The sequence below is a fragment of the Mycolicibacter sp. MU0102 genome, assembly GCF_963378105.1.
In the GTDB taxonomy this organism is placed as follows: domain Bacteria; phylum Actinomycetota; class Actinomycetes; order Mycobacteriales; family Mycobacteriaceae; genus Mycobacterium; species Mycobacterium holstebronense.
The window spans coordinates 3,430,011-3,487,681 of record NZ_OY726398.1; the positions used below are offsets into that span (position 1 = coordinate 3,430,011).

51 protein-coding genes and 1 pseudogene (2 of these 52 cut by a window edge) are annotated in these 57,671 nt (G+C 68.2%); 29 read left to right on the forward strand and 23 right to left on the reverse strand.

What is annotated here, in order from left to right:
- Both RCP37_RS16235 and nei2 read left to right on the forward strand, forming a co-directional pair.
- Window positions 1–4,357 carry the 3' portion of an ATP-dependent helicase gene (locus RCP37_RS16235; RefSeq protein ID WP_308484046.1) on the forward strand. 104 nt of this gene lie to the left of the window's left edge, so 4,357 of the gene's 4,461 nt are visible here — the last part of the coding sequence; the start codon falls outside the window, past its left edge; its stop codon occupies window positions 4,355–4,357.
- On the forward strand, window positions 4,357–5,121 hold the full coding sequence (nei2, locus tag RCP37_RS16240) for an endonuclease VIII Nei2 (protein ID WP_308484047.1): 765 nt from the start codon (window positions 4,357–4,359) through the stop codon (window positions 5,119–5,121). The genes RCP37_RS16235 and nei2 overlap by 1 nt, the downstream gene beginning before the upstream one ends.
- Window positions 5,122–5,210: 89 nt before the next feature.
- Here the strand turns inward: nei2 and RCP37_RS16245 are convergent, their stop codons facing one another.
- From RCP37_RS16245 to RCP37_RS16270, 6 genes are all read right to left on the reverse strand, one after another.
- Window positions 5,211–5,636: a hypothetical protein gene (locus tag RCP37_RS16245; RefSeq protein WP_065039052.1), complete on the reverse strand. Its 426-nt coding sequence runs from the start codon at window positions 5,634–5,636 to the stop codon at window positions 5,211–5,213.
- 78 nt (window positions 5,637–5,714) lie between these two features.
- Entirely contained in the window at window positions 5,715–6,587 is an 873-nt protein-coding gene (locus RCP37_RS16250) for a pseudouridine synthase (protein ID WP_308484048.1), read from the reverse strand.
- Entirely contained in the window at window positions 6,584–7,852 is a 1,269-nt protein-coding gene (gene nhaA, locus RCP37_RS16255; RefSeq protein ID WP_308484049.1) for a Na+/H+ antiporter NhaA, read from the reverse strand. The genes RCP37_RS16250 and nhaA overlap by 4 nt, the downstream gene beginning before the upstream one ends.
- 69 nt (window positions 7,853–7,921) lie before the next feature.
- Window positions 7,922–8,071 carry a hypothetical protein gene (locus RCP37_RS16260; RefSeq protein WP_308484050.1) on the reverse strand — a complete coding sequence of 50 codons (150 nt, stop codon included), beginning with the start codon at window positions 8,069–8,071 and terminating at the stop codon, window positions 7,922–7,924.
- A gap of 56 nt (window positions 8,072–8,127) precedes the next feature.
- Complete coding sequence (locus RCP37_RS16265; RefSeq protein WP_308484051.1) at window positions 8,128–9,840, reverse strand: glycerol-3-phosphate dehydrogenase/oxidase; 1,713 nt, start codon at window positions 9,838–9,840, stop codon at window positions 8,128–8,130.
- Between the two features lie 63 nt (window positions 9,841–9,903).
- Entirely contained in the window at window positions 9,904–11,328 is a 1,425-nt protein-coding gene (locus tag RCP37_RS16270) for an NAD(P)H-quinone dehydrogenase (protein ID WP_308484052.1), read from the reverse strand.
- A gap of 42 nt (window positions 11,329–11,370) precedes the next feature.
- Between RCP37_RS16270 and RCP37_RS16275 the strand changes: the two genes are divergently transcribed.
- On the forward strand, window positions 11,371–11,862 hold the full coding sequence (locus tag RCP37_RS16275; RefSeq protein WP_308484053.1) for a gamma-glutamylcyclotransferase family protein: 492 nt from the start codon (window positions 11,371–11,373) through the stop codon (window positions 11,860–11,862).
- On the opposite strand, the gene RCP37_RS16280 is transcribed toward RCP37_RS16275, so the two are convergent.
- Window positions 11,859–13,037, reverse strand: coding sequence for a M20 family metallopeptidase (locus tag RCP37_RS16280; RefSeq protein ID WP_308484054.1), 1,179 nt, complete (start codon window positions 13,035–13,037; stop codon window positions 11,859–11,861). The genes RCP37_RS16275 and RCP37_RS16280 overlap by 4 nt on opposite strands.
- A 43-nt stretch (window positions 13,038–13,080) precedes the next feature.
- On the opposite strand from RCP37_RS16280, the gene RCP37_RS16285 reads away from it, so the two are divergent.
- The gene (locus tag RCP37_RS16285; RefSeq protein WP_308484055.1) at window positions 13,081–13,887 is read left to right on the forward strand and encodes a purine-nucleoside phosphorylase; all 807 of its coding nucleotides are present in this window, start codon (window positions 13,081–13,083) and stop codon (window positions 13,885–13,887) included.
- On the opposite strand, the gene RCP37_RS16290 is transcribed toward RCP37_RS16285, so the two are convergent.
- Together RCP37_RS16290 and RCP37_RS16295 are read right to left on the reverse strand one after the other, a co-directional pair.
- Window positions 13,881–15,335 carry a glycosyltransferase family 39 protein gene (locus RCP37_RS16290; RefSeq protein WP_308484056.1) on the reverse strand — a complete coding sequence of 485 codons (1,455 nt, stop codon included), beginning with the start codon at window positions 15,333–15,335 and terminating at the stop codon, window positions 13,881–13,883. The two genes, RCP37_RS16285 and RCP37_RS16290, sit on opposite strands and share 7 nt — an antisense overlap.
- A gap of 151 nt (window positions 15,336–15,486) precedes the next feature.
- Window positions 15,487–16,989 (reverse strand): glycosyltransferase family 39 protein, encoded by a 1,503-nt coding sequence (locus RCP37_RS16295; protein WP_308484057.1) that lies wholly within the window; start codon window positions 16,987–16,989, stop codon window positions 15,487–15,489.
- Between the two features lie 87 nt (window positions 16,990–17,076).
- Between RCP37_RS16295 and RCP37_RS16300 the strand changes: the two genes are divergently transcribed.
- A complete protein-coding gene (locus RCP37_RS16300; protein WP_308484058.1) occupies window positions 17,077–18,687 on the forward strand; it encodes a phospho-sugar mutase in 1,611 nt (536 codons plus the stop codon).
- A gap of 196 nt (window positions 18,688–18,883) precedes the next feature.
- Here RCP37_RS16300 and upp read toward each other — a convergent pair whose 3' ends face one another.
- From upp to RCP37_RS16320, 4 genes are all read right to left on the reverse strand, one after another.
- On the reverse strand, window positions 18,884–19,507 hold the full coding sequence (gene upp, locus RCP37_RS16305; RefSeq protein WP_308484059.1) for a uracil phosphoribosyltransferase: 624 nt from the start codon (window positions 19,505–19,507) through the stop codon (window positions 18,884–18,886).
- A gap of 17 nt (window positions 19,508–19,524) precedes the next feature.
- The gene (locus RCP37_RS16310; protein WP_308484060.1) at window positions 19,525–20,919 is read right to left on the reverse strand and encodes a PE-PPE domain-containing protein; all 1,395 of its coding nucleotides are present in this window, start codon (window positions 20,917–20,919) and stop codon (window positions 19,525–19,527) included.
- 4 nt (window positions 20,920–20,923) lie between these two features.
- Complete coding sequence (locus RCP37_RS16315; RefSeq protein WP_308484061.1) at window positions 20,924–22,348, reverse strand: PE-PPE domain-containing protein; 1,425 nt, start codon at window positions 22,346–22,348, stop codon at window positions 20,924–20,926.
- A gap of 166 nt (window positions 22,349–22,514) precedes the next feature.
- Window positions 22,515–23,993 carry a PE-PPE domain-containing protein gene (locus RCP37_RS16320; protein ID WP_308484062.1) on the reverse strand — a complete coding sequence of 493 codons (1,479 nt, stop codon included), beginning with the start codon at window positions 23,991–23,993 and terminating at the stop codon, window positions 22,515–22,517.
- A gap of 191 nt (window positions 23,994–24,184) precedes the next feature.
- Between RCP37_RS16320 and satS the strand changes: the two genes are divergently transcribed.
- Together satS and RCP37_RS16330 are read left to right on the forward strand one after the other, a co-directional pair.
- A complete protein-coding gene (gene satS, locus RCP37_RS16325) occupies window positions 24,185–25,462 on the forward strand; it encodes a protein export chaperone SatS (protein WP_308484063.1) in 1,278 nt (425 codons plus the stop codon).
- A gap of 204 nt (window positions 25,463–25,666) precedes the next feature.
- A complete protein-coding gene (locus tag RCP37_RS16330; protein ID WP_308484064.1) occupies window positions 25,667–26,230 on the forward strand; it encodes an LGFP repeat-containing protein in 564 nt (187 codons plus the stop codon).
- 66 nt (window positions 26,231–26,296) lie between these two features.
- On the opposite strand, the gene RCP37_RS16335 is transcribed toward RCP37_RS16330, so the two are convergent.
- From RCP37_RS16335 to RCP37_RS16345, 3 genes are read right to left on the reverse strand one after another with little or no spacing between them, the layout of a single operon-like run.
- A complete protein-coding gene (locus RCP37_RS16335) occupies window positions 26,297–27,394 on the reverse strand; it encodes an adenosine deaminase (RefSeq protein WP_308484065.1) in 1,098 nt (365 codons plus the stop codon).
- Between the two features lie 7 nt (window positions 27,395–27,401).
- Window positions 27,402–28,703, reverse strand: coding sequence for a thymidine phosphorylase (locus tag RCP37_RS16340; protein ID WP_373693039.1), 1,302 nt, complete (start codon window positions 28,701–28,703; stop codon window positions 27,402–27,404).
- Window positions 28,700–29,107, reverse strand: a complete 408-nt coding sequence (locus tag RCP37_RS16345) for a cytidine deaminase (protein WP_308484066.1) — start codon at window positions 29,105–29,107, stop codon at window positions 28,700–28,702. The genes RCP37_RS16340 and RCP37_RS16345 overlap by 4 nt, the downstream gene beginning before the upstream one ends.
- Window positions 29,108–29,346: 239 nt before the next feature.
- On the opposite strand from RCP37_RS16345, the gene sdhC reads away from it, so the two are divergent.
- The 6 genes and pseudogenes from sdhC to RCP37_RS16375 form a co-directional block, all read left to right on the forward strand.
- The gene (gene sdhC / locus RCP37_RS16350; protein ID WP_373693196.1) at window positions 29,347–29,781 is read left to right on the forward strand and encodes a succinate dehydrogenase, cytochrome b556 subunit; all 435 of its coding nucleotides are present in this window, start codon (window positions 29,347–29,349) and stop codon (window positions 29,779–29,781) included.
- Window positions 29,778–30,245: a succinate dehydrogenase hydrophobic membrane anchor subunit gene (locus RCP37_RS16355; RefSeq protein ID WP_308484068.1), complete on the forward strand. Its 468-nt coding sequence runs from the start codon at window positions 29,778–29,780 to the stop codon at window positions 30,243–30,245. The genes sdhC and RCP37_RS16355 overlap by 4 nt, the downstream gene beginning before the upstream one ends.
- Window positions 30,246–30,278: 33 nt before the next feature.
- Window positions 30,279–32,033, forward strand: coding sequence for a succinate dehydrogenase flavoprotein subunit (gene sdhA / locus RCP37_RS16360; RefSeq protein WP_308484069.1), 1,755 nt, complete (start codon window positions 30,279–30,281; stop codon window positions 32,031–32,033).
- Window positions 32,033–32,902, forward strand: coding sequence for a succinate dehydrogenase iron-sulfur subunit (locus RCP37_RS16365; RefSeq protein ID WP_308484070.1), 870 nt, complete (start codon window positions 32,033–32,035; stop codon window positions 32,900–32,902). Before sdhA ends, RCP37_RS16365 begins: the two co-directional genes overlap by 1 nt.
- A 110-nt stretch (window positions 32,903–33,012) precedes the next feature.
- Complete coding sequence (locus tag RCP37_RS16370; protein ID WP_308484071.1) at window positions 33,013–33,804, forward strand: phosphatidylethanolamine N-methyltransferase family domain-containing protein; 792 nt, start codon at window positions 33,013–33,015, stop codon at window positions 33,802–33,804.
- Between the two features lie 126 nt (window positions 33,805–33,930).
- A pseudogene (locus RCP37_RS16375) lies at window positions 33,931–34,554 on the forward strand (carboxymuconolactone decarboxylase family protein); the annotation flags it as partial.
- A 256-nt stretch (window positions 34,555–34,810) separates the two neighbouring features.
- Here the strand turns inward: RCP37_RS16375 and RCP37_RS16380 are convergent.
- On the reverse strand, window positions 34,811–35,734 hold the full coding sequence (locus RCP37_RS16380; protein WP_308484072.1) for a sigma-70 family RNA polymerase sigma factor: 924 nt from the start codon (window positions 35,732–35,734) through the stop codon (window positions 34,811–34,813).
- A 10-nt stretch (window positions 35,735–35,744) separates the two neighbouring features.
- Window positions 35,745–36,335: a TetR/AcrR family transcriptional regulator gene (locus tag RCP37_RS16385; RefSeq protein WP_308484073.1), complete on the reverse strand. Its 591-nt coding sequence runs from the start codon at window positions 36,333–36,335 to the stop codon at window positions 35,745–35,747.
- A gap of 69 nt (window positions 36,336–36,404) precedes the next feature.
- Between RCP37_RS16385 and RCP37_RS16390 the strand changes: the two genes are divergently transcribed.
- The 8 genes from RCP37_RS16390 to RCP37_RS16425 all read left to right on the forward strand — a co-directional run bounded on the left by RCP37_RS16390 (window position 36,405) and on the right by RCP37_RS16425 (window position 44,555).
- Window positions 36,405–37,820, forward strand: coding sequence for an ABC1 kinase family protein (locus RCP37_RS16390; protein ID WP_308484074.1), 1,416 nt, complete (start codon window positions 36,405–36,407; stop codon window positions 37,818–37,820).
- Complete coding sequence (locus tag RCP37_RS16395) at window positions 37,807–38,967, forward strand: cytochrome P450 (RefSeq protein ID WP_308484075.1); 1,161 nt, start codon at window positions 37,807–37,809, stop codon at window positions 38,965–38,967. The genes RCP37_RS16390 and RCP37_RS16395 overlap by 14 nt, the downstream gene beginning before the upstream one ends.
- A 43-nt stretch (window positions 38,968–39,010) precedes the next feature.
- On the forward strand, window positions 39,011–40,003 hold the full coding sequence (locus RCP37_RS16400; RefSeq protein ID WP_308484076.1) for an SMP-30/gluconolactonase/LRE family protein: 993 nt from the start codon (window positions 39,011–39,013) through the stop codon (window positions 40,001–40,003).
- A gap of 81 nt (window positions 40,004–40,084) precedes the next feature.
- Window positions 40,085–41,314 (forward strand): D-alanyl-D-alanine carboxypeptidase family protein, encoded by a 1,230-nt coding sequence (locus RCP37_RS16405; RefSeq protein WP_308484077.1) that lies wholly within the window; start codon window positions 40,085–40,087, stop codon window positions 41,312–41,314.
- Complete coding sequence (locus RCP37_RS16410; protein WP_308484078.1) at window positions 41,308–41,703, forward strand: DUF4345 domain-containing protein; 396 nt, start codon at window positions 41,308–41,310, stop codon at window positions 41,701–41,703. The genes RCP37_RS16405 and RCP37_RS16410 overlap by 7 nt, the downstream gene beginning before the upstream one ends.
- Before the next feature lie 45 nt (window positions 41,704–41,748).
- Window positions 41,749–43,158: a sugar porter family MFS transporter gene (locus RCP37_RS16415; RefSeq protein WP_465270689.1), complete on the forward strand. Its 1,410-nt coding sequence runs from the start codon at window positions 41,749–41,751 to the stop codon at window positions 43,156–43,158.
- A complete protein-coding gene (gene nagA, locus RCP37_RS16420) occupies window positions 43,155–44,273 on the forward strand; it encodes an N-acetylglucosamine-6-phosphate deacetylase (protein WP_308484080.1) in 1,119 nt (372 codons plus the stop codon). The genes RCP37_RS16415 and nagA overlap by 4 nt, the downstream gene beginning before the upstream one ends.
- Before the next feature lie 9 nt (window positions 44,274–44,282).
- Window positions 44,283–44,555 carry a GNAT family N-acetyltransferase gene (locus RCP37_RS16425; protein ID WP_308484081.1) on the forward strand — a complete coding sequence of 91 codons (273 nt, stop codon included), beginning with the start codon at window positions 44,283–44,285 and terminating at the stop codon, window positions 44,553–44,555.
- A 27-nt stretch (window positions 44,556–44,582) separates the two neighbouring features.
- On the opposite strand, the gene yhjD is transcribed toward RCP37_RS16425, so the two are convergent.
- Both yhjD and trpS read right to left on the reverse strand, forming a co-directional pair.
- Window positions 44,583–45,464, reverse strand: a complete 882-nt coding sequence (gene yhjD / locus RCP37_RS16430; RefSeq protein ID WP_373693041.1) for an inner membrane protein YhjD — start codon at window positions 45,462–45,464, stop codon at window positions 44,583–44,585.
- A gap of 8 nt (window positions 45,465–45,472) precedes the next feature.
- Entirely contained in the window at window positions 45,473–46,492 is a 1,020-nt protein-coding gene (gene trpS / locus RCP37_RS16435) for a tryptophan--tRNA ligase (RefSeq protein ID WP_308484083.1), read from the reverse strand.
- A gap of 78 nt (window positions 46,493–46,570) precedes the next feature.
- On the opposite strand from trpS, the gene RCP37_RS16440 reads away from it, so the two are divergent.
- From RCP37_RS16440 to cobM, 6 genes are all read left to right on the forward strand, one after another.
- The gene (locus tag RCP37_RS16440; RefSeq protein ID WP_308484084.1) at window positions 46,571–47,164 is read left to right on the forward strand and encodes a TetR/AcrR family transcriptional regulator; all 594 of its coding nucleotides are present in this window, start codon (window positions 46,571–46,573) and stop codon (window positions 47,162–47,164) included.
- 15 nt (window positions 47,165–47,179) lie between these two features.
- Window positions 47,180–47,827, forward strand: a complete 648-nt coding sequence (locus tag RCP37_RS16445) for an enoyl-CoA hydratase-related protein (RefSeq protein WP_308484085.1) — start codon at window positions 47,180–47,182, stop codon at window positions 47,825–47,827.
- 228 nt (window positions 47,828–48,055) lie between these two features.
- A complete protein-coding gene (locus tag RCP37_RS16450; protein ID WP_308484086.1) occupies window positions 48,056–48,898 on the forward strand; it encodes a ferredoxin-like domain-containing protein in 843 nt (280 codons plus the stop codon).
- Window positions 48,895–49,560 (forward strand): precorrin-8X methylmutase, encoded by a 666-nt coding sequence (locus RCP37_RS16455; protein ID WP_308484087.1) that lies wholly within the window; start codon window positions 48,895–48,897, stop codon window positions 49,558–49,560. Before RCP37_RS16450 ends, RCP37_RS16455 begins: the two co-directional genes overlap by 4 nt.
- Before the next feature lie 10 nt (window positions 49,561–49,570).
- Window positions 49,571–51,094 carry a precorrin-3B C(17)-methyltransferase gene (cobJ, locus tag RCP37_RS16460; RefSeq protein ID WP_308484088.1) on the forward strand — a complete coding sequence of 508 codons (1,524 nt, stop codon included), beginning with the start codon at window positions 49,571–49,573 and terminating at the stop codon, window positions 51,092–51,094.
- A complete protein-coding gene (gene cobM / locus RCP37_RS16465; protein WP_308484089.1) occupies window positions 51,082–51,852 on the forward strand; it encodes a precorrin-4 C(11)-methyltransferase in 771 nt (256 codons plus the stop codon). The genes cobJ and cobM overlap by 13 nt, the downstream gene beginning before the upstream one ends.
- Here cobM and cbiE read toward each other — a convergent pair.
- A complete protein-coding gene (cbiE, locus tag RCP37_RS16470) occupies window positions 51,838–53,055 on the reverse strand; it encodes a precorrin-6y C5,15-methyltransferase (decarboxylating) subunit CbiE (protein ID WP_308487121.1) in 1,218 nt (405 codons plus the stop codon). The genes cobM and cbiE overlap by 15 nt on opposite strands.
- 103 nt (window positions 53,056–53,158) lie before the next feature.
- Between cbiE and RCP37_RS16475 the strand changes: the two genes are divergently transcribed.
- Window positions 53,159–54,346, forward strand: a complete 1,188-nt coding sequence (locus tag RCP37_RS16475; RefSeq protein WP_308484090.1) for a hypothetical protein — start codon at window positions 53,159–53,161, stop codon at window positions 54,344–54,346.
- A gap of 56 nt (window positions 54,347–54,402) precedes the next feature.
- The gene (locus RCP37_RS16480; RefSeq protein ID WP_308484091.1) at window positions 54,403–55,053 is read left to right on the forward strand and encodes a JAB domain-containing protein; all 651 of its coding nucleotides are present in this window, start codon (window positions 54,403–54,405) and stop codon (window positions 55,051–55,053) included.
- Here the strand turns inward: RCP37_RS16480 and RCP37_RS16485 are convergent.
- Entirely contained in the window at window positions 55,050–56,237 is a 1,188-nt protein-coding gene (locus RCP37_RS16485) for a restriction endonuclease subunit S (RefSeq protein WP_308484092.1), read from the reverse strand. The genes RCP37_RS16480 and RCP37_RS16485 overlap by 4 nt on opposite strands.
- Window positions 56,234–57,671, reverse strand: the 3' portion of a protein-coding gene (locus RCP37_RS16490; protein WP_308484093.1) for a class I SAM-dependent DNA methyltransferase. 44 nt of this gene lie beyond the right edge of the window; 1,438 of the gene's 1,482 nt are visible here — the last part of the coding sequence; its start codon lies beyond the right edge, outside the window; the stop codon is at window positions 56,234–56,236. The genes RCP37_RS16485 and RCP37_RS16490 overlap by 4 nt, the downstream gene beginning before the upstream one ends.

Consider the following 57,671-nt stretch of genomic DNA (forward strand, 5'->3'; position numbering starts at 1 on the left):
GCAGGCCTGGTCGGCGATCGCCGACGGCCACAACACCCTCGTGGTCGCCCCGACCGGCTCCGGTAAGACACTGGCGGCGTTCCTGTGGGCGCTGGACCAACTGACCGCACAGCCCGGTCAGGGCACCCGGGTGCTCTACATCTCGCCGCTCAAGGCACTGGCCGTCGACGTCGAGCGCAACCTGCGCACTCCGTTGGCGGGCATCGCCCGGATGGCCGCACGGCGCGAGTTGCCCGCTCCCGGCATCACCGTGGGCGTGCGCTCCGGCGACACCTCGCCAGCGCGGCGCCGCGAGCTGGTCTCCAAGCCGCCCGACATCTTGATCACCACCCCGGAGTCGCTGTTTCTGATGCTGACGTCGGCGGCGCGGGACACGTTGGCCGGGGTGCGCACGGTGATCGTCGACGAGGTACACGCGGTGGCCGGGACCAAACGGGGCACCCACCTGGCGCTGTCCCTGGAGCGCCTTGACGCGATGCTGGCGCGTCCCGCTCAGCGAATCGGGTTGAGCGCCACGGTGCGTCCGGCCGAAGAGGTCGCCCGGTTCCTGTCCGGCCAGTCCCCGACCACGATCGTGACTCCCCCGGCCGCCAAAACGTTCGAGCTGACCGTCCAGGTTCCCGTGCCCGACATGGCCAATCCGGCCGAGGGCACCGTCTGGCCCGAGGTCGAAGAACGCATCGTCGACCTGATCGAAGCCCACCGGTCCTCGATCGTGTTCGCCAACTCGCGACGTCTCGCCGAGCGACTGACTGGTCGGCTCAACGAAATTCACGCAGAGCGTTGCGTCGACACCGCGGAGGCCGCGGCCCCCCTGGCACGCGCCCACCACGGTTCGGTATCGCTGCAGACTCGAGCCGACGTCGAGGAGGATCTCAAGAGCGGGCGGCTGCGCGCGGTGGTGGCGACCTCGAGCCTGGAACTGGGGATCGACATGGGCGCGGTCGACCTGGTCATCCAGATCGAAGCACCGCCGTCGGTGGCCAGCGGACTGCAGCGCGTCGGTCGAGCCGGACACCAGGTCGGCGAGATCTCCTCGGGCGTACTGATTCCCAAACACCGCACCGATCTGATCGGCTGCGCGATCGCGGTACAGCGGATGCTCGCCGGCCAGATCGAAACCCTGACCGTGCCGGCCAATCCACTGGACATCCTGGCCCAGCACACGGTGGCCGCGGCCGCGCTGGAGCCACTGGATGCTGAAGCCTGGTTCGACACCGTGCGCCGCAGCGCTCCGTTCGCCACCCTGTCGCGCGGTGTTTTCGAGGCGACGCTGGATCTGCTCTCCGGCAAATACCCGTCGACTGAATTCGCGGAACTGCGACCGCGTTTGGTCTACGACCGCGACGCCGGGACCCTGACCGGTCGGCCCGGCGCGCAACGACTGGCCGTCACCTCCGGTGGCGCCATCCCCGACCGCGGACTGTTCGCGGTGTACTTGGCCGGCACTGACGAAACGCGGAAACCCTCCCGGGTCGGCGAACTCGACGAGGAGATGGTCTACGAGTCGCGTCCCGGCGACATCATCTCGCTGGGCGCCACCACCTGGCGGATCACCGAGATCACCCACGACAGGGTGCTGGTCACCCCGGCACCCGGTCAGCCGGGCCGGCTGCCGTTCTGGCACGGCGACGGTGTCGGGCGGCCCGCCGAGCTGGGTGCGGCGCTCGGCGCATTCACCGGCGAGCTGGCCGGCCTTGACCCTGAGTCGTTCGACAAACGCTGCGCGGGACTGGGTTTCGACGACTATGCGGTCGACAATCTGAGACGACTACTCGACGATCAGCGCGCCGCCACCGGGGCGGTGCCCACCGACACCACGCTGATGGTAGAGCGATTCCGCGACGAACTCGGTGACTGGCGGGTGGTCCTGCACTCCCCGTACGGACTGCGTGTGCACGGGCCGTTGGCACTGGCGGTGGGCCGGCGGCTGCACGACCGCTACGGCATCGACGAGAAGCCGACCGCCTCCGACGATGGCATCGTGGTCCGGCTGCCCGACACCGACTCCGGCGCCGAAGCTCCCGGCGCGGAACTGTTCGTGTTCGACGCCGACGAGATCGAGGCGATCGTCACCGCCGAGGTGGGCGGCTCGGCCTTGTTCGCCTCTCGGTTCCGGGAATGCGCGGCCCGGGCATTGCTGTTGCCGCGCCGCCACCCCGGCCGGCGCACCCCGCTATGGCAGCAACGCCAGCGAGCGGCCCAACTGCTCGACGTGGCCCGCAGATATCCGACGTTCCCGATCGTGCTGGAGACGGTGCGCGAATGCCTGCAGGACGTTTACGACGTCCCCGCGCTGACGGCACTGATGGCCCAGATCGCCCAACGCCGAGTGCGGGTGACCCAAGTCGAGACCCCCACCCCGTCACCGTTCGCGGCGTCGCTGTTGTTCGGCTACGTCGGGGCATTCATGTACGAAGGCGACAGCCCGCTGGCGGAGCGCCGGGCGGCGGCCTTGTCCCTGGATCCCACTCTGCTGGCGCAATTGCTGGGCCGAGTCGAGCTGCGCGAACTGCTCGACCCCGAGGTGATCGCCTGCCTGAGCGCACAACTGCAGCATCTGACGCCGGAGAAGGCCGCCCGCGACGCCGAGGGGGCGGCCGACCTGCTGCGGCTGCTCGGTCCGCTCACCACCGAAGAGATCAGCGCCCGGGCCGCGGGTGCTGCGGTGAGCGGGTGGCTCGAACACCTGTTGACCGCCCGGCGGGTGCTGACGGTGGCGTTCGGCGGGCAGCGCTGGTGGGTGGCGATCGAGGACATCGGCCGGCTGCGCGACGGCCTCGGGGTGGCGGTACCGCCGGGGGTGCCGATGGGCTTCACCGATCCGGTCGCCGACCCGCTGGGTGAGCTGCTGGGCCGCTTCGCCCGAACCCGGGGGCCGTTCACCACCGGACAGGCCGCGGACCGGTTCGGGCTGGGAGTGCGGGTCGCGGCAGACGCGCTGGGTCGACTGGCCGCCGACGGACGTGTGGTGCGTGGCGAATTCGCCGACTTCCCGGACTCCCCCGGCGAACAGTGGTGCGACGGTGAGGTGCTGCGGATTCTGCGGCGCCGGTCACTGGCCGCGTTACGGGCGGCGATCGAGCCGGTTTCGCCGGCCGCCTACGGCCGGTTCCTGCCGGCCTGGCAGCAGATCGGCACTCCGGAGGTCGCCACCACCGGTGTGGACGGGCTGGCGGGGGTGATCGAACAACTGGCCGGCGTGGCGCTACCGGCGTCGGCGGTCGAACCGTTGATCTTCGGGCCGCGGGTGCGCGATTACTCGCCGGCCATGCTCGACGAGCTGCTGGCCTCCGGGGAGGTGCTGTGGTCGGGCGCGGGCGCGCCGGCCGGCAGCGCCCCGGCCACCGACGGCTGGATCAGCTTTCACACCGCCGATTCGGCGCCGTTGACGTTGGCACCCGCGACGCCGATCGAATTCGGCGACGCCCACCGGGCGATTCTGGATGCCCTGCACGGCGGCGGTGCGTTCTTCTTCCGTCAGCTCTGCGGAGAGGCGAGCGAGGCGGAACGCAAAGCCGCACTGTGGGAGCTGATCTGGGCGGGATGGGTCACCGGCGACACCTTCGCTCCGGTGCGCGCGGTGCTGGCCGGTACCCGGCGCTCCACCCCTGCGCACCGCAGCAGACGCCCGCCCCGGCTCAGCCGTTACAGTGTCGCGCACGCCGCTGCCCGCGCCGCCGACCCGGCAGTGGCCGGTCGCTGGTCGGTTTTGCCCGCCCCGCAGGAGGATTCCACCGTGCGGGCGCACCACACCGCCGAACTGCTGCTGAACCGCTACGGCGTGCTGACCCGCGGCGCAGTCGCCGCCGAGGCGGTACCGGGCGGTTTCAGCACGGTCTACAAGGTGCTGACCGCCTTCGAGGAAGCCGGGCGATGCCAGCGTGGCTATTTCATCGAGTCGTTGGGGGCGGCGCAGTTCGCGCTGGCCTCCACGGTGGACCGGCTGCGCGGCTATCTCGACGGTGTCGACCCGGCCCGCCCCGACTACCACGCGGTGGCACTGGCCGCCGCCGACCCGGCCAACCCGTACGGTGCGGCACTGAGCTGGCCGGCGCACCCGGGAACGGCCCGGCCGGGCCGCAAAGCCGGCGCGCTGGTGGTCCTGGTCGACGGGCAGCTGGCGTGGTTCGTTGAGCGAGGCGGCCGAACGCTGCTGAACTTCGCCGACACCGCCGAGGCACAGCGTGCCGCCGCCGGGGCGTTGACTCGGCTGATCGCCGACCGGCGGGTGGACGGGATTCTCATCGAGCGGGTCGACGGCGTGCCGGTATTGGAGCTACCCAATTCTCCGACACTGGATGCGTTGATCGAGGCCGGGTTCTCCCGCACGCCGCGCGGATTGCGGATGCGCTGATGCCCGAGGGAGACACCGTATTTCACACTGCGACGGTGCTGGCCACCGCGTTGGCGGGGAAGACCTTGACCCGCTGCGATATCCGCGTTCCGCGGTACGCGGGCGTCGATCTGAGCGGGCAGCGCGTCGATGAGGTGCTCAGCCGCGGCAAACATCTGTTCATCCGCGTCGGATCGGCCAGCATCCATTCGCATCTGAAAATGGAGGGCAGTTGGCGGGTGGACCGGCGCCTTGCCAGACACAGCCCGGTCGATCATCGGGTGCGAATCATTTTGGAGGCAGGCCCCGTCCGCGCCACCGGTATCGATCTGGGCGTGCTGGAGGTGCTGGACCGCCACCATGACGGCGACGCCGTCGCGCACCTGGGGCCGGATCTGCTCGGCGCCGACTGGGATCCGGCTGCGGCCACCGAGCGCCTGGTTTCAGATCCGCAGCGCCCGCTGGCATCGGCACTGTTGGATCAGACGGTGATGGCTGGAATCGGCAATGTCTACTGCAATGAGTTGTGCTTCATCGTCGGACGGCTACCGACGACACCCGTTGTGGAACTGAATGATCCGGGTCGGCTGGTGTCGCGGGCACGCGAGATGTTGTGGGCTAACCGGTTGCGATGGTCGCGCTGTACCACCGGCGACACCCGGCCGAGCCGACAGCTGTGGGTGTACGGCCGGGCCGGCCTGCCGTGTCGGCGATGCGGCACCAGCGTGGATTCCGACCGCGAGGGCGAGCGTATTCGGTTCTGGTGCCCGTCATGTCAGCGGTGATGCCGGGACTCCCGGTCGCTGACAAACCGAAGCCGGCCGGCTAGCTTGCCGGCCGGCTTTCGGCTGTCAGCACTGGAAGGGTTGGTCGATCACGGCCACCCGCCGCAACCCACACCGGGTACGCAACCTCCGCCGCCGCCGGGACCACCCCAGCCAGTGGGGCCACCGGGGATCGTGCCGCTGCCCCCGCCGGGCCCGCCACCGCCGGTCGGGCCACCGGGAATCTGGCCCCCGCCACCGCCGGGCCCACCACCGCCGGTCGGACCACCGGGAATCTGGCCGCCGCCGCCACCCGGTCCGCCACCACCGGTCGGGCCGCCCGGCTCGCCCGGGTTTTCTGGGCCCGGTCCGCCCGGTACCGGTTCGGGTGCCATCTCGGTCGTGGTGGTCGTCGTCGTGGTGGTCGTGGTCGTGGTGGTACTCGGCCCCTCTTCTTTGGTGCCGTTGCAACCGGCCGCCACCAGCGCGACTGCGCTGCCGAGCACCGCGATCGTCATCTTGCTGTGTGCCTTCATCAGAATCAGACTCCTTCTGCTCTGGTCGTGCCTTGCTGTACCCAGGACTGTCACAGCCGAAACCCCGGGCGGCCGGAGTCAGTTCGCGTCGAGGTCGCGTTCACTCACGAAACCACGGGGCCGCCCGGTGAAGGGATCGTCGAACTCGAGCCGGTAGGCCAGCAGTTGCAACGGCTGCGAGAAGTCGTCGGGGGCAACATCGATGACCTGCGGGTACAGCGGGTCACCGTCGATCGGCAGACCGAGTGAGGCCAGGTGAACTCGCAACTGGTGGGTACGTCCGGTGCGCGGGGTAAGCCGGTAGCGGCCATCACCCACCGACTCGACCAGCGTCTCGGCGTTCGGCTCGCCGGGTTCTTCGCGCGCCTGCAGGCAACCGCGCTCTTTGACGATGCGACTGCGTACCAGCTGCGGGAACACGACGGTCGGCTCGGCGGAGGACCTCGCCAAATACTGCTTGCGCACCGCGCCGCGGGCGAACAGGGTCTGATAGGGCCCCCGCAGCTCTTTGCGGGTGGTGAACAGCAGCACCCCGGCGGTCAGTCGATCCAACCGATGCGCCGGACTCAGCTCTGGAAGGTCCAATTCGCGCCGCAGCCGTACCAGCGCGGTCTGGGCCACATGGCTGCCGCGCGGCATGGTCGCCAGGAAGTGCGGCTTGTCGATCACCACCAGATCCGCGTCGCGGTACAGCACCGGAAGGTCGAACGGTACCGGCACCTCGTCGGGCAGATCGCGATAGAAGAAGACGTGCGCCCCGGCCGGCAACACCGTGGTCTCGTCGACGACCGCCCCGTCTGCGGTAACCACTTCGCCGGCAGACACTTTCGCCGCGGTGGCCGTACCGAACCGGGTACGCAGCTCGGCGGCCACCGGGCCGCCGTGCAAACGCAGCCGGGCCGGCCCCAGACCGTCACGGACGGGCAGCGGGGCGGGCCGTCGACGGGTCATCGCGGTTTGAGATCGAATGCCGGCGCGCTGTCCGCATCGCGGGCATAGGCACGGTCGCGGATGGTCAGCAGCACCGCCGCCAGCACCGCTGCGGTAAGGGTGCCCATCAGCACACCCAATTTGACATGTTGTTGACGAACAGGATCGCTGAAGGCGAGGTCTCCGATGAAGAGTGCAACGGTAAACCCGATGCCCCCAAGCAAGGCCAGAGCGACCACGTCGACCCACTTCAATGAGGTGTCGAGCTCGGCTCGGGTCAGTGCGGCGGTCAGCACGGCGGCGCCGGCGATGCCCACCGCTTTTCCTACAACCAGGCCGGCGGCGACGCCAATGGCAATGGGATCGTGCAGTGTGCTGGCCAATCCATGCAGGCCACCGAAAGTCACGCCGGCTGCGAAGAACGCGAACACCGGCACCGCCAGGGCCGCGGACAGCGGGCGAATCCGGTGCTCGAGACTCTTTGCGTCCAGCCGATGCGGAGGCGACGTGCCGCGCTTGCCCGCCTCCCGAACCGGAACCGTCAGGCCGAGCAGGACACCGGCGATGGTGGCATGCACACCGGATTCGTGGACCAGATACCAAGTGGTTAAGGCCAGCACGAGCAGCACCGCGGCGTTGTCGAAACGGCGGGACGCCACCGCGAACAACGCCAACGGGACGAGTGCCAGCCCAAGTGCGACGAGGTTGAGGTCGTCGGTGTAGAACACCGCGATCACGGTGACCGCCAACAGGTCATCGACCACCGCCAAGGTCAGCAGGAAGGTGCGCAATGCCGAGGGCAGGTGCGAGGAGATCACGGCGAGTACGGCCAATGCGAACGCGATGTCGGTGGCGGTGGGAATGGCCCAGCCGCGCAGCGCTCCGCCACCGGTGTGGGCGTTGATGGCGACGAATATCACTGCGGGCATGACCATTCCGCCGACCGCGGCAACGACAGGAAGCGCGGCGCGACGCGGGTCACGCAGGTCGCCGGCAAGCACTTCGTACTTGAGCTCCAGGCCGACCACGAAGAAGAAGATCGCCAGGAGGCCATCGGCCGCCCACTCCGACACCGAGAGGTGCAGATGCCAGGTGCGGGGTCCGAAAGTGATGTCGCCGAGCCGGTAATAGGCAGCCGCCCATGGCGAATTGGCCCACGCGATCGCGCAGGTAGCCGCGACCAGCAGCAGTGCCCCGCCCACGGTCTCCTTGCGAAGCACGTCGGCGAGTCGGCTGGCTTCGGCCGATGATCCGCGGCCGAAAAGCGGGGGGCGACCAGAGGTCAAGGGAGGGCCTTTGATTCGAGTGACAGATATGTCAGAGGCCTAGAGCCTCGAGGTGAAAGGCGTTGTCGCTCAGCGGTGCGCAGGGGGGCAGCCGGCAAGTTTGCCGTGCGCGTTGTTGCCCCAGGACGTGGTGTAGCCGTTGGTGCCCCGAGGGCGCAGATCCCGGTCAGCCAGCAGCAGCACTTTCCGCATGGCGGTGCGGTGTGTCTGCGTGGGCATGCCGCTCACCATACCGGGGCCGACAGACGTTCCGCCAGGTCAGCGGCGTTCGGCGTTCAGGTAAGCGGAATCGGCTCCAAAATTTCGGCCCGCGCCTCGGGCGCACTGACTCGCAGCGCGTCCGCCGAGGCGTCGTCGGGCTGCTCCTGCGAGAGGATCTCGGCCTCGACCCGTGCGGTGTAGTTGGCCACCTCCCGGTCGATGTCGGCGTCGTCCCAGCCGAGCACCGCGGCCATCACCTCGGCGACCTCGCGCGCACAGTTGACCCCGCGGTGGGCGTACTCGATGGAGATCCGGGTCCGCCGGGCCAGTACGTCCTCCAGGTGCAGTGCGCCCTCCGCGGCGGCCGCATAGGCGACTTCCACCTTCAGGTAGGTGGGAGCCTCGGCGATCGGGTCCAGTAGCTCCGGCTGCCCGTCGGCAACCGCCAGGACGTCGTGGATCAGCGAGCCGTAACGGTCCAGCAGGTGGCGCACTCGGTAGGGGTGCAGGCCCTGGTGGGCACCGACGTGCTCGGCCTGGTTGATCAGCGCGAAGTAGCCGTCGGCGCCCAACAGCGGCACCTTCTCGGTGATCGAGGGAGCCACCCGCGTCGGGATGTATTCAGCGGCGGCGTCGATCGCGTCGGCCGCCATCACCCGGTAGGTGGTGTATTTGCCGCCGGCGATCGCCACCAGGCCCGGCGCCGGAACCGCGACCGCGTGCTCGCGCGACAGCTTCGAGGTGTCGTCGTTCTCCCCCGCCAGCAGCGGCCGCAGCCCGGCGTACACGCCTTCGATGTCGGCATGGGTCAGCGGCGTGGCCAACGCGGTGTTGACGTGGGTCAGGATGTAGTCGATGTCGGCCTTGGTGGCCGCGGGGTGGGCCAGATCCAGATTCCAGTCGGTGTCGGTGGTGCCGATGATCCAGTGGGTGCCCCACGGGATGACGAACAGCACCGATTTCTCGGTCCGCAGGATGATGGCCGCTTCCGAAACGATCCGGTCGCGCGGCACCACGATGTGCACCCCCTTGGAGGCCCGGACGTGGAACCGGCCGCGCTGACGCGAGAGCGCCTGGATCTCATCGGTCCATACCCCGGTGGCGTTGACCACGACGTGTCCCTGGACTTCGGTGACTTCGCCGTTCTCGGAGTCGCGGACCCGCACCCCGGTCACGCGGTCGCCTTCGCGCAGTAGCGCGACGACCTGGCTGGAGGTGCGGATGACCGCGCCGTAGTGCCCCGCCGTGCGTGCGACGGTCAGGGTGTGGCGAGCGTCATCGACGACGGTGTCGTAATAGCGGATGCCGCCGATCAACGCGCCGCGCTTCAGCCCCGGACACAAACGCAGTGCGCCGGCGCGAGTCAGATGACGTTGCGCGGGAACCGATTTCGCCCCGCCCAGCTGGTCGTAGAGGAAGATGCCGCTGGCCACGTAGGGACGTTCCCACCACCGCCGGGTCAGCGGGTACAGAAACGGCAGCGGCTTGACCAGGTGCGGCGCCAGCGTGGTCAGCGACAGCTCGCGTTCGTGCAGGGCCTCGCGCACCAGCCCGAACTCCAGCTGCTCGAGGTAGCGCAGGCCGCCGTGGAACATCTTCGAGCTTCGGCTCGAGGTCCCGGCGGCGAAGTCGCGCGCCTCGACCAGCGCCACCCGCAGGCCGCGGGTAGCGGCGTCAAGCGCACAGCCGGCGCCCACCACCCCCGCGCCGATCACCACTACGTCGAACTGCTCGGAGCCCAGTCGTTCCCAGGCTCGCGCTCGTTGGTCCGGTCCCAGCGTGCTCACGTGTGCCAGGCTACGTGGCCGCCCGCCCAAACACGCCGCGACGCTCGCTTGGAGTACTGCCGCTCAGTCGAGGTCGTCGTGCGTCATCAGCCGGCGAGCCGCCTCGGTGAGCGAGCCCGACAGCGACGGATACACCGCCAGCGTCTGTGCCAGGTCGGCGACGGTGATCCGGTTCTGCACCGCCAGCGCGATCGGCAGGATCAGCTCCGAGGCGATCGGGGCCACCACCACCCCGCCGATCACCGTGCCGGTGGCCGGCCGGCAGAACAGCTTGAGGAACCCGTAGCGCATCCGGCTCATCTTCGCCCGGGCGTTGGTCTGCAACGGCAGCATGACGGTGCGGGCGGGCACCGTGCCGTCATCGATCTGCGACTGCGGCACCCCTACCGCGGCGATCTCGGGGCGGGTGAACACCGCGGCGGCCACCGTGCGCAGCCGGATCGGGGCCACCGCATCGCCCAGCGCGTGATACATCGCGATCCGGCCCTGCATGGCCGCGACGGACGCCAGCGGCAGCAGTCCGGTGCAGTCGCCGGCGGCGTAGATCCCGGACACCGACGTGCGCGACACCCGGTCCACCTGTAGGTAGTTGCCCGGTCCGAGCTCGATCCCGACCCGCTCCAGGCCCAGTCCGGAGGTGTTGGGCACCGACCCGACTGTCATCAGCGCGTGGCTTGCCGCCACGGTGCGGCCGTCGGTCATGGTGACCAGCACCCCGTCACCGGAGCGGGTCACCGAGGCGGCCCGGGCGTTCTTGACCAGCGTGACGCCGCGTTCGGCGAACACACTCTCCAGCACCCGCGCCGCGTCGGGATCCTCATGCGGGAGCACCCGGTCACGGCTGGCCACCACCGTCACCTTGACCCCGAGTTCGGTATAGGCGTTGGCGAACTCCGCGCCGGTGACCCCCGAACCCACCACCACCAAGTGTTCGGGCAGCGTGTGCAGGTCATAGAGCTGGCGCCAGGTCAGGACTCGCTCGCCGTCCGGCTCGGCGCCCGGCAGGGTGCGCGGGCTGGCGCCGGTGGCGATCAACACCACGTCCGCGTCGAGCACCCGTTGCCCACCGTCGTGCTCGGTGACCCGGACTCGGTGATGCGCCAGGCCGGCTTCTGGGTCGATCAGCTCCCCGTGGCCGGCGATGACCTCGACGCCGGAGTTGAGCAGCTGGGTGCGGATGTCGGCGGACTGCGCCGCGGCCAGGGATTTCACTCGCTCGTGGATCTTGTCCAGCTCGATCTCGGCGTCGGTGAAGTGGATGTCGAAACCCAGGTGCGGGGCGCGCCGCAGCTCGGTGCGGACCCCGGACGAGGCGATGAACGTCTTGGACGGCACGCAGTCCCACAACACGCAGGCGCCGCCCAGGCCGTCGGCGTCGACCACCGTCACCGTTACCGCTTCGGGACCCTTGGCCGCCGCGACCAACGCCGCCTCATAGCCGGCCGGGCCGCCGCCGACGATCACAATGCGCGTCGAGGGAGAAGTCACAGCGACTAACCTATCCGCAGCGCTGCGTTTAAGATTTCTGCCGTGCCGCTCTACGCCGCCTACGGGTCGAACATGCATCCCGAACAGATGCTGCAGCGGGCTCCGCACTCCCCGATGACCGGCACCGGCTGGTTGCACGGCTGGCGTCTGACGTTCGCCGGCGAGGACATCGGCTGGGAGGGCGCCCTGGCGACCGTGGTCGAGGACCCGGACTCGAGTGTTTTCGTCGTCCTCTACGACGTGACTCCCGAGGACGAGAAGAACATGGACAGCTGGGAAGGCTCGGAGTTCGGGATCCACAAGAAGATCCGGCTCCGGGTGGACCGGGTGGACGGGATCACCTCGGACCCGGTCGATAGCGAGCCCGCGCCGGTGTTGGCGTGGCTGTACGTCGTTGATGCCTGGGAGCGCGGGCTCCCTTCGGCGCGCTATCTGGGCGTGGTGGCCGAGGCCGCCCAGATCGCCGGCGCTCCAGAGGAATACGTGCGCAACCTGCGGACCCGACCGGCCCGCAATATCGGCCCCGGCAGCTAGAGCAGATCGGTCTGGTCGACGACGCCGGCCATCACCCGCACCCCGACTGCCAGCGCCCGCTCGTCGAGATCGAACGTCGGCTGGTGCAGATCCAGTTGCGGCCCGCTGCCCGGCCACACCCCGAGTCGGCCCATGGCACCGGGAACCTGCTCCAGATACCAGGAGAAGTCTTCCCCGCCACCGGACTGTTGGGTCTCGGCCAGCACCTCGGGCCCGATGGCCTCGATCGCGTGGGTCAGCATCCGCGTCGACACCGCTTCGTTGACCACCGGCGGCACTCCGCGGTGGTAGTTCAGCGTGTGTTCGATGTTCAGCGGCTCCAGCAGTGACGCCACCGCCTCCTCGACGATGCTTTCCATCGCCACCCAGGTGTCCCGGCTGGCCGTGCGCACCGTACCGGCCAGCCGCCCCGACTGCGGTATGGCGTTGGCGGCGGCACCGGAATTCACCGCACCCCAGACCAACACCGTGCTGTTTCGCGGATCGATGCGCCGAGACAGCACCCCGGGCAGCCCGGTGATGAGCGTGCCCAGCCCGTAGACCAGGTCAGCGGTCAGGTGCGGCCGCGAGGTGTGCCCGCCGGGACCGCTGAGGGTGATCTCGATGGTGTCGGCCGCCGAGGTGATCGGTCCCGGAATGGTGGCCACCCGGCCGACCTCCAGCCGCGGATCGCAGTGCAGCGCGAAGATCCGGCTGACCCCGCTCAAAACGCCCGCGGCGATCGCGTCGATCGCGCCACCGGGCATCAGTTCTTCAGCGGCCTGGAACACCAGCCGTACCCCGACCGGCAACTCCGGCGCGGATGCCAGCGCCAGCGCCGCACCCAACAGGATCGCGGTATGCGCGTCGTGACCGCAGGCGTGCGTCACTCCAGGCACCAGCGAGGCGTACGCCGCCCCGGTCTGTTCGGTCATCGGCAAGGCGTCGATATCGGCCCGCAATGCGACACGAGGCCCATCCTCCGGGCCGAAATCGCAGGTCAGTCCGGTTCCGCTAGGCAATACCTTGGGGTTGAGTCCGGCGCTGGCAAGACGCTCGGCGATGAATTGGGTGGTCGCGAACTCCTGCCGGCTCAGCTCCGGGTGTCGGTGCAGATGCCGTCGCCACGCCACCAATTCCTCGGCATGGGCCGCCAGCCACGCCTCGACAGCGTGCGACACGGGAGTTGGAGACATTCAGGCAGTATCCCATCGTGGCGCGCTATTAAACTCAGTGCCTGTGACGGTACCGCTGGCAACACAGGCGGCTGCGGTCGTAGCGCGGCGCACCGGCGTGCAGACGCATGACGTGGCGGTCGTGCTCGGTTCCGGGTGGGCGCCCGCGGTGGCGGCCCTCGGCACCGCGACTGCGGCCCTTCCGATGGCAGACCTGCCCGGGTTCAGCGCGCCGACCGCGGCGGGCCACACCGGCGAGCTGGTATCCATGCAGATCGGCACGCACCGGGTGCTGGTGCTGGTCGGCCGGATCCACGCCTACGAGGGCCATCAGCTCGCCGACGTCGTCCGGCCGATACGCACGGCCGTCGCGGCCGGGGCCAACACCGTGGTGCTGACCAACGCGGCGGGCGGCTTGCGGACCAGCTATCACGTCGGCCAACCGGTGCTGATCAGCGACCATCTGAACATGACCGGACGCTCGCCGCTTGAGGGCGCGCACTTCGTCGACATGGTCGATGCCTACACTCCGTCGCTGCGCGCGCTGGCTCACCAAGTCGACCCCACCCTCGCCGAGGGGGTCTATGCCGGGATGGCCGGCCCGCAGTACGAGACCCCTGCCGAAATCCGGATGTTGCGCACCCTGGGCGCCGACCTGGTGGGCATGTCGACCGTGCACGAGGCGATCGCCGCCCGGGCGGCCGGTGCCCAAGTGCTGGGCCTGTCGCTGGTGACCAACCTGGCGGCCGGGATCACCGGCGAGCCGCTCAGCCACGCCGAGGTGCTGGCCGCGGGCCGCGAATCGGCGGCCCAGATGGGTGCGCTGCTGGCCGACGTGATCGTTCGGCTGCCGGCGCCCTCAGGTCAGTAGCTCACTCCAGAGCTGTGCCGCATCCGCGGCCACATCGTTGCCCAGCTGCCCACCGGTTGCTCGCACAGATAGACCTTCGCGGAGCTCTCCCCGTTGCGCACCCCGGCGGGGAACCTGATCGAGTTCAGGTAGGTGACGTGCCGCCAGTACTGGGTCAACTTCGCGACCGGGAATCGCCCGACGCACAGCACGGTGTCGGCGCTACCGGCCGGCGGACCCCACTGGGCGTAGCTGCTGTCTCCGCTGACCACCGGACGGTTGATGCCGGCCGCCGGCCCGAGGACGCGCAGCGCCGAGGCTTCGCCGTAATTGCTGGTGAAGATCGGCACGTCATCGGGCAGCGAGGCCGCGGCGGCCGCCACGTCGTCGACGAACCGCGGCCACCCGTAGGTCTCCATCGGAATGGGATTGACATTCCGCAATGTTGTGGCGTTCGCCGGTGGCAGCACCGGCAGGCAGAACACCACCGCGCCGGCGAACAGCGCGACCAGTGCGATCGCCCAGCCTCGCGGCGCCCGGTCGGGATTCTTGGCTTCGATATACACCGCCCCGGCAGCAAACAGCGCCGCCAGCGCCGGCCCGGCGTAGTAGCAACGACCGCCGGTGACGACACACAGCACCAACGCCACCACCGGCACTACCAAGACCCAGCGGTGCTCCCGGCCCTCCGGCGACGCCAGCCAGTAGGCTCCGATTGCCCACAACAGCACCAGCAGCGGGCCCGCGTAGAGCAACAGCAGCAGCGGTAGCTGGATCAGCGATCCAGCCGGGCCGCCCATCCGCACCGACATGGCGTGGGCGAACGTCAGACTGGGCCAGCCATGCGCGGCCTGCCAGATCAGGTTCGGGACCGCCAGCGCCACCGCGACGGCAGCGGCCAGCCACGGTCCCGAAGAGCGCAGCGCGTCGCGCCGGAAGATCGCCAGGCCAACCCCGATACCGATGAGCAGCAGCGCGACGGTCTGCTTGGCTTCCAAGCCGATGCCGGCCACCACTCCGGCAGGCAACCAGGCCAGCACCGTTCCGATCCGCAACGCCCGCGTCGTCAGCAGCAGCACCGCGATCCAGATCAGCTGGTCCACCACGGTGGTGCCGAAAAACATCGCGGCACCCATGAACAGCGGGCTTGCCGCGACGGCCGCGGCGGTGATGGCTTGCGCAATGCGCCGCCCGCCGAGTTCCGCGGCCAGCAAAGCCGCCAACACGATGGCGCCCAGGTGAATCGCGATGGCCAACAGTCGTAGTCCCAGCAAACCCCCCGGTGCCGCCAACCGGGCCAGCAGAGGCACCAGCGGTGGGTGGTCGAAGTATCCCCAGGCCGGGTGCTGGCCGCAGATCACGTAGTAGAACTCGTCGGGGTGCCAGCCGTAGTTCATCGCGAAAGCCCCGTGGACGACCGCGGCCACGGCAACCACGACGGCTACCGGCACGAGCGTTCGTCGATTCACGAACGGGTCTGTAGAACGACGCACCGACACGTCTGTCGAGCGAATCACCGGCACTCCATCGTCAAAGCGGTACAGATCCGGGCATGCTAGCAAGTAGTTGACATCTGTCCACTCGGCGCTTCCCACAATCAACAGGTGACACCCGAGGGGTTCAGTACGCGACTCCCGAGCTGTGGCGCATGCGCGGCCACATCGCGGCCCAACTTCCCCGCGGCTGCTCACACAGGTAGATGTGGGCTCCGTGCAACCCGTTGTGCACACCATCGGGGATCGTGATCGACGCCAGGTAGGTGACGTGCGCCCAATACTGCGTGAGCTTGCGGACCGGGAACCTCCCGACACAGAGCACCGTGGTTGCGTCGCCGGGCGGCGGGCCCCACACGGCGTAGTTACTGTCGCCGCTGACCACCGGACGATTGATACCCGCCGACGACCCGAAGATTCGCAGTGCAGAGGCTTCGCCGTAGTCACTGGTGAAGATCGGCACATCCTCGGGCAGCGACGTTGCGGCAGCCGCCACCTCGTCGACGAACTGACGCCAGCCGTACGTCTCCAGTGGAATGGGATTGACCTTGCGCAACGAATCGGCGGTCGTCACGGACAGCATGGGAAGACAGATCATGGCCGCGCCGGCGAACAGACCGACAAGTGCAACTGCCCACCCCGGCGGCAGTCGGTCGGGGTTCCTGGCTTCGATACGCATCGCGCCGGCAGCGAACAGCACCGCGAACACGGGGCCCACGTAGTAGCAGCGTCCACCGCTGATAATGACCAACGCCACCACCACCACCGGCACCGCCAGTAGCCAGCGGTGATGCTCCCCCTCGGGGGAGGCCAGCCAGCCGATACCGCCCAGCCACAGCACTACCAACATAGGGCCGGCGTATAGCAAGAGAAGCAATGGCATCTGGGACAGAGACCCAGCCATACCGCCCATTCGCAACGACATAGCGTGGGCGAACGTCAGACTGGGCCAACCGTGGCTGGCGTTCCAGATCAGATTCGGAGCCGCCAACACCGCCGCTACCCCGATGGCCGTCCAGGGCCCCGCCCCGCGCAGCGCGTCGCGCCGGAAGATCGCCAAGCCGATCCCGATACCGATAAGCAGCAACACGACCGTCTGTTTGGCCTCTAGCCCGATACCTGCGGCCACGCCGGCCGGTAACCAGGCCAGCACAGTCCCGATCCGCAGTGCCCGAGTCACCAGCAGCAGCACCGCGATCCAGACCAGCTGGTCGACCACTGTGGTGCCGAAGAACATGGCGGCACCCATGAACAGCGGGCTGGCGGCTACGGCGACCGCGGTCAGCACCTGCGCCACCCGCCGACCGCCTAATTCCGCGGCCAGCAGAGCCGCCAGCACGATGCAGGCCAGGTGCACGGCTATCGCCAATAGCCGTAGTCCCCACAGGCCGCCTAGGGCAGCCGCCCGGGCCAACAGCGGTACCAGTGGCGGGTGGTCGAAGTATCCCCACGCCGGGTGCTGACCGCAGACCACGTAATAGAACTCGTCGGTGTGCCAGCCATATCGGGTGGCTACCGCCAGGTGCACGATGGCCGCGACGGCCACTACCCCGGCTACTGGCGTCATGTTGCGCCAGCTCACCGGCAAGCCGGCTGAATATCTCGCCAGCAAGGTTGTCGAATCTGTCACCCGTTCTCCATGGTCAATTGACTGCAAGCCGGAGAAGGGTAACAAGTAATTGACACGCGTCAATTCGCCGCTTGCCACAATCAACGAGTGACCCCCGAAGACTGGATCGCCCACGACCCCGACCCGGTAACCGCGGCGGAGCTTCGCGCGTGCAGTTCGAGCGAGTTAGCCACCCGGTTCGCAGCACCGCTGCGGTTCGGCACGGCCGGGCTGCGCGGGCCGGTGCGGGGCGGCCCGGACGCGATGAATCTCGCCGTGGTGCTGCGCGCCAGCTGGGCGGTGGCGCAGGTGCTCAGCGCACAGCGACGCACGGGTTCGACGGTGGTGGTCGGCGGCGACGCGCGTCACGGCTCGGCAGAATTCGCGGTCGCGACGGCTGAAGTGCTTGCCGCCGCAGGATTTTCGGTACTGCTTCTTCCCCAACCATGCCCGACGCCGGTGGTGGCGTTCGCGGTGCGCCATACCGCTGCGGCGGCCGGCATCCAGATCACCGCCTCACACAACCCGGCTACCGACAACGGCTACAAGGTGTACTTCGACGGCGGCGTGCAGATCGTCTCGCCGACCGACACCGAGATCGAGGCAGCGATGGCCGACGCTCCCCCGGCCGACGCGATCTCCCGCCGCCCCGTTGCGCCGGCCGGCGACGAACTTATTGCGCGCTACATCGGGCGGGCCGCCGCCATGCGGCGCCACGGCGGCCGGGTTCGAGTAGCGCTGACACCGCTGCACGGCGTGGGCGGCAAGATTGCGGTCGAGGCCCTGCGCACCGCGGGGTTTACCGATATCCACCCGGTGCAGACCCAGTTCGACCCCGATCCAGACTTTCCCACAGTGGCGTTTCCCAACCCGGAAGAACCCGGCGCCACTGACGCGCTGCTGTCACTGGCCGCCGACGTCGGCGCCGACGTCGCGATCGCACTGGATCCCGACGCCGACCGATGCGCGGTCGGCATCAACGGTCCTGACGGCTGGCGGATGCTGACCGGAAATGAAACCGGTTGGCTGTTAGGCGATTACCTGCTGTCACGGCTGCCCGCGGGCCGGGCGGCCGGCGTGGTGGTGGCCAGCAGCGTGGTGTCGTCACGCATGCTGGTGCGGATCGCGCAGGGCTACGGCGCCCGCCATGTGGAGACGCTGACCGGGTTCAAGTGGCTGGCGCGCGCCGATAACGCATTGCCCGGCGCCACGTTGGTCTACGCCTACGAGGAGGCGATCGGCTACTGCGTCGACCCGGAGGCGGTGCGCGACAAAGACGGGATCAGCGCCGCGGTGTTGGTCTGCGATCTGGTGGCGGCCCTGGCCGGTCGGGGCAGCTCGGTTCCCGAAGCCCTCGACGAGTTGGCCCGCCGGCACGGTGTGCACGTCACCGACGCGGTGACGCGCCGGGTCGCCAGTCCGGCCGAGGCAGCTGGCGTAATGGCCCGGCTGCGCGCCGATCCGCCGGATACGCTGGCCGGATTCGCCGTCACCGCAACCGATCTGCTGCACCGCAGCGGACCGGCCACCGATGCGCTGGAGTTCACCGGCGAGTTCGACGGCAGCTCGGTACGGGTGGTGGTGCGCCCGTCGGGAACCGAGCCGAAACTCAAGTGCTATCTCGAGGTCGCTCGCCCGCCCTCGGATGACCTTGCCGGGGACCGCGCCGAGGCGCAGCGGGTGCGCGAGGCCGTCGCCGATGCGGTCCGCGCCTGGTAGCGCCTCACTCGCCCCGTTCACCAGCCGCCGCACCCGCCTCAGCCGCCACCGGCCCGCCGGGGTGTGACGGTTGCCCGCCTTTGAGCGACAACGGATGCCGGGAGGGCTGAATCCACCAATGCACGAACATTTGTCGCTCAAAGGCGGGCAACAACCACATGCCCTCCCGCCGGTTACGGGTGTGACGGTCGGGATCTCAGCGCGGCCCGAATTGGCGGTCGCCGGCATCGCCCAGGCCTGGAACGATGTAGGCGTCCTCATTCAGTCCGTCGTCAATGGTGGCGGTGAACAGTCGCACTCCCGGTGCCGCTTGCGTCAGTGCCGCAACACCTTCCGGTGCCGCCACCACGCACAGCACGGTGATGTCGGTGGCGCCGCGATCGACCAGCAGTCCCAGGGTGTGCACCAGCGAGCCGCCGGTGGCCAGCATCGGGTCGAGGACCATGACTGGTGTGGCGCTCAGGTCCGCCGGCAGCGACGCCAGGTACGGCACCGGTTGATGGGTTGCCTCGTTGCGCGCCACCCCGACGAAACCGACGTCGGCTTCGGGGATCAGGGCGTGTGCCGCTTCCACCATGCCCAGCCCGGCTCGCAGCACCGGCACCAGCAGCGGTGGCCGCGCCAGCCGCGCCCCGCCGGTGTCGGTCAGCGGGGTGCGCACGACGATGTCCTCGCGGGACGCGTTGCGGGTGGCCTCGTAGACCAGCATCCAGGTCAGCTCGCGCAGCGCCGACCGGAATGCCGCATTGTCGCTGCGCTCGTCGCGCAGCGCGGTCAACCGCGCCGCGGCCAGCGGATGGTTGACGACGCACACATTCACGCCGCCGACCCTACGGGTCATGCGCCGAGGAAGTTGAGTATCTCGAAGACCACCGCACCCATCTCCAGCATCGGCGCAAGCGAGATCAACGGTTCGCCGTTGAACACGGCGTCGGGGCCCAGCCAGTCGGCGACGTTCAACGACACCGCCAGCTCGTTCCAGGCGTCGAGCAGATGGGCGTCCACGGCGTTGGTGAGGTGGTAGCCGGTCAGCAGCGCATCGACGAACGATTGCGACAGTGGGGACTGGCCGGCAAAACCCAATAGGTCGTTGACCGGGTCGACGAAGCTGTGTACCGCGGCGTACTGCACGCCGGCCAGCATCTGTAGCGGGTCCATCCGCAGTAGGAAGCCGGCTACATCGGAGCCGTCGGCCAGCTGGCCGCCGGCGGTCACAGCCCAGGGCCCAACGGCATCGGTGCCGTTGATACCGACGAACGGGTCGCCCGGATTGCCGTAACCCCAGTCGATGACCAGTTTGAGCATCGGTGTCAGCGAATCCCCGATGACCTTGCCGACGTCGCCAAGCTGGTAGAGCGGCCACAGGATCGGCAACTGCTGCGGAATCAGATAGAAGTCGGTGTCCCCGATCCTGCCGAGGTCGATGGTGTCGGCCAGGTTGTCGAAGTCGATGTAGGAGAAATGCACGGTCGCCGTGCCGACCAGCGCGTTGACCATGGCCAGCAGGTTGGCCGGGTCCTGCGGGAAGTTGGCCAGGCCGTCGTACTCGCCGGTGTAGATGTCGGTGTCGAAACCGCTGGTCGGCGTCGGGCCGATGCTCAACGGGATGCCCAGAAACGGCAGGTGCACCGGCTGGTCGCCCAACAGCGGGTATGCGGGGAAGCGGGTCAGGACGCCGCCGAGCGGGTTATTGGGATTGCCGATCAGCACGAAGTTCAGGTTGGCCGGGTCATAAACGCCCCCGCCGCCGCCCGATGCGTTGGCGAGCAGGTCGATCATCAACTGGGTGGAGACAGTGGCGCTCTGCGAGTAGCCGAACACCGTGACGTTGTCGCCATTCTCCAGTTGCGGTACTACCGCGGCCTGCAGGATCTCGGTGCCGCGGGCTATCGATTGGGCGAAGGTCAGATAGGGGTTCGGTGGGGGCAAGCACACCAGCGGGCAGAACTGGTTAGGGGTGACTAGACCGGCGAAATCGTAGGAGGGAAAAGTGGGCTGCCCCGGAAACCATGGTGAGGCCGGCTGCAGGAACAGGTCCAACACCGCGTCCAGGTAACCGCCGACCGTGGGGTCGGGAATGCTGGTCGGCCCCATGATCCAGCCCTCGTTGCCCAACAGCGCAACGTCGGGCCGATCTGCCGCGCCGGGTCCGGGTGCCGGCGGCCCGCAGGTCACCGAGAGCACCGACGCCGCTACGAGCAGTGCTGCCCCCAGCGAGCGTCGGTGCTGCATCGATCTAGGCGTCGAGCAGGTTGATCAGGCTGAAGCCCATACCGAGCAGGTCCAGCAGCGGCTGGGCCGAGATCAGCGGCGCGCCATTGAAGATGGCGTCCGGGCCCAGCACGTCGAGCAGGTTCCATTCGGTAGCCAGGTTCTGCCAGCCGGTGAGCAGCGAGTGGTCCAGGTCGATGGTGAAGTTGTAGCCCGACATCAGCAGATCGATGTGCGAGTCCGGCAGCGGGCCAACACCGGCGAGCTCGCCCAGGTAGTTGCCGATGCTGATCAGGCTCTGCGCGCCGGCGTACTGCAGGCCGGCCAGCATCTGCAGCGGGTCCATCCGCAGCCCGAATCCGAGGACACCGGTGTCCTCCGACAGTTGGCCGGTCGCGGTGACCGCCCACGCACCGGCCGCGCCGATCGGGTCGACACCGTTCACGGTGATCCCGGCGTCCGGGGCGCCCGGGTTGCCGTAGGACCAGTCGATGACCGTCTTCAGGATGGGCGCCACCGCGTCAGCGGCGAACTTGCCGATGTCCCCGAGGCCGTAGAGGGGTCCAAGGATCGGCAGCTGCTCGGGCAGCATGAAGTAGTTGGTGTTGCCGATCGTGCCCAGGTCGATGGCGTTGCCCAGGTTGTCGTTGAAGTACGAGTTGTGCACCGCCGGGATCCCCATGATCGCGTTGATCACGGCCAGCAAGTTGGTGGGGTCCTGAGGGAAGACGGCCCAGCCGTCGTATTCGGTGGCGTAGACATCGGTCGCGAACGGCACGGTCGGGGTCGAGTCGATGCCCACCGGGATGTTCAGGAACGGGATGTGCTGCATGTTCCCGTCGAACCCGTCCGGGAAGTGCAGCCGGGTCAGCATGCCGCTGATCGGGTTGTTGGGGGCACCGATCAGCACGAAGTGCAGGTTGTCCGGGTCGAAGCCAAGACTGCCGCCGCTCGGATCCCCGGCGAGCAGGCTGTGCATCGCCAGGGTGGCGATGACCGAGCTCTGCGAGTAGCCGAACACCGTGACTTGCTCACCGGCCTCGAGCTGTGGGCGGATCGCACCCTCCAGATTGGCCACGCCCTGAGCCAGCGAGTCCCCGAAGTTCAGCTGCGGGACAGGCAGCGGTTGGCAAACGATCGGGCAGAACTGTTCGGGGGTGGTCAGGCCGTTCAGCGCGTAGCCCTCGTAGGTCGTCTGTCCGGCGAACCACGGTGTTACGGGCTGCAGGTAGTAATCCCGCACCAGGTCCATGTAGATGCCGATCGTCGGGTCGGCCTGACCGGTGCCGGTCATGATCCAGGCTTCGCCGGCCAGCAGCGTGACGTCGGCGAGCATCCGCTCGATCCGGGACGCCAGCCCCGGACTCAGCAGCGACGACACGCCCAGGAGGACGGCGCACAGCGCGGCCAACAAAGTGGCCCCCAGGGGATGCACTCGCTTAACCGTCATCGCAGACCTCCCAGGCCGGTTCGAATATGTCATCGACGATCAATTACCCCCACCTGACAAGATCACATTAATCTATTAGGCGGTTTTCAGCGTTGACCTTCATAGAGAAAACGCGTGTTGTCAAATCGATGACATTCGACCTGGCTTTTACTCCAGACGGGCCGGTCTAGGCGCCGAAGAAGTTAAAAAGGCTGAAACCCAGACCGACCAGATCCAGCAGCCCGTCGCCGGGCACCGCGGCCCCGCTCAGCAGAGCATCGGGGCCCAGCACATCGCCCAGGTTCAACGCGGTGGCCAACTCGCTCCAGCCGTTGATCAGGAACTGGTCGATGGAGTTGATCAGGTCGTAGCCGGTGATGGTCTGCAGGACGTCGGTGATGCCGGTGATGGTGCTGATGTCGCCGGCGGTGAGGACACCGCCACTGGCCGCGGCCGCGACGTCGGCCCACGGGCCGACGAGGCTCTGGATCAACGCGTTCTGTACCCCGGCCAGCATCTGCAGCGGGTCCATCCGCTCGAACAGGCCCATCACGCTGGATCCGTCGTACAGTTCGCCGGTCGGCGTCATCGCCCAAGGCCCGCCGGCCACCCCGAAAGCCTGCTGGTAGGCGCTGCCGCTGATGAAGTCGCCGGCCGGGATCTGGTACAGCCCGTTGACGGCCGGATCACCGGCGTTGCCGTAGCCCCAGTCGATGACCAGCCTGGCCCATGGCGAGAAGAAGTCGCCGAAGAACTGCCCCGCAGTCCCCCCGTTGAACATGAACTGCAGGATCGGCAGGTTCTGCGGAATCATGTAGAAGTTCGCGTCGCCGATCGTGCCGACGTTGATGGCACTGGCCAGCTGCTCTGCGGTGTAGTCCGGGTAGTACGGGTGCACGGTGAGGATGCCGATGAGGGCGTTGATGACGGCCAGGATGTTGGTCGGGTCCTGCGGGAAGTTGGCCCAGCCGTCGTACTCGCCGGTGTAGATGTCCGACGCAATGTGCTCGGTCGGGGTGGCGTCCAGGCTCAGCGGAATGTTGACGAACGGCAGGTGCTGGTCGTCGGGGAATTGGAAGCGATCGAGGATCCCACCGATCGGATTGTTCGGGTCACCGATCAGCACGACGTGCATGTTGCCCAGCTGATCCAGGGTCGGGTAGCCGGCGGTCCCGGCGTTGGCGATCAGGTTCTGCATCTCGATGGTCGCGATGGCGGCGCTCTGCGAGTAGCCGAACACCGTCACGTTGTCGCCGGCCAGCAGCTGCGGCAGGATCGATTGGTTCAGCAAGCCCACCCCGGTGTTCAGGGACTGCCCGAAATTGAGCGCCGGTTGGCCCGGGATGCACACGAACGGGCAGAACTGCTCTGGCGTGGCCAGTCCCTGGAAGTTGTAACCGGGAAACGTCGGCTGACCTGTGAAAAGCGGCGATGTCGGCTGCAGGTATCCGGCGAGGATCTGGCCCAGGTAGGGCCCGACGCTGGGATCGGGCACACCGGTGCCGCTCATGATCCAGCCCGTATCGGCCAGCAGCCGCAGCCGGATCGCCAGCTGGTCCACGCTGTAGGCCAGCGCCGAGGATAACGCCGATGTCAGACCCAGTACCGCGGCGCACAACACCGCCAGCAGCAACGCGCCCGCCGGGCGCAACCGACCAGTCGTCATCACGACCTCCCCCGGCCCCGGTTTTCCAACAGCAGCGACGCTAGCCACCCGGCGGCCGCCGCCAACCCGATCGCCGCAAAATTCAGGATTCTTTAATTCGCGATGCGAAGCGCCCCGCCGCCAATCACGGCGCCAATCCCGGCGCAATCCCGCCTTCGGGCCGCGCGGGCTGCATCGTTACTCTGTGCGCCATGGCAGCTGACCTTGTACCGATCCGCCTCACGGTGACCGATGGTGACCGCTACACCCTGTGGGCCCCGAGCTGGCGTGACTCCGGGGACGAGTGGCAGGCGTTCCTGGGCAGGGATGAAGACCTCTACGGTTTCGCCACCGTGGCCGACCTGGTCGCGTTCGTGCGGGTAAACGCCAACAACGACCTGGTCGACCACCCGGCCTGGACGCAGCTTGTCCAGGCCAACGCCCACAAGCTGGACCCGGGCCGGGGCAGGCAATACGACCTGATCGCGGTCGAGGAACTGCTGACCGAGAAGCCGACCAAGCAGTCCGTCCAGTCACTGGCCAATGCACTGGAGATCGTCTCGGCGATCGGCTCGGTGTGCGACCTGACCGCGGTGACGAAGTTCTTCAACGGCAACCCCAACCTGGGCTGGCTCGCCGGTGGCGTCGACAACTTCACCGGCCGGGCCGGGCGCAAGCGCTGGGAGCTGATCGCCGAGATCATCGGTCGCAACTGGGGCGGTGTGCTGACCGCGATCGAAGAGATCATCACCACGCCCGACGTCGACGCCTCCGCGGCGTCGCAGGCAGCCGATGAGCTGGCCGCAGAGGCCCCGGCCGAGCCGGAGCCGGCCGACGATGACGTCGAGGACGCCGAGGCCGCCGACGACGAGAACGATGACGACGAGCCGGCTGCCGCAACAACCGAGCGGGCCTCGGGCGACCGGGTGGTGCTTGGCGGCGACGCGAACTTCTGGACCAAGGTGGGCATCGACCCGATTCGGATCATCACCGACAACGGGACGTTCTTCACGCTGCGCTGTTACCTCGGCGACCAGCCGGTGTTCCTGGGCCGCAACGGCCGGATCAGCGTGTTCGGTTCCGAGCGCGCCCTGGCCCGCTACCTGGCCGACGAGCACGACCATGACCTGTCGGATCTGAGCACCTACGACGACATCCGGACCGCCGCCACCGACGGTTCGCTGTCGATCGACATCACCGACGACAACGTCTACGTGCTCTCCGGAATGACCGACGACCTCACCGACGGGCCGGACGCGGTGGACCGTGAGCAGCTCGATCTGGCCGTCGAATTCCTGCAGGACGTGGGCACCTACGCCGAGGACGGCGTCGTCGCCGACACCCTCGCGCCGGACCGTCCGCTGGGCCGGATGGTCAGCTACGTCCTCGACCGCGAATCGGTCAACGAGCCGCAGCGCCCGTACGCGCCCGCCGTCAAGGAATGGGAGCAGCTCGAACAGTTCGTGCAGTCGCGATTGCGGCGCGAATAACGCTGCGCCGCCCGGTCTCCTCAGCACCGGCGGAAGCCGCACGCGGGAAGACATGCACACTACTGCGAAATTCACTTCGAATTACGGCAATCAATTACTCCAATTCATTGCCGAGCGGTCATATTCACGACTAACATCTGGCCCGATAACACTCGGGCCGAGCCGTGCGGTTTGCGGGGGCCTTCCAATTCGAAAGGACTACACATGCGCAAGGCAACACAGCGGGCCGCAGCAGTATCCGCAGCAGTTTTGGGAGTCGCGCTGATCGGCACGGGTTGCAACGGCACCGCCAAGGAGAAGACCAGCGAGGCCTTGAGCTCGGCCAGCTCGGTTGCTTCCTCGGCCAGCTCGGTGATCTCGTCCGCGGTCAACTCGCCGTCCGAGGAGAGCGCCGCCAGCTCCACCGTGATCACCGGCGCCGACGGCAAGGAATACACCGTCTCCGGACCGATTCTGGCCAAGCTCGACTCCCTGGACGCGACCGCCAAGCAGGACCTGGGCGAGCCCACCGGTGCCGAGCAGAAGAACCCCGACGGCGGCACCTACCAGCAGTTCGACGGCGGCGTGATCGTTCACACCACCCGTTCGTACGTGGTGTGGGGCAAGATCCGCGACAAGTGGAATGAGCTGGGCGGTTCGCAGGGCAAGCTCGGCTACCCGACCAGCGACGAGACCACCAACGCTGACGGGTCCAAGCAGACCACCTTCGAGCACGGCATCGTCACCTGGAAAGAGGGCGACGCCGAAGCCACCGTCACCGAGCACTGATACCTAGATCGAAGGCCGGGCAATCGCCACCGCGATTGTCCGGCCTTCGGCAGTTTCGCCCGTGAATCAGTCGATCATCGCCGCATATTGCGGCTTGATCACCTCTTCGATGATCTGCACCCGCTGATCGAACGGGATGAACGCCGACTTCATCGCGTTCACCGTAAATCGCTGCAGATCGACCCAGCCGTACCCGAAGGTTTCGGCCAGCACCCACATCTCCTTGCTCATGGAGGTGTCGCTCATCAGCCGGTTGTCGGTGTTGATCGTCACCCGCAGCCGGGCTCGGGCCAGCAGATCAAAGGGGTGCTCGGCGATGCTGTCGACCGCACCGGTCTGCACGTTGGAGCTCGGGCACAGCTCCAACGGGACCCGCTTGTCGCGCAGGATCGCCGCCAGCCGGCCTAAGCGCACTACTCCCTCACCCGGGGGCCCGTCGACGGTGATGTCGTCGGTGATGCGCACCCCGTGCCCCAGCCGGTCGGCCCCGCAGAACGCGATCGCCTCGTGAATAGAGGGCAGCCCGAACGCCTCGCCGGCGTGAATGGTGAAGCGCGCGTTGTGGTCACGCATGTACTCGAACGCATCCAGATGCCGGCTCGGCGGATAGCCGGCCTCGGCGCCGGCGATATCGAAGCCGACCACACCCTTGTCGCGGAACCGGATGGCCAGCTCGGCGATCTCGCGGGACAGTGCCGCATGGCGCATGGCGGTGACCAGGCAGCGCACCGTGATCTCCCGGCCCGCTGCCGCGGCATCGCGCTCGCCATCGGCGAAACCGGCCAGCACCGCGTCGGTCACCTCGTCGAACGACAGCCCGCCCTCGATGTGCAGTTCGGGCGCGAATCGCACCTCGGCGTAGACCACTGCGTCGGCGGCCAGATCCTCGACGCATTCGCGAGCGACCCGATACAGCGCGTCGGCGGTCTGCATCACCGCCACGGTGTGGCTGAACGGTTCGAGATAACGCTCCAGAGAGCCGCTGTGGGAGCGCGTTCGGAACCAGGTCGCCAGCTCCTCGGGATCGGTCTCCGGCAGGTCGTCGTAGCCGACCTGGCCGGCGATGTCGACGACGGTGGCCGGGCGCAGGCCGCCGTCCAGGTGATCGTGCAGCAGCGCCTTGGGGACTCCCCGGATGGTCTCCAGGCTCACCGGTGTGCTCATGGCTTCATCATGGGGTCGCCTCGATGATCAGGGGACGCGGCTGCGGCGGTGTGTCGCCGACGCAGTAGCCGCCGCCGAGCTCGGCCAGCGCCGGGGCGGTCCGCTCGGGGGTGTCGGTGTACAGCGTGAACAAGGTGTCGCCGGCCGCCACCGGGTCGCCCGGCCGGCGATGAATCCGCACCCCCGCGCCGTGCTGCACTCGCTCCCCCGGCCGGGACCGGCCCGCGCCCAGACGCCAGGCCGCCAGGGCCACCGCCATCGCATCGATGTCACCCATGACGCCGCCCCGCTGCGCAGTCACGGTCTCGGTACACGCCCCCACCGGTAACGGCACCCCCAGATCCCCGCCCTGGGCGGCGACCATCGCGGTGAACCGGTCCATTGCGGTGCCGTCACGCAGGGTCTGCGCCGGGTCGACACCGTCGATTCCCGCCAGGGTCAGCATCTCCTGGGCCAGCCGCAGAGTCAGCGCCACCACATCGTCCGGGCCGCCGCCGGCTAGCACCTCGAGGGCTTCGGCCACCTCGATGGCGTTGCCGACCGCGCACCCCAGCGGCGTGCTCATCTCGGTGAGCAGGGCTCGGGTGGCGACCCCGTGCGCCGCGCCCAGCCCGACCATCATCTGGGCCAGTTCCCCGGCCTGCTCAGCGGAGCGCATGAACGCACCCGACCCGACTTTGACGTCCAAGACCAGGGCTGCGGTGCCCTCGGCCAGCTTCTTGCTCATCACCGAGCTGGCGATCAGCGGCAGCGATTCCACGGTGGCGGTGACGTCACGCAGCGCGTAGAGCTTGGCGTCGGCCGGCGCCAGAGCGCCGGCGGCGAAGACCGCCGCGCCGACGCCGGCCAATTGCTCGCGCAGCCGTGCCGTGGACAGCGCCACCTCGAAACCTGCTATCGACTCCAGCTTGTCCAAAGTGCCGCCGGTGTGGCCCAGGCCGCGCCCCGACGCGCTGGGTACCGCAGCTCCGCACGCGGCAACGACGGCAACCAGCGGCAGGGTGATCTTGTCGCCGACGCCGCCGGTGGAGTGCTTGTCCACCGTTTTCAGGGGCTTGCCGTCGCGCCTTAGGTCGGTGAAGTCCATCCGCTCCCCCGAGGCGATCATCGCCGAGGTCCAGCGCACGGTTTCGGCCGCGTCCATGCCGCGCAGGTAGATCGCCATCAGCAGCGCCGACATCTGCTCCTCGGCGACCAGTCCTGCGGTGTAGCCCTCGATCAGCCAGTCGATCCCGGCATCGGGCAGTCGGTGGCCGTCACGCTTGGTGGCGATCAGCGTCGGAGCGTCGAAGGAGGTCAGCAGGGTCATGGCAGCGCGGTTCTCGGCAAGGAGTCGGGCCCGAATGCGTCCGGCAGCAGCTCGGCCAACGGCCTCGCCCCCGCCGGGTGGTCGATGAGCAGCTCGGAACCGCCGTGTTCGAGCAGTACTTGGCGGCAGCGGCCGCACGGCATCAGCAGATTTCCGTCGGAGTTGCTGCACGACAGCGCCACCAGCCGTCCGCCGCCGGCGGCGTAGAGCCCGCAGACCACTGCGCACTCGGCGCACAGGCCCAGCCCATATGAGACATTTTCCACATTGCAGCCGGTTATGACCCGGCCGTCGTCGGTCAGTCCGGCCGCGCCGACGCGCAGTCCCGAGTACGGCGCGTAGGCGCTAGCAGAAACATTGATTGCGTTGCGCCGCAACATATCCCAGTCAATTTCGTGGGACATTCAACAGATCTCCGCTTCACCCGAGCGCACCACATCACCTCGTCCGTCCGTCAGCAACGATCAAATTTCAGCGTAGTCGCAGGCCTTGACTACTCGTCGGTAACTTTTGCGTGGTCGTTTCGGACCTGTCGATGGGTTTAGAGTCCTTGCCGAGGTTTATTAATAGCGATGGCGTTGCGGAGCGACCGTACGCACGGTATAGCCGGGCGCAGCGGGCCGCTGCAGAAAATTTGGAGGCGCTGATGACGGCGACATCCGCCGATGCGGCGAAGCCGGGGACGCGGTCGGATGCGACGCGATTCCGGCGGCAGAGTCTGTACAAGGGCGACCCGGGAATGTGGGCGTTCGCGCTGCACCGGATCACCGGTGCGACGATCTTCTTCTTCCTGTTCGTCCACGTGCTCGACACGGCCCTGGTGCGGGTGAGCCCGGAGGCCTACACCGAGGTGATCGCGACCTACAAGACCCCGCTCGTCGGCCTGATGGAGCTGGGCCTGGTGGCCGCGGTGCTGTTCCACGGCCTCAACGGGGTCCGGCTGATCCTGATCGACTTCTGGTGGCAGGGCACCCGCTGGCACCGCCAGATGCTGGTGGCGGTCGGCGTCATCTGGCTGGTGGTAATGGTCCCGGTCGTGGTTCGGATCGGCATGCACATGGTGGAGCGGTTCCTATGAGCACAACTGATGTACAAGGCAGCCGGGGCCCGATAGCCCCGATTCGCGGCCTGGACCGCGACCGCCCGGCCAGCCTCGGCGACCCGCGTGCGCCGCAGCGGCACAGCGGGATGCCCAACTTCGAGAAGTACACCTGGCTGTTCATGCGGTTCTCCGGCGCCGTGCTGATCTTCCTGGTGCTCGGGCACCTGTTCGTCATGCTGATGTGGCAGGACGGCGTGTACCGCATTGACTTCAACTACGTGGCGGAGCGCTGGCACTCACCGTTCTGGCAGATCTGGGACCTGCTCCTGTTGTGGCTGGCCCAACTGCACGGCGGCAACGGCATGCGCACGATCATCGGTGACTACACCCGCAGCGCCCGCAGCCGGTTCTGGCTGATGACGCTGCTGGCGGTGTCGATCATCTTCACGCTGGCACTGGGCAGCTACGTGCTGCTGAGCTTCGACGCGAACATTTCTTGACGGCAGATTCGGTAGCGAACGGGTGATATCGCGGTGATTCAAGAACATCGATACGACGTGGTGATCGTCGGTGCCGGCGGCGCCGGGATGCGCGCGGCGGTGGAAGCCGCGCCTCGCGCTCGTACTGCAGTACTAACCAAGCTGTACCCCACGCGCAGCCACACCGGCGCGGCCCAGGGCGGCATGTGCGCCGCACTGGCCAACGTCGAGGACGACAACTGGGAGTGGCACGCCTTCGACACCGTCAAGGGCGGCGACTACCTGGCCGACCAGGACGCGGTGGAGATCATGGCCAAGGAGGCCATCGACGCGGTGCTGGACCTGGAGAACATGGGCATGCCGTTCTCCCGGACCCCCGAGGGCCGTATCGACCAGCGCCGGTTCGGCGGGCACACCCGCGATCACGGCAAGGCCCCGGTGCGCCGCGCGTGTTACGCCGCCGACCGGACCGGCCACATGATCCTGCAGACGCTGTACCAAAACTGCGTCAAGCACGGTGTGGAGTTCTTCAACGAGTTCTATGCGCTGGACCTGGTGCTCACCGAGACGCCGTCGGGCCCGGTGGCCACCGGCATCGTTGCCTACGAGCTGGCGACCGGTGACATCCACGTCTTCCACGCCAAGGCCATCGTGTTCGCCACCGGCGGCTCGGGCCGGATGTACAAGACCACCTCGAATGCGCACACCCTGACCGGCGACGGCCTAGGCATCGTGTTCCGCAAGGGTCTCCCGCTCGAAGACATGGAGTTCCACCAGTTCCACCCGACCGGCCTGGCCGGCCTGGGCATCCTGATCTCCGAGGCCGTGCGCGGCGAGGGCGGCCGGTTGCTCAACGCCGACGGTGAGCGGTTCATGGAGCGCTACGCCCCGACGATCGTCGACCTGGCCCCGCGCGACATCGTGGCCCGCTCGATGGTGCTCGAGGTGCTCGAGGGCCGCGGCGCCGGACCGAACAAGGACTACGTCTACATCGACGTACGTCACCTCGGCGAAGAGGTGCTCGAGGAGAAGCTGCCCGACATCACCGAGTTCGCCCGCACCTACCTGGGCGTGGACCCGGTCAAGGAACTGGTGCCGGTCTACCCGACCTGCCACTACGTGATGGGCGGCATCCCGACCACGAACACCGGCCAGGTGCTGCGCGACAACACCAACACCGTGCCGGGCCTCTACGCCGCTGGCGAATGTGCCTGCGTTTCGGTGCACGGCGCCAACCGGCTCGGCACCAACTCGCTGTTGGACATCAACGTGTTCGGCCGCCGTGCCGGCATTGCCGCCGCCGAGTACGCCAACGCACACGAGTTCGTCGACCTGCCGGAGAACCCCGCCGACATGGTGGTCGGCTGGGTGTCCGACATCCTCTCCGAGCACGGCAACGAGCGGGTCGCCGACATCCGTGGCGCGCTGCAGCAGTCGATGGACAACAACGCCGCGGTGTTCCGCACCGAGAAGACCCTCAAGCAGGCGCTAACCGACATCCACGCGCTCAAGGAGCGCTACGCCCGGATCACCGTGCACGACAAGGGCAAACGCTTCAACTCCGACCTGTTGGAGGCGATCGAGCTGGGCTTCCTGCTGGAGCTGGCCGAGGTCACCGTGTTGGGTGCGTTGAACCGCCAGGAATCGCGCGGCGGGCACGCCCGCGAGGACTACCCCAACCGGGACGACGTCAACTACATGCGCCACACCATGGCCTATAAAGACGGTCCCGACCTCATCGCCGACATCCGGCTGGACTACAAGCCGGTGGTGCAGACCCGCTACGAACCGAAGGAACGGAAGTACTGATGTCCTCCTCAGCTGACTCCGGTTGCTGCTCGTCCGAGGGCGGATGCTGCTCGCCCGGGCCGTCGAGTGCGGCACCGGCGGCACTGGTCGACAACGCCCCCGCCGGTGACCCGCCGCTGCCCGCGGTCCCCGAAGGCTCGCAGATGGTCACGCTCAAGATCGCCCGGTACAACCCGGAGAACCCCGACGCCTACGCTGCCACCGGTGGCTGGCAGAGCTTCCGGGTTCCCGCGCTGCCCACCGACCGGCTGCTCAACCTGCTGATCTACGTGAAGAGCTACCTGGACGGCACGCTGACCTTCCGCCGGTCCTGCGCCCACGGCGTGTGCGGCTCCGACGGCGTGCGGGTCAACGGCAACAACAAGCTGGCCTGCAAACTGCTGATGCGTGACATCCTGCCCAAGAAGGCGGGCAAGGAACTGACGCTGACCATCGAGCCGCTGCGTGGGCTTCCGGTGGAAAAAGACCTCGTGGTCAACATGGAACCGTTCATGGATGCCTACAAGGCGGTCAAGCCGTATCTGATCACCTCGGGTAACCACCCCACCCGGGAGCACATCCAGAGCCAGACGGACCGCGCGCGCTACGACGACACCACCAAGTGCATCCTGTGCGCCATCTGCACCACGAGTTGCCCGGTGTACTGGAGCGAGGGTGCCTACTTCGGGCCGGCCGCGATCGTCAACGCCCACCGCTTCATCTTCGACAGCCGCGACGAGGCCGCGGCCGAGCGGTTGGACATCCTCAACGAGGTCGATGGCGTGTGGCGCTGCCGCACCACGTTCAACTGCACGGACGCCTGCCCCCGCGGCATCGAGATCACCAAGGCGATCCAGGAGGTCAAGCGGGCACTGATGTTCGCCCGCTGATCCTCCTTAGGGGCCAGCGTGCGTGTTTGCCTGCCGACACGCCGCGACGGCGGTACAACTGTGCACGCTCGCGGTGACGCCGGCGCGCCCGGCGTGATAGGACACTGACCATGCACTGGTACACCGACAACACCGTCTACGACACCGTCTTGACCGCAGCGTTTGCCTTCGCGGCATTCGTGATCGTCGGCGGTTTCTTCGGCCAGAGTTCCTACGGCCGGTTCTCGACGACAAAGCTCGGCTTGAACCTGAACCCCAAGTTCGGCTGGTGGCTCATGGAGATCCCGGCGACCGTGGTGTTTCTGGTCGCCTACCTGAGCGGGCCGGCCCGGTTCGAGCCGACATCGCTGGTGCTGGCCGGGATCTGGGCGCTGCACTACGCCAACCGCGGCTGGTTCTTCCCGCTGGCGATCCGCCAGGTACCGGGCAAGCGCAGCACCTTCAACATCTCGGTGGTGGTGATGGGCATGCTCGTCACATCCATGCACGGCTACCTCAACGGTGCGCTGTTCAGCCACGACTACTTCGGGCAGTACGGCCGTTCCTGGCTGACCGATCCCCGCTTCCTGGTCGGCCTGACGATCTACCTGGCCGGGTTCGCCCTGTTGGTCAACTCCGAGTCGATCGTGCGCAACCTGCGCGACAAGAACAACCCGAATGGCGCCGAGTACCGGATTCCGTTCGGCGGCGGCTTCCGTTTCGTCACCAGCCCGGCCTACTTGGGCGAGCTGATCGCCTGGACCGGTTTCGCGATCCTGACCTGGGCGCTGCCCGGTGTCGTCATCCTGCTGATCACCGCCGGCAATCTGATCCCGCGCGCCCTGGGCACCCACCGGTGGTATCAGGAGAAGTTCACCGACTACCCGACCGACCGCAAGGCGCTGGTCCCCTTTCTGATCTGAGCCACCGTTCCTGATCCGAAGCGCGCCTTCCTCGGTGCGCGAGCGTGCACAGTTGTACCGCTGCAGCGGCGTGTCGCTGAGCTAACACGCACGCTCGCGCAATGGGGGCAAGCGGCGCGGGGGCTGTCACGCTTCGGCGGGCCGGCTCGTCTTAGAAGTATGACTACAAAACCTCGCATCGAGCCGCTGCCGCCGAAACGCACCAACATGCTGGTGCGCGCCATGTATCGCTACGCCAAGCGGCGTTTCGGTGAAGTGCCCGAGCCCTTCGCCGTCGCCGCGCATCATCCGCGACTGCTGGTCGCCAACGCCGTGCATGAGGGCCTGTTGCAGTCCGCGTCGCGCAAGCTGCCCGCCGGTCCGCGGGATCTGGCGGTGTTCTGGACCGCCCGCACCGTCGGTTGCTCATGGTGCGTGGACTTCGGATCCATGCTGCAACGACTGGAGGGGATCGACACCGACCGGCTGAAGCAGATCGACGACTACGCGACCTCGCCGCTGTACAACGATGATGAACGGGCCGCGATCGCCTACGCCGATGCGATGACCACCGATCCGCATTCGGTCACCGACGAACAGGTCGCGGATCTGCAGCACCGGTTCGGCGACGCCGGGGTGATCGAGCTGACCTACCAGATCGGTGTGGAGAACATGCGATCCCGGATGTACTCAGCGCTGGGCATCACCGAGCAGGGGTTCAACTCCGGGGATGCCTGCCGGGTGCCGTGGGCCGACACGGCTGACGGTTGACGCCGCGAGCCTGTAGTTGGCGTGCGAAAGTGCGAGTAACGGCCGCGGTAACAACAGGCTCGAGGCCTGGCTGCCACCGGTTGCCTGTGGGGTTTTCCGCGCAGGGCGCTGGGGATTGAACGTGACCAGCAGGATCTGCCGAGACTTGTCGAAGCCGGTGAAATCCGTGCCGGTGGGTTTGCCGACGTCAAAGGCATCGCGGTGGCGCATCTTGTCCATCACGCGAAACATCAACGCGCCCGTTTTCTTTGAGATGCTATTGGCCGCGTTCGTCCTCCGATCGACTGGCGGGACGCAGTGGGGAACCGGTGAACTTGTCCGGGTTGGCGATGTCCCAGATGGCAACGACCCGGCCGTCGCGCACCGTCATCGCGGTGACCCGCGGCATCAGCTCGGAGAACCCGTCGGAGCCGGGCGCGCCCGGGGTGTAGGCGCCGAGTTCGCCGTTGACCAGCGCCAGCTGGTTCGCGGCGATCAGGGTCGGGCCGTAGCGGCGCGCCAGGCCGAGCAGGAAGCGAGCCACTTTCTCCGGCCCGCGGATGACCCGCGGGGCGGTGGGCGCCCGGCGATTCGCGTCGCCGGTGAACGTCACGTCGGGGTGCAGCAGCGCCACCACGGCCGCCAGGTCACCCGCAGCCATCGCGGCCATCAGCGACCCGACCGCCTCATCGTGACGTGGATCGGGCTGCGGCGGCGGATCAGCGGTGACGGCCTTGCGGGCACGCGAGGCCAGCTGGCGAGCCGCAGCTTCGGTGGTGTTCAGCACGTCGGCCACCTCGCCGAATGGCACCGCGAACCCGTCGTGCAGCACGAAGGCCACCCGCTGATCGGGAGTCAGCCGCTCCAGCACCACCATCGCGGCGAACCTGGCGTCTTCACCGGCCACCACCGCCGACAACGGATCCGCGTCGTCACCGGTCACCACCGGCTCGGGCAGCCACTCGCCGACATAGGTCTCGCGGCGCCGCGGCGCCGAACGCAGCCGGTCCAGGCCGAGCCGACTCACCACCGTGGTCAACCAGGCCCGCGGGTCGTTGATGTGGTCACGCTCGGCGGCGTCGAAGCGCAGCCAGGCGTCCTGCACGATGTCCTCGGCGTCAGCGAACATGCCGGTGAGTCGGTAGGCCACCGCCAGCAGGTGCGGCCGCAACGCCTCGAAGTCCTCCACCGACGCCGTCATCGCCACCAGCCTAGGCCCGGATGCGCGCCCCCAGCAGCGTCGTCCATTCCGCGAGGTAGTCCTCGTCGGGCAGCGGCGCCCCGCTGGCCTGATACAGCATCCGCCCGGCCCGATTGCCCAGCAGGGCGTTGACCCCCACCGCGGCGATCCGATGGGCCTCCGTGTCGGCCAGGTGCGGCGCCCAGCCGCAGATCCAGTCGGCCAGCTCGGCGCAGAGCCCCTCCACCAGCGCGGCGTAGGCGGCGGCCACTCGAGCCGACTGATCGGCCGGCGTGCGAGCGGCTATCTGCAGTAGCTGGGTCTCCTCGTCGAGCACGGCGAACAGATATCGGCCCAACAGCGTCAACTCGGTGTCCAGATTCCCCAATCCGGCGAAGATCGCCCGGACGTCGCGCATCGCGCCGCGACGGTCCAATTGCCGGTCGATCCCGGCGGCCAGCAGCGCTTCCTTCGACTTGAAGTGGTGATAGAGCGCACCGGAGCCCGGTGCCAGCCCGGCGGCGGCCTCGATCTGGGCGACGCTGGTGGCGCGGTAGCCCTGCTGGCTGAACAGCCGCATCGCCTCGCTGACGAGGCGTTCCCGTGTCATCGTCGCTGCCATTGACCACTCCAAAGTAACCACTTAATCTTACCAAGTAATCACTTTAGCAGTTGTCGGTAGGGAGTGACGATGAGCGATCCGGTACCCCCGGTACCGCAGGGCAGAGTTCGCCGCACCATGCCGCTGGCCGGATTCACCGCTCGCGCTGCCGGCGGGCGCGTGGTGGCGGCGCTGCGCGAGAAGGCCGGCAATACCGGCGCCGTCGAGAAATTCCACGAACGCACCGCCGAGCGCTACGCCGAGCTGCTCGGGCACTCCAAGGGCGTGCTGATGAAGGTCGGCCAGATGTTCTCGCTGATCGACGCCGGCACGGTCGGCGGCGGCGAACTGTCGCCGTATCAGCGGGCGCTCACCAAGTTGCAGGCCGACGCCCCGCCGATGGCGCCCGAGCTGGCCCGCGAGGTGGTGCGGGCCGAATTGGGCCGGCCGGTGGAGGAGGTGTTCGCCGAGTTCACCGACGAGCCCATTGCCGCGGCGTCCATCGGCCAGGTCCACCGCGCGGTACTGCCCGACGGCCGCCAGGTCGCGGTCAAAGTCCAATACCCCGGCGTGGCCGAGGCGATCCGCGCCGATCTGGCCAACACCGAATTGTTGACCACGGTGATCCGCTTCGCCTCGGCCGCCACCGGCCCGATACCCGATCTGCGGCAGAGTGCGCGGGAAGTCTCGTCGCGGATCATCGAAGAGATCGACTACCGGCACGAGGCCGCCAACATCACCGCGTTCGCCAGGTTGTATCGCGACCATCCGTTCATCCGGACTCCGGAAGTGGTGCCCGAGGCCTCCGCCGACCGCGTCCTGACGATGACCTACCTCGACGGACTGGACTGGGCCGCGGCGCAGCAGGCGGACCAGGATCTGAAGGACACCTGGGCCGAGGTGATCTGCCGCATGGTGACCGGCTCCTATCGGCACGCGAATCTGTTCCACGCCGACCCCCACCCCGGCAATTACCGATTCGGACTCGACGGGACGGTGGGCTTCGTCGACTTCGGCTGCGTGAAGGTGCTTTCCGAGCCACTGCGACGGGGGCTGGTCGGGACGCTGCGATCGGTGCTGGACGACGACCGGCCTGCGCTGGTCGATTCGATGACGGCGCTCGGCTTCTTCACCGCCGATTCCACCCTCACCGGCGACGAGGCGCACCAGTGGTGGACGGCGATCGTCCACGAGTTGCTGGAGCCCCAGCCGGTGACCTACTCCCCCGAAACCATCAGCCGGGCTGTGCGATCCCTGCTCGACGTCCTCGCGGCCGATCATCCGATGCGCCGCATCTCGCTGCCGCCGGATCTGGTGTTCTTCTCCCGCCTCAACCTGTCGATGAACGCGGTCTTCGCCGCACTGGGCGCCACGTTCGACGTGCGATCGGTCGTCGACGACATGGACGGGGCAACCGAGCCGACCACCGAACTGGGAAAGCAACACATCGCGTGGGTCACCGGACGTGGTCTGCCGTTCGGAGTGGACGATCATGACGCTTCCTGAGCTAGCCGCACCGCGCCTACCGTGGAACGCCGCCGATCCCTACCCGTTCTACGAGTCCCGTCGCCGCGAGGGTGACGTGGCCTGGGACGACACCGCGGCAGCATGGCTGGTCTTGGGCTACCACGGCGCCCGCGAGGTGTTGAGCGGCACCGGCTGGACCAGCGACCCGTTGGCCAGGCCGAACGCACCGGCGGCCATAGACTTGGCCGGCGCCGAATTCGCCAGCCGGTCAATGCTGTTCACCGACGGCGCGGCGCACCAGCGGCTGCGCGGATCCATGCACGATGTGTTCGCCCGGTCGTTTATCTCCGGCCTGACCACCGGGGTGGAGGCGATCACCGCGGCAGTGGTCGGTGCGCCGGCCACGGATGTGCCGTTTGACTTCATGTCCGAAGTCGCGCTTGCGGTGCCCGTCGCGGTGATCGGCGAATGGCTGGGTCTAGATAGCGCGGAAATACTTGCACTGCAGGAGCTTTCACCTGCTATCGTGGCGATGCTGGGCACCCTGGCCGACGACGAGAGGGTACGTGCGGGGGCCGCGGCTGCCGCCGAGCTGACGGCGACGTTTCTTGCACTGGCCGCCGACCGGCGCGCCCATCCCGGTGACGATCTGATCAGTTTCATTGCCGGTGATCCGGCACTGGAAGTCGACGAAGTCGCCGTGAACGCGGTCCTGCTTGCGGTAGCCGGGCACGAGACCACCGCAAACCTACTGGGCGCGAGCCTGATCCGGCTACTCGATCCCCGCACCGGACCGATCGAGGTCACCGGCGCGGTGGTCACCGAACTGTTACGGCTCGATGCGCCAGCGCAGGCGGTGGCGCGCACCGCCACCGCGGACCACCGGATCGGCGGGGCCCAGATCGCGACCGGCGACCCGGTACTGGTCGTGGTCGCCGCCGCCAACCGCGATCCCAGCGTCTACCCCGAACCCGATCAGTTCCGGCCGGACCGTGGCGGGCCGCCGCCGCTGTCGTTCGGCTACGGCGAGCACTACTGCCTGGGTGCGGCCCTGGCCCGGCTGGAGACCACGGTGGCGCTGCGCGCGATCCTGGCCCGCGAACCCCGGTTGGCCGGCCCGGTGCAGTGGCGCGACACCCCGGCGATTCGAGGGCCGCTGACCATGCCGGTGATCTTCGGAAAATAGCGGTTGCGCGGTGGCGCCGGCCGCACCGCGACACAATGCAGCAGTGCACAAGCCGCGTATCGACCCCGTCCGCTGGCAGCCACCGGGATCACGGCCGCTGCCCCCACCGGATCCCACCCCGGCACTGAGACTCGTCGAGATTCCCGGCACCGCCCCCGAGGATGTCGTCGCTGCCGCCGACGGGACCATCTGGACCGGGGTCGAGGACGGCCGCATCATCGCCGTCGACGCCACAACAGGCACATCACGGGTGGTGACCGACACCGGCGGGCGCCCGCTGGGGTTGGCCTTCACCGGCGATCACCGGCTGCTGATCTGTGACAGCCACCGCGGTCTGCTGCGCTATGACCCCCAGACCGAGCAGCTGGAGACCCTGGTGAGCGAAGTGGCCGGGCAACCGCTGACGTTCTGCTCCAACGCAGTCGAATCCGCCGACGGCACAATTTATTTCACCGAATCCACCAGCCGGTTCCACTACGAGCACTACAAGGGCTCGGTCATCGAGGCCCGCGGCAGCGGGTCACTGCTGCGACGGAATCCCGACGGCACAGTGGACATGCTGGCGGACGGTCTGCACTTCGCCAACGGCGTGACGCTGACCGCCGACGAATCGGCCGTGGTGTTCGCCGAGAGCACCGGGCGGCGACTGTCCAAGTACTGGCTGACCGGCCCCCGCCGCGGTTCGATCACCCCACTGGTGCAGGAGCTGCCCGGCCATCCCGACAACATCTCCACCGGGCGCGACGGCCAGATCTGGGTGGCGATGGTCTCCGATCGCAACGCGCTGTCCGACTGGCTAAGTCCCCGCGCGCCGGTGCTGCGCCGCCTGCTGTGGCGGCTGCTGCCGTATCGCTGGCTGCCCGATCCGACGCCGGTGGTGTGGGTGGTCGCCTTCGATGCCGACGACGGGCGGGTGCTGGCCCAGTTCCGCACCGAACACCCCGGCTTCGGGCTGGCCACCGGCGTGGTGGAGACCGATGGCCGGTTGTGGATGGGCCGGATCGCCGGGCCGGGCCTGGCGTACTTCGAGCTGTAGCCGCCCACTGTCACTTCCGTCCCAGCAGCCACAGCGTGGCTCCCCGGTTTCACGGCGTCCTTGGCCTACCCTGCACACACGATGACTTCTCTGCGCTCGGTGTCAGCCCTGGTGGCGGCGGGTTTCCTCGCCACCGCTCCCCTGGTCCCTGTAGCCGGGGCGGATCCCACCCCGGGCCTCAACGCGGGGACCGTCGGCTGCCCGTATCAAGTCAGCACCCCGCCCGCGGTGGACGCCTCGGAGGTACCGCAGGCCGGCGCTCCCCCGTTGCCGCTGCCGGTGCCGGCCACCCCGGTCGGCGGCGAGGCCCTGGCCGGCTGCGGGATCGTGGTCGCACCCGACACCCCACCGGTGCCCAGCGAAGTCTCCGCCGAATCGTGGCTGGTGGCGGACCTCGACAGCGGTGCGGTGATCGCCGCCCGCGATCCGCACGGTCGGCACCGGCCCGCCAGCGTGATCAAGGTGCTGACCGCGATGGCCTCGCTGAACGAGCTGGACCCCAACATGGTGGTTCTCGGCACCCAGGACGACGCCAACGCCGAAGGCACCCGGGTCGGCGTCGGCCCCGGCGGCCGCTTCACCGTCGACCAGTTGCTGCACGGACTGCTGATGGGGTCGGGCAACGACGCCGCGCACGCTCTGGCCATGCAGCTCGGCGGCTGGGATGTGGCGCTGCACAAGATCAACACCCTGGCCGCGCGGCTCGGCGGCCGCGACACCCGGGCCGCCACCCCTTCCGGGCTGGACGGGCCGGGTATGAGCACCTCGGCATACGACATCGGGCTGTTCTACCGCTACGCCTGGAACAACCCGGCGTTCACCAACATCGTCGCGACCCGCACCTTCGACTTCCCGGGCTACGACGACACGCCCGGCTACCAGCTGGAGAACGACAACCAGCTGCTCTACAACTACCCGGGCGCGCTGGGCGGCAAGACCGGCTACACCGACGACGCCGGACAGACGTTCGTCGGCGCCGCGACCCGAGACGGGCGCCGGCTGGTGGCAGTGCTGCTGCGCGGCTCCCGGCAGCCGATCCCACCCTGGCAGCAGGCCGCCCAACTGCTCGATTACGGCTTCTCCGTCCCGCCCGGCACCCGAGTCGGGACGCTGATCGAGCCGGACCCGTCGCTGGTGACGCCCCGCAGCCCGGCCGACGCCCCGAACCCCCAGGCCATGCTGCTGCCCCCGTCCGATGACACCGTGCCGGTGCGCGTCGGGGTGGGCATCTTCGGGACGATCGTCGTGTTCGGGCTCATCATGGGTGCACGGGCGGTGAACCGCCGCCCCGGAAGGGACTCGGCATGGTGATCAAGGTTCTGCGAGGCTTCGGCTGGCTCACCGGGCTGCTGCTGATCGCGCTGGGGATCAGCCGGATGGCGTTCTCGCTGGACTCCATTCCGGACGGCCAGGCCGTCAACGCAACCGTGGACAGCGAGAGCCGCGCGGCCGGGGCCCTGCTGATCGGCTTCGGTGTCGGCTACCTCGAGGCCTTTCGCCGCTCCCCGATCCCGGCCGGAGCCGTGCGCCTGCTGGCCGCCACCATGGCGCTGCTCGGAGTATCCCGGCTGATGTCCATGGCCGACGTCGGCATGCCGCATCCGGCGTTCACCGCGGCCTGCGCCGTCGAATTTGCCGCGGCCGGGCTGACCTACTGGTACGCGACCCTGGCTGATCACCGCGACTCGGGCATTCGGTAGCCGACCGCATCCCCTACCGTGAGCCGGATGGGCCGATTCGCCGAACTGCGCCGCTCCTCGCCGCTGGCGCTGCTGGTGGGAGTGGCCGCCGCCAGCGTCGGCGTCATCTACGGCTACGACCTGTCCAATATCGCCGGTGCCCTGCTGTTCATCGAGCGTGATTTCGGGCTGACCGAAGCTCAGCAGGAGATGATCGCCACCGCGACGGTGATCGGCGAGATCGCCGGCGCCATGGCCGGCGGGTGGCTGGCCAACGCGATCGGCCGGAAACGCTCGATGGTCTCGGTGGCGCTGGGCTACGCGGTTTTCGCGCTGTTGGGGGCGGTTTCGACGTCGGTGTCGACGCTGACCGTGGCGCGGCTGCTGCTCGGCATCACCATCGGGATATCGGTAGTGGTGGTCCCGGTGTTCGTGGCCGAATCGGCGCCGGCCCACGCCCGCGGCGCACTGCTGGTGACCTACGGGGTGGCCACGGTGATCGGAATCATCGCCGGCTATCTGCTCGCCTACCTGCTGGCCGGCACCGGTAACTGGCGGGCGATGCTGGGCCTGGCCGCGGTTCCCGCGGTGCTGGTGGCCATGCTGCTGGCCCGCATCCCCGACACCGCCCGCTGGTATCTGCTCAAGGGCCGTGTCGACGACGCGCACCGCACCCTGCTGCGGATCGAGCCCGGGGCCGACGCGCAGCGCGAGCTGGCCGAGATCGGCCGCACCCTGGCCGAAGAACAGGCCGGCGGGGTCGGTGTGCTGCGCGAGATGCTGCGGCCGCCCTACCTGCGGGCAACGCTGTTCGTGGTGACACTGGGCTTCTTCATTCAGATCACCGGGATCAACGCGATCGTCTACTACAGCCCGCGGCTGTTCGAGAAGATGGGCTTCGAGGGCGACTTCGGGTTGCTGATCCTGCCGGCGCTGGTGCAGGTCGCCGCCCTGGCCGCGATGGTCGTCTCGCTGGTGATCATCGACCGGGTCGGCCGGCGACCGATCCTGCTGTCGGGCATCGCCACCATGGTCGCGGCCAACCTGCTGCTGATCGCGGTGTTCGCCGCCGGTGACGCGTTCGGTGACGCGTGGGCGGCGGTCAAGTTCGGTGGGGTGCTGCTGTTCACCGTCGGCTACACGTTCGGATTCGGTTCACTGGTCTGGGTGTATGCCGGGGAGAGCCTGCCGGCCCGGATGCGGTCGATGGGGGCGTCGGCGATGTTGACCTCGGATCTAGTCGCCAACGCGATCGTCGCCGCGGTGTTTCTGACCATGCTCACCGCGCTGGGCGGCGCCGGGACGTTCGCGGTCTTCGGGGTGCTGGCGATCCTCGGCCTGGCGTTCGTCTACCGCTACGCCCCGGAGACCAAGGGCCGACAATTGGAAGACATCCGGCACTTCTGGGAGAACGGCGGACGCTGGCCTGCCGAGGAACCCGACACCCCGGTGCCGCAGCGCGAGGCGTCGGCATGACCGTCATCGCCGCCGGCGCCGTGGTGTTCGACGGCGCAGTGCACCGGCCCGGCTGGGTGTCGGTGGCCGGCGAGCGGATCGCCGATTGCGGGTCCGGGCCGGTTCGCGCGGACGCCGATTTCGGTGACTGTGTGGTGGTGCCCGGCTTCGTCGACATGCACTCCCACGGCGGCGCCGGGGTCTCCTACGCCGACGATCCGGAGCGGGCCGCGGCGTTGCACGCGTCACACGGCACCACCGGGGGCCTGGCCAGCTTGGTGACGGCTTCTCCGGAAGTCCTGCTGGCCCAAGTGCGCACGCTGGCCACCGCGACCCGACGCGGTGTGGTGGACGGTATCCACCTGGAGGGGCCATGGCTGAGCCGGCTGCACTGCGGCGCACACGACAGCGGAGCGCTGCGCGCCCCTTCCGACGCCGAGGTCGACGCGCTGCTGGCCGCCGGCGACGGCACGATCCGGATGGTCACGCTGGCACCCGAGCTGCCCGGCGCTACCGCGACCATCCGGCGCTTGGTGGATGCGGGAATCGTGGTGGCCGTTGGACATACCGACGCGGGTTACGAACTGACGCAAGAGGCGGTCGATGCCGGCGCGAGGGTTGGCACGCATCTGTTCAACGCGATGCGGGCCCTGCACCATCGCGAGCCGGGCCCGGTTCCCGCGCTGCTGTCCGATCCCCGGGTGACCGTCGAGCTGATCGCCGACGGCGTGCACTTACACGCCGGCGTGATCCGGCATGTGGTGGCCACCGCCGGCCCGGACCGGGTCGCGCTGGTCACCGATGCGATGGCCGCCGCCGGGGTCGGGGACGGCGCGTTCGCCCTGGGCGGGCTTGACGTCGACGTCACCGACGGGGTGGCCCGGCTGCGCGGCGCGACGACGATCGCCGGCAGCACCGCCACCATGGACCGGCTGTTCGCGACCGCGGTGCGACTGCTCGGGGCAGACGATGCGGCCCTGGTCAACGCGGTGCGCATGACCTCCTCCACTCCGGCGCGTGCCCTCGGACTCGACGGCGCTGGGGTTTTGGCCGCCGGGTCCGCGGCTAACCTGGTGGTGATGAGCGCCGACCTGCACGTGGTGCGTGTGATGCGCCGCGGAACGTGGCTGAGCTGAAGGAGAACCGTGAGCGAACCGACCGTCACCAATGTCGCCGAGGAGCACCGCTACGAGATCAGCGTAGACGGGGTGCGAGCCGGGTTGGCCGCCTACCGCGACAGCGGCGACCAGCGGGATTTCCACCACACCGAGATCGACAAGGAGTTCGGCGGCCAGGGACTGGCCACCAAGCTGATCGCCGCCGCGTTGGCCGACACCCGGGCCGCGGGCAAACGGATCGTGCCGACCTGCTCGTTCGTGGAGGCCTATGTCGAAAAGCACCCGGAGTACGCCCACTGACGTCGCGGCTGCCGCGCTTCTCCCCGGTCAGACGTCCTCGGAAACGGCGGCCCACGCGGTGGCGAACAGAATGAGCCGGGCGGTGACGTAGGCGAATACCAGCAGGCCCAGGACCGGTCCGAACACCGCCCCGGCCGGGCCGTTGATCACCGACTGTAGATACACCGAGCCGGCCTGCTTGAACAGTTCGTAGCCGACCGCGGCGACGGCACCGGCCCCCATCGCACTGTTGAAGCTCACCGATTCCCGGGGCAGCCGAGCGATCATCCAGGTGAACAGCAGCCACGACACCGCCACCGCCATGCCCAGCGACGCGACCCGCAGCAGCGCGCTCAGCAGATCGAAGTCGGGGACCCCCAGCCAGCGCAGGATTTTCCGCATCAGCTTCGGGTCGGCCAGCGCGGTCAGCGCGATGGTGACCAGCATGGCGCCGAACGCCCATACCATCGCAAGCAGGTCCGACAGCTTGGATGAGACGAAACCCTTTTTGTCCGAACGGGTTTCCCACATCTCCGACAGCGCCTCACGCAGGTTGGCCATCCAGGTCAGCCCCACCCAGGCGGCGGTCGCCAGGCCGATCACCCCGACCGAGGCACGTGAGGAGATCGCGCTGTCCATCAGCGCGACGAGCTCGTTGCCGAACTCGCCGGGAATCGAATACTTGATCCGGTGCTCGATCTGGTCGAGCACCTCGGGCCGTCGCGACAGCAGGAAGCCGCCGACGGAGAACCCGACCATCGCCAGCGGGAACAGCGCGAAGATGGTGTAGTAGCTCATCCCGGCGGCGAAGAAGTTGCCCTGACAGTCGTCGTAGCGCTCTTGGGCCCGCATCACGTGGTCGAACCAGCCGTACCGGGCCCGCAGCCGGTCGATGACGCCCGGCTTAGCGCGGTCGGCCTGGTTGGTCACGGCTCTACTCATCTCGCCGGCGGAAGGAGTCCCACCCGGTCGTACACCCGCGTAAGCGTGGCGGCGGCGGCGGCGCGCGCCCGGCTCGCGCCGGCGGCCAGCACCGACTCCAGCTCAGCCGGATCGGCGAGCAGCTCATCGACGCGAGCCTTGATCGGCGTGACGAACTCGGCCACCGCCTCGGCGGTCTCCTTCTTCAGGTCGCCGTAGCCGCGCCCGGCGTAGCCGTCCACCAAAGTGTCGACGTCCGAACCGGTGACCGCAGCCTGAATTGTCAGCAGGTTCGACACCCCTGGCTTGGCCTGCGGATCGAAGCGGATCTCCCGCTCGGAGTCGGTGACCGCCGAGCGAATCTTCTTGGCGCTTTTCCCCGGATCGTCGAGCAGGCTGATCAGACCGGCGTCGGTGGCCGCCGACTTGCTCATCTTGGCGGTCGGGTCCTGCAGGTCGTAGATCTTGGCGGTGGCCTTCGGGATCATCGGCTCGGGGACGACGAAGGTGTCCGGGAACCGCGCGTTGACGCGCTGCGCGACGTCGCGCGCCAGCTCCAGGTGCTGGCGCTGGTCTTCCCCGACCGGGACCACGTCGGTGTCGTAGAGCAGCACATCCGCGGCCATCAGCACCGGATAGGTGAACAGCCCCACGGTGGTGGAGTCAGCGCCCTGCTTCTGCGACTTGTCTTTGAACTGCGTCATCCGCGACGCCTGCCCGAAACCGGTGAAACAGCCCAGCGCCCAGGCGAGTTCGGCGTGGGCGGGCACATGGCTCTGCACGAAGACGGTGCTGCGGGCCGGGTCGATGCCCAGCGCCAGATATTGGGCGGCCGTCACCAGCGTGCGGCGGCGCAGCGTCGCCGGGTCCTGCGGAACGGTGATCGCGTGCAGGTCGACGACGCAGAAGAACGCCTCGTGATCGTCCTGCAAGCTGGTCCACTGAGCGACTGCGCCGAGCGCGTTTCCGAGGTGCAGCGAGTCGGAGGTCGGCTGGGCGCCGGAGAATACGACGGGACGGGATCCGGGAGTGCTCATGATTGCTCGATCCTGTCACGCCGGGGACCGGATGAGCGCACCTGGTAACAGAGCGTTCGCTCTGTTACGGTGACGGCCATGCCCCGCCCGCGTGTGTATGACCCCGGGCAGGTGCTCGACGCCGTCGAGTCGCTGGCCGCGCGGTCCGGCCCCGCCGCGGTGACGATTCGCGCGATCGGCGAGGCCACCGGCGCCTCCAACGGAGCGGTCTACCACGGGTTCGGCTCGCGGGCTGGGCTGGTTGCCGCCGCCTGGCTACGGGCCACCCAGCGCTTCCTGGCGGTACAGGCCGAGCTGGTGGACGCCGTCTCAGACCCACTCGAGGCCGTAGTCGCCGCCGCCGACGCCCCGGTGGCGTTCGCCGAACGTTATCCCGACGCCTGCAAGCTGCTGTTCGCGATCCAGCGCGACGAACTACCCGACGACGACCTGTCTCCGGAGCTGGCCGAGCAGCTGCGCGGCGCCGACGCCGAATTGGTCGGCCTGCTCATCCGGCTCGCGGACGCCCTGTGGGAGCGCCGCGACGCCGCCGCCGTAGACACCATCACCACCTGCGTCGTCGATCTGCCCACCGCTATCGTGCTCAGCCGGAACCGGTTGGGCAGCACCATCGCCCGCGCCCACCTGCACGCGGCGGTCCGCGCCGTGCTGTCGGTCGGGCCACCCCTCTAGAAAGGATCCCCCGAAGTGAACCTGACCTATGACGACAAGATCGCCGTGCTGGACCTCGGTGACGACGAAAACCGGTTCTCCCCGGACTTTCTCGACGAGATCAACCGGGTGCTCGACGACGTACTGGCGGCAGGTGCGCACGGCCTGGTGACCACCGCGGGCGGCAAGTTCTACACCAACGGCCTGGACCTGGACTGGTTGATGGCCAACGGCGACCGCACCGACTGGTACGTCGGCCGGGTGCACGCGCTGCTCGCGCGGGTGCTGACCCTGCCGATCCCCACCGCGGCGGCGGTGGTCGGCCACGCCTTCGGGGCCGGCGCGATGTTGGCACTCGCTCACGATTTCCGGGTGATGCGCGCCGATCGCGGCTTCTTCTGCCTGCCTGAGGTCGACATCCGAATCCCGTTCACGGCGGGAATGGCGGCGCTGATCCAGGCCAAGCTCACCCCGCAGGCTCAGGTGGCGTCGATGACCACCGGCCGCCGGTTCGGTGGCGTGGACGCCGCGACCTTCGGCATCGTGGACAGCACCGCCGCCGAGGGTGCGGTGACTCCGGTCGCCACCGAGTTGCTGCGACCGCTGGCCGGCAAGGACTCGGGAACGCTGGGCGCGATCAAGAACACCATGTTCGGCCCGGCGATAGCCGCGCTCGGCGGGTAAACCCCACGAGTCCCACCCGTCACCGGAGGGCGGGCGCATGGTGGTTGACCGCCTCTGAGCGACAATCAGGCGGTGCACCCACCCGCACGCACCGGCGTGAACGGACCGAAGTGGTCGCGAACGACCGGACCCCTCGCCAACGACTGGACCCGTCTCGAACCTGACTCGTCTTGTCGCTCCAAGGCGGGCAATTGCCGCATGCCGTCCCCCGCGTGGCGGGTGTGACAGATGAGGACTAGGGCCGACCGGTGCCCGGGCGTGCTGCGGCCCTGGGTGGCCGACGACGGGCTGCTGGTGCGGCTGCGCCTGGTCGGCGGCCGGCTTCCAGCCACGTCGCTGACCCGGTTGCTGCAGGTCAGCGCCGAGTTCGCCGACGGCTCGATCTATCTGACCAAGCGGGCCAACCTGCAGTTGCGCGGGTTGGCCGATCACGGCGGTGAGCTGACCCCCGAGGCGGTGGCCGCCCTGGAGTCGACCGGGCTGGTGCCGTCGCGCAGCCACGAGCTGGTCCGCAACATCCTGGTCTCGCCGCAGACCGGCTACGCCGGCGGTCGGGCGGACCTGCGCCCGGTGGCTGCGCGGCTGGACGCGCTGTTGTGCGCCGATCCGCGACTCGCCGGGCTGCCCGGCCGCTTTCTGTTCGTGCTCGATGACGGCCGCGGCGACCTGCTGGACCGCGCAACCGATGCCGGCTTGATCGCGCTCAGCAGCACGGCGGCGCAGCTGCGGATCGGCGAACACTGGGGGGCGGTGATCGACATCAAGGACGCCGCCGCCCGGCTCGCCGAGCTGGCGGGTGCGTTCCAGGAGGCCCGCGGCGGGCGGCCGGACGCGCCGTGGCACGTCCGCGAGCTGTCGCACCCGCTGGCGCACGTCGTCGCCGCCGACCCGCGTGTTCCGGTCCCGTCGGGTCCGTTACCGTTTGGCAGCGTGCCCGGCGGCACCCACGTGCACGTTCCCGACGGCGCGCTCACGCCGGACCACGGGCGGTCGCTGGTGGAGCACACCGAGCTCGTGGTGACGCCGTGGCAGGGTGTCTTCATCCCCCAAGCCCAGGAGGCGAATCGGTGAGCAGGCCCCCGCGCCCGTCTCGGCATTACGACTACATCGCCGACGGCCCGGCCATTTACGTCGAATCGTTTGCGACCATCCGCCGCGAGTCCGACCTGTCGCACATTCCGGCGACCGCGGAGCGGCTCGCGGTGCGGATGATCCACGGCGCCGGGCAGACCGACGTCGCCAAGGACTTGTTGATCCACCCCGACGCGGTGCCGGCCGGGCGGGCCGCGCTCGACGGCGGCGCGCCGATCCTCTGCGATGCCCGCATGGTGGCGGTCGGGGTGACCGCAGGGCGGCTGCCGGCCGGCAACGAGGTGCGCTGTTACCTGCGCGACGAGCGGGTCGCGGACCTGGCGAAGGAATGGGGAACCACCCGGTCGGCGGCGGCCGTCTCGCTGTGGGAACCCGAGTTGGCCGGCGCCGTCGTCGCGATCGGCAACGCCCCGACCGCGCTGTTCCACCTGCTGGAAATGATCATCGACGGCGGGCCGCGGCCAGCGGTGATCGTCGGTTGCCCGGTGGGCTTCATCGGTGCGGCCGAGTCCAAAGCCGCGTTGGCCGCACTGCACCGCGATCACGGCATCGACATCCCGTTCGTGACGGTGCGCGGTCGGCGCGGCGGCTCGGCGATGACGTCGTCGGCGTTGAACGCACTCGCCTCGGATACCGAATGAGAGACACCGCATGACCGGCCGTTTTTATGGGGTGGGCCTGGGCCCCGGTGACCCGGAGCTGATCACCCGCAAGGCGGCCCGGATCATTGGCGACGCCGATGTGGTGGCCTATCACGCCGGGGTTAACAAGGCGTCGTATGCGCGCACCATCGCCGCCGACCTGATCCGGCCCGGTGTCTGCGAAGAGGAGCTGCGCTACCCGGTCACCACTGGGGTCACCGATCACCCCGGCGGCTACACCGGAGCGCTCGCCGACTTCTACGAGGCCTCGGCGTCCAGGCTGGCCGCCCACCTGGAAGCGGGCCGCACGGTGGCGCTGTTGACCGAGGGTGATCCGCTGTTCTACGGCTCGTTCATGTACATGCACGATCGGCTATCCACCCGCTTCGACACCGAGATCATCCCCGGCGTCCCGGCGTTCAGTGCCGCCACCGCAGCGCTCGGGATGCCGCTGGTGCGCCAGACCGACGTGCTCACCGTGCTGCCCGGCACGCTGGGCGAACACGAGCTGGCGATGCGGCTGGCCGACACCGACGGCGCCATCATCATGAAGCTGGGCCGCACGTTCCCCGCGGTGCGCCGGGCCCTGGCCGCCGCCGGCCGGCTCGACCACGCCTACTACGTCGAGCGGGCGAGTCATCCGCAGCAGCGCTGGCTGCGGGTCGCCAACATGGACGAAGCAGCGGAGGCATCTGTGCCTTACCTGTCGCTGATCGTGGTCGACGGGGATTCCCGCAACGGGCAACGCTCCCGGACCCCGGCAGATCAGCTCGCCAGGTCCGAATCAGCGGTCGAATCAGCTTCCGCCGCTGAACTTCTCGTGATCGGCCTCGGACCCGGGCCCGAGGGCTGGCTGACCGGCGAGGCCACCGACGCGCTGGCAGCCGTCGACCACGTGGTGGGCTACGGCCCCTACGTCGCACGCGTTCCGCAGCGGGAAGGGTTGCAGCGACACACCTCGGGCAACACCGTCGAGCTTGACCGGGCCCGTTTCGCGTTGGACCTGGCAGCCCGCGGCGAGAAGGTGGCGGTGGTCTCCGGCGGGGATGCCGGGGTGTTCGGGATGGCGTCCGCGGTGTTCGAGGCGGCCGATAATGAGCAATATCGGCATGTTTCGGTGCGGGTGCTACCCGGAGTGTCGGCGGTGCAGGCGGTGGCCGCGGCGGCCGGCGCCCCGATCGGAGCCGACTTCGCGGTGCTGAGCCTGTCGGATCGGCTCAAGCCGTGGGCGGTGATCGAGTCGCGGCTGCGGGCGATCGCCGAGGCCGATCTGGTGCTGGCGATCTACAACCCGGCGTCTCGCGCCCGGCCAGACCAGATCGCGATCGCGCGCAAGGTGCTGCTGGAACACCGGGACGCGGCGACCGTGGTGGTCATCGGCCGCGACATCGGCCGGGAGTCCGAGACGCTCACCGTGACCACCCTGGGCGAGCTGGACACCGACACTATCGATATGAAATGCCTTGTCCTGGTGGGGGCCTCGTCAACCCGGGTGACGGCCGGGCGGGTGTGGACGCCGCGATGGGTACGTTAGCGGTCCAGTTCGTCGGCGCCGGCCCGGGCGCGGCGGATCTGCTGACAGTGCGGGCGGCGCGGCTGCTGGCCGGCGCCGACGTGGTGCTCTACCCGGGCAGCTACCTGGACCCGAAGGTGCTCGCGCACTGCTCGCAGACGGCCGATCTCGTCGACACCGCCGACCTGGATCTGGATGCGATCACCGGCCGGCTGGTCACCGCGCATCGGGCGGGCCGTGCGGTGGTGCGGCTGGTCTCCGGGGATCCGTCGCTGTACAGCGCGGTCTTCGAGCAGACCCGCCGGCTCGATGCCGCCGGGGTGCCGTGGGAGGTGACTCCCGGGGTGCCGGCGTACGCGGCGGCAGCAGCGGTGATCGGCCGTGAGCTCACGGTGCCGCTGGTGACGCAGTCGGTGGTGTTGACCCGTACCCAAGCCGCCTCCACCGCAATGCCGCAACGCGAAGCGCTCGCCGCGTTCGCCGCAACGCGCGCCACGCTGGTGTTGCACCTGGCGATCACCCGCATCGGTGAGCTGATGGCCGAACTGGCGCCCGAGTACGGCGCGGACTGTCCGGTCGCGGTGGTCTACCGCGCGTCGCAGCCCGAGGAATTGGTGCTGCGCGGAACCATCACCGACATCGCCGACGCGGTCGAGGCGGCGGGTCTGCGGTCAGCGGCGGTCATCCTGGTCGGCCGGGCGGTAGCCGATCTGCCCGATCCGTGCGCCGGCGAGAGCCATCTCTATGACCCGGCCCGGGATCGTTCAGGGCAGGGTTAACGCCCACTGGGTGACCGCCCGGCTCGGCGTCCAGCCGGTGAAAGATCCCAGCGGTGCGGCGTGCTCCACCTGGATGCGGGTCAGCTCGCCGCCGTGTTCGCGGTAGGCCGCCAGCAGCACCGCCTCGGTCTCCAGCGTGACGCCGTGGGCCACCACCCGCCCGCCCGGCGTCAGCGCTGCCAGGCAGGCCGCCAGCACCCCGGTCCGACTCAGGCCGCCGCCGATGAACACCGCATCCGGGGCGGGCAGGTCCGCCAACGCCTGCGGGGCCGCGCCGCTGACCACCCGCAACGCGGGCACACCGAGATTGCGGGCGTTGTCCGAGATCCGTTGCGCCCTGGCGTCGTTCACCTCAACAGCGACGGCACGGCAGGTCGAATGCGAGCGCATCCATTCGATGCCCACCGAGCCGGCGCCCGCGCCGACGTCCCACAGCAGCTGCCCGGGGGCGGGGGCCAGCCGAGCCAGCGCGGCGGCCCGCAGGTCACGTTTGGTGAGCTGCCCGTCGTGGTGGTAGGCGTCATCGGGCACGCCGGCCGCCCAGCCGGCCACCAGCGGCCCGGCCAATTCCAGCGCGACGATATTGAGCCGCGGGGCCGGGCCGGTGAACGTTGCCGCCGTGCTGTCCAGCCGGGACTCGGTCGCCCCGCCCAGGTCGCCCAACACCGTCATCCGGCTCGCCCCGTAGCCACGCTCGGTCAGCAGAGCGGCCAGCTGCCCCGGGGTGGTCTCATCCGACGACAGCACCAGCAACCGCCGGTTCGGTGCCAACTCCCGCAGCACCGCGTGCACGTCACGGCCGACCACGCTGACCACCGCGGCGGACTCCGCGGGCCAGCCCAACCGGGCCCGGGCCAGCGTTTCCGACGAGACCGCCGGCACCACCGTCACCCGGTCGGTTCCGAACAGCCGGATCAGGGTGGTACCGATACCGCTGAGCAGCGGATCACCCGATGCCAGCGCCACGGTCCGCAGTCCCGCCAGCTCCTCGAACAGCGCGGACAGCCCGGCGTGCAACGGGGACGGCCACCGGCGCCGTTGCTGGCCTTCGATCTGCGGTAGCAGGTCCAGTTGGCGCGGCGCGCCGATTACGACGTCGGCCGCCAGCACCCTCTCCCGGGCCGGCTCACCCAGCCCGGCCCAGCCGTCGGCGCCGATGCCCACTACGGCGACAGGTTGGGGCTCGACTGGCACGGGGCCGATCCTAACTGGGAGCAATAATCAGGACCGGCGGGTGCAACACCCTGCGGTCGACGGTCTCCGATGATGTCCGGGCTTGTCGGGGAGGCGCCGTAGGCTAAATCCCGTGGCAGGCGAGAAGCTATTCGATGATGGACCCCGATCGGATAGCAGCCCGGGGCGTCACACCGAGAAGCCCTTCCACTTCCTCAACCGCCGCGCGGGCGCATTCTGGGACCGAGTGCGAAATCACCTCCAAACCTGCTATGCGGCGTTCCCTGACGAGCACAAGCCTGGGCTCGTCAGCCGTCTTCGTGACGAGGACGAGAGGCAGCACCTTCCTGCGTGGTGGGAGCTGTACGTGTTCACACTGTTCGACCGTCTCGGGTATGCCGTCAAGGTGCACCCGGATCTCACGGGCAACACCGGCAAGAACACAAGGCCTGACTTCCTCGTCGCCAAGGGGCCGTTCAGTATGTATGTCGAAGCTGCGTTCATCTTCAACGCCGACCCGACCTCCGACGCCTGGAACTGGGTGTGTGACTGCGTCAACGACGCGAAGAACTCCGACTTCATGGTGGACCTTGAGATCACGGCGGAGGGCAAACAGCGCCCGGCGAAGCGGGAGATCGTTGAACCCCTCGAAGCTTGGCTACGGACGTTGGACTACGACCGTGCCCTGGCTGACCAAACGGCGGGCCGTGCGTTGCCGCACTGGCAGCTCCCCGCACGCGACTGGGTCCTCAGCCTCACTGCGGGACCCGTTCGGCCGGACCGTCGTGGTATCCCCGGTCGCCTGATTGCGATCTACCCTATGATCCCCGCCAACTTTACGAGGGATGTCGAGCGTTTGCGAAACACGTTGAGCAAGAAGGGGGGAAAGTACGGCACACTCGACCAGCAGCTCGATAGGCCGCTGGTGGTAGCTATCGGGTGTTGGAACTCGATTGATGAGTTCGAACTCGTGAACGCACTTTTCGGCTCCGACGCTCTCGAAATCTCATGGGATGGGCAAAGCGCGCCTCGGCGGGTTCGTCGGCGCGACGGGTATTGGCGGCCCGGAGCTGAGCCCCGCGGCTCTCGGATTTCCGCCGTGCTGTTCGGCGACACTATGAGGGCCTGGACGGTTGCGTCGGGGCTGCCCCCACTGTGGGTCAATCCGTGGCCGTTTAATCCGTTGGGGCAACCTCTCCCGTTCGCCTCGGTCAATGTTGGCGATTCGGGCAATCTGGTTCGTACGGAGGCATCCACGACCGCCGCCGAACTTTTCGGCTTATCGCCGGAGTGGCCCAACGAGTCGGCATTGAATTCGTGAGACGCGTCGAGCTGTCGGGCGTGCGTCGTATTGTCCTGCCAGGAGGTGCAGATGACATGCTGATCAACGCGCTACCCCCAACCGAGCGGCCGCGTGAGCGGTTGCACGCCCGTGGCGTCGACGCGCTGACCGACTGCGAGCTGATTGCGCTTGTGCTCCGCAATGGCACCACGGGCAAGAGCGCAGTTGACCTCGCGGCCGAGCTGATTGCCGAGTTCGGGTCAGCCCAGGATTTGGCACGCGCAAGACCGGAGGAGTTGGCGACCGTGCCGGGTGTCGGTCCGGCAAAGGCAGCGGCTCTTGTAGCAGCATTCCAGCTGAGTAGCCGAAGCGTTCGCACCGACCCGGTTCAGTTGCGCGCTGCTGACGATGTCGCGACGATCGCCCGTGCCGAACTTGCCAACGCTCGCCGCGAACGGCTGATCGTCGTCATCTGCGATGCCGGCAATCGGCTTCAACGGGTCGTGGCCGTTGCCGAGGGCGCTCTCGACCGGTCGGTCGTGCCGGTGCGCGAAATCTTGAACGCGGTTCTCCGACACGACGGGCGTGCTTTCGCGATCGCCCACAACCATCCGGGTGCGACCGCCGAGCCCAGCGCGGCTGATCGGCGCACGACCGACTTGGTAAAAGCCGCGGCGACCACGGTGGGTCTCCGTTTTCTCGGCCATATCATCGTGACAAAAGATTGCTGGGAAGTCGCTGCCTAGTCAGTATAGCCCGCGAAAGTTGCGTTGAGAGACGCCGGTAGTAGTGAACTTGCCAGAGCGTCAGCGTCCAAGCTGATCGTCCGAAACGCTCGCGCCTCGGTCCGGAACGCGTCGAGGCGCGCCACGATCTCCTGCTGATGTTGGTGCGATGGTGGAACCGGAATGAGGACCTGGCGCAGGAACTCTGCTGGGACACGTTGCTGACCAGCAGTACCAGTGAAGTGCTCGGCCGCTTTTTCACGGAGTTGGCGCGTCCGCAATATCCGATGGATGTATTCCGCCGTGACCCCATCGCCAGTCCTGACGACGTGGAACTCGGTGGAGCCGAACCCGAAGTCGCGTTCGGAGAATACCGCCGACTTGCCGTTCTGCATACAGGGCGTGATACGCGCGAAAATGACGTCTTCCCGTCGAAACTGCTTGTACCCAGTACCTACCTCCATGACCGACCGGACCTCCGCGCCAGAGATCGATCCTGTATCGGCATCGACCGCAGCCATCGGCACAAAAGACACAACCTCGTCTGCGGTCAGTCGAGCTGGTCGCGGGTTGATCTCAGCAACCTCCGACAGGCGCCGAAATGGAATACCGGCTGCGCCAAGACTGGCGATCAGCTGGGATTCTCGGCTGTCTGTCATCGCATCGAACAGAAGCTCCGCATGACGTTTCCGCTCGAAAGCAGCGTCGACAGTTTCCGATACGCGATCTAGGTAGCTTGCAACTCGCCGCTGCTCGTCGATTGGCGGAAGTGGAATCGCCAGTGCCTCAAACCGGTCGATCGCCAGAGTGCGGTTCCTACCGGCCGACCCAGGTGAAGCCTGCCGGATGAGCTCGAGGCCTGGTTCACTCCTGAAAAACCAGGACGCCCAGTTCGTGTCGATCTCATCATCGTTAATCGGCACGTAAGTCATGAAGCGGTGCGAGCCGATCTTGCCCTGCTCAGCATGGCCTGCGACCGCCACAGCGCCTTCCCACGCAAACACGTTACTGAGCAAAAGGTCGCCCGGCTCAATTCGAAAGACCCGCTTCGAGCCAAGTTGAGCGCCCGAGACTGGCTCCTTGTGGAACACGCCCCGGCCGAACGATCGGATGCCGATCTCCTCGTAGGACCCGTCGAGACGGACCTCCACTGGTCGACGAGTCAACTTCAGCACCTTGCCGACTCGCCTCATCGCACGGCTCACAGCGCACCACCAGTGATGTCGGCTTGGAGGCCCTCAAGCAGCCCCAAAATCGACCGCTCCGTCTCAACCAATTCCGCCAGCAGTTCCGCTGGTGGTCGGTGCGCCAGGTCATCACCCCGGTTCGGATTGCGCAGGTCCAGGTTGTACTCGTCGTTGGCCTCGATGTCGGCGATCGGCACCCGCCAGGCGCGTTCGTTCTCGACGCGGTTCGACCACCAAGCTTGGCAGTCGGCGAACTCCTCGAAGCGCATCGGCTTTGTCTTCGAATACTTCTTGCGGCCCTCGGGCGGCGGGATCTGGTAGTACCAGACCTCTTTCGTCCGGCCGGCCTTGTCGAAGAACAACAGGTTCGACGGAATGTCGGTGTAGGGGGCGAAGGCGCCATCGGGCAGGCGCACGATGGTGTGCAGGTTGCACTCGGTCAGCAGCTGCTTCTTGATCCGCGCGCCAACACCGCCGCCGAACAGCAGACCGTTGGGTACGACGATGCCGCACCGACCGCCGTCTTTGAGCATGCGCATCACCAATTGCAGGAACAGCCAGGCGGTTTCGGCGGTCCGCTTGTCGGCGGGGAAGTTGGCCTGGATCGACTTCTCCTCTTCGCCGCCGAACGGCGGGTTGGTAAGGATGACACCGACGCGTCGCGCCTTGCCGATCTGCGTAATCGATTCGGCAAGGGCGTTGCCGCGGGTGATGTTGGGCCGGCCCACGCCGTGCAGGACGAGGTTCATCATCCCGAGCAGGAAGGGCAGCGGCTTCTTCTCGATACCACGAAGATTGGTGTGCAGGGTCCGCAACTGGGCCGTTGTGGTTACCTTCGGGGTGAGGTGTTCAAGGGCCTCGACCAGGAAGCCGCCAGTCCCGCAGGCCGGGTCGAGAACGACCTCGCCGAGCTTTGGATCGACTTGCTGGACGAGGAACCGGATGATCGGCCGTGGTGTGTAGAACTCGCCGGAATCCCCGGCCGCGTCGCGCATTTCGCGCAGCATCGACTCGTACAGATGCGCCATCGTATGGATGTCGTCCGACGACGCGAAGTTGATCTCGTTGACCTTGTTGACAACATCGCGCAGCAGATACCCGGACAGCATCCGGTTGTGCGTTTCTCGAAATACCGCGGCGAGGATGTCGCGGGGGTCGTGTCCCCCGGCGCCCGATAGTCCGCGCAAATACGGCAGCAGCTCATTGTTGACGAATCCGAGCAGGGCCTCGCCGGTGCGCCCGTTTGGGTCGGCCGCCCAATCGCGCCAGCGGTACGGTTCGTCGATCGCCGGCCGAAAATCCTCCTCGGTGATCTCGCGGTTCTCCTCAAGGCCGTCAAAGGCTTTCAGGAACAGCAACCAAGCCAGCTGCGGGATGCGGTCGAGGTCGCCGTTTAGCCCGGCGTCCTTGCGCATGGAGTCGCGTGCGGATTTGATCACGGCGGCGAGCTTT

Excerpts from the sequence above, each read along its gene's own strand:
- cobM (WP_308484089.1), top strand. The coding sequence starts at position 51,082 with ATGGGTACGTTAGCGGTCCAGTTCGTCGGCGCCGGCCCGGGCGCGGCG.
- RCP37_RS16395 (WP_308484075.1), top strand. The coding sequence starts at position 37,807 with ATGACGCTTCCTGAGCTAGCCGCACCGCGCCTACCGTGGAACGCCGCC.
- RCP37_RS16250 (WP_308484048.1), bottom strand. The coding sequence starts at position 6,587 with ATGACCCGTCGACGGCCCGCCCCGCTGCCCGTCCGTGACGGTCTGGGG.
- RCP37_RS16280 (WP_308484054.1), bottom strand. The coding sequence starts at position 13,037 with ATGTCTCCAACTCCCGTGTCGCACGCTGTCGAGGCGTGGCTGGCGGCC.
- cobJ (WP_308484088.1), top strand. The coding sequence starts at position 49,571 with ATGACCGGCCGTTTTTATGGGGTGGGCCTGGGCCCCGGTGACCCGGAG.
- RCP37_RS16370 (WP_308484071.1), top strand. The coding sequence starts at position 33,013 with ATGCACTGGTACACCGACAACACCGTCTACGACACCGTCTTGACCGCA.
- RCP37_RS16365 (WP_308484070.1), top strand. The coding sequence starts at position 32,033 with ATGTCCTCCTCAGCTGACTCCGGTTGCTGCTCGTCCGAGGGCGGATGC.
- RCP37_RS16320 (WP_308484062.1), bottom strand. The coding sequence starts at position 23,993 with ATGACGACTGGTCGGTTGCGCCCGGCGGGCGCGTTGCTGCTGGCGGTG.
- RCP37_RS16355 (WP_308484068.1), top strand. The coding sequence starts at position 29,778 with ATGAGCACAACTGATGTACAAGGCAGCCGGGGCCCGATAGCCCCGATT.
- RCP37_RS16330 (WP_308484064.1), top strand. The coding sequence starts at position 25,667 with ATGCGCAAGGCAACACAGCGGGCCGCAGCAGTATCCGCAGCAGTTTTG.
- RCP37_RS16380 (WP_308484072.1), bottom strand. The coding sequence starts at position 35,734 with ATGACGGCGTCGGTGGAGGACTTCGAGGCGTTGCGGCCGCACCTGCTG.
- RCP37_RS16410 (WP_308484078.1), top strand. The coding sequence starts at position 41,308 with ATGGTGATCAAGGTTCTGCGAGGCTTCGGCTGGCTCACCGGGCTGCTG.
- RCP37_RS16405 (WP_308484077.1), top strand. The coding sequence starts at position 40,085 with ATGACTTCTCTGCGCTCGGTGTCAGCCCTGGTGGCGGCGGGTTTCCTC.
- RCP37_RS16260 (WP_308484050.1), bottom strand. The coding sequence starts at position 8,071 with ATGCCCACGCAGACACACCGCACCGCCATGCGGAAAGTGCTGCTGCTG.
- RCP37_RS16480 (WP_308484091.1), top strand. The coding sequence starts at position 54,403 with ATGCTGATCAACGCGCTACCCCCAACCGAGCGGCCGCGTGAGCGGTTG.
- nei2 (WP_308484047.1), top strand. The coding sequence starts at position 4,357 with ATGCCCGAGGGAGACACCGTATTTCACACTGCGACGGTGCTGGCCACC.
- RCP37_RS16440 (WP_308484084.1), top strand. The coding sequence starts at position 46,571 with ATGCCCCGCCCGCGTGTGTATGACCCCGGGCAGGTGCTCGACGCCGTC.
- RCP37_RS16335 (WP_308484065.1), bottom strand. The coding sequence starts at position 27,394 with ATGAGCACACCGGTGAGCCTGGAGACCATCCGGGGAGTCCCCAAGGCG.
- RCP37_RS16345 (WP_308484066.1), bottom strand. The coding sequence starts at position 29,107 with ATGTCCCACGAAATTGACTGGGATATGTTGCGGCGCAACGCAATCAAT.
- RCP37_RS16385 (WP_308484073.1), bottom strand. The coding sequence starts at position 36,335 with ATGGCAGCGACGATGACACGGGAACGCCTCGTCAGCGAGGCGATGCGG.
- nagA (WP_308484080.1), top strand. The coding sequence starts at position 43,155 with ATGACCGTCATCGCCGCCGGCGCCGTGGTGTTCGACGGCGCAGTGCAC.
- satS (WP_308484063.1), top strand. The coding sequence starts at position 24,185 with ATGGCAGCTGACCTTGTACCGATCCGCCTCACGGTGACCGATGGTGAC.
- trpS (WP_308484083.1), bottom strand. The coding sequence starts at position 46,492 with ATGAGCACTCCCGGATCCCGTCCCGTCGTATTCTCCGGCGCCCAGCCG.
- RCP37_RS16340 (WP_373693039.1), bottom strand. The coding sequence starts at position 28,703 with ATGACCCTGCTGACCTCCTTCGACGCTCCGACGCTGATCGCCACCAAG.
- RCP37_RS16450 (WP_308484086.1), top strand. The coding sequence starts at position 48,056 with ATGAGGACTAGGGCCGACCGGTGCCCGGGCGTGCTGCGGCCCTGGGTG.
- RCP37_RS16310 (WP_308484060.1), bottom strand. The coding sequence starts at position 20,919 with ATGCAGCACCGACGCTCGCTGGGGGCAGCACTGCTCGTAGCGGCGTCG.
- RCP37_RS16315 (WP_308484061.1), bottom strand. The coding sequence starts at position 22,348 with ATGACGGTTAAGCGAGTGCATCCCCTGGGGGCCACTTTGTTGGCCGCG.
- RCP37_RS16390 (WP_308484074.1), top strand. The coding sequence starts at position 36,405 with ATGAGCGATCCGGTACCCCCGGTACCGCAGGGCAGAGTTCGCCGCACC.
- RCP37_RS16245 (WP_065039052.1), bottom strand. The coding sequence starts at position 5,636 with ATGAAGGCACACAGCAAGATGACGATCGCGGTGCTCGGCAGCGCAGTC.